52 protein-coding genes and 1 pseudogene (1 of these 53 only partly in view) are annotated in these 57552 nt (G+C 60.9%); 27 read left to right on the forward strand and 26 right to left on the reverse strand.

Annotated features, from left to right (window positions below):
- Positions 1 to 64 precede the first annotated feature (64 nt).
- Positions 65 to 1054 (reverse strand): aliphatic sulfonate ABC transporter substrate-binding protein, encoded by a 990-nt coding sequence (locus NQV17_RS16395; protein WP_257773244.1) that lies wholly within the window; start codon positions 1052 to 1054, stop codon positions 65 to 67.
- Positions 1055 to 1563: 509 nt separating this feature from the next.
- On the opposite strand from NQV17_RS16395, the gene NQV17_RS16400 reads away from it, so the two are divergent.
- The gene (locus NQV17_RS16400; protein ID WP_257773029.1) at positions 1564 to 2112 is read left to right on the forward strand and encodes a porin; all 549 of its coding nucleotides are present in this window, start codon (positions 1564 to 1566) and stop codon (positions 2110 to 2112) included.
- Positions 2113 to 2138: 26 nt separating this feature from the next.
- Here NQV17_RS16400 and NQV17_RS38075 read toward each other — a convergent pair.
- A pseudogene (locus NQV17_RS38075) lies at positions 2139 to 2366 on the reverse strand (hypothetical protein); the annotation flags it as partial.
- Between NQV17_RS38075 and NQV17_RS16410 the strand changes: the two are divergent.
- Complete coding sequence (locus NQV17_RS16410) at positions 2340 to 2666, forward strand: hypothetical protein (RefSeq protein WP_257773031.1); 327 nt, start codon at positions 2340 to 2342, stop codon at positions 2664 to 2666. The pseudogene NQV17_RS38075 and the gene NQV17_RS16410 overlap by 27 nt on opposite strands.
- A gap of 203 nt (positions 2667 to 2869) precedes the next feature.
- Here the strand turns inward: NQV17_RS16410 and NQV17_RS16415 are convergent, their stop codons facing one another.
- The 6 genes from NQV17_RS16415 to NQV17_RS16440 form a co-directional block, all read right to left on the reverse strand.
- A complete protein-coding gene (locus tag NQV17_RS16415; protein ID WP_257773032.1) occupies positions 2870 to 3169 on the reverse strand; it encodes an H-NS histone family protein in 300 nt (99 codons plus the stop codon).
- Positions 3170 to 3492: 323 nt separating this feature from the next.
- Positions 3493 to 4302: a shikimate dehydrogenase gene (locus NQV17_RS16420; RefSeq protein WP_257773033.1), complete on the reverse strand. Its 810-nt coding sequence runs from the start codon at positions 4300 to 4302 to the stop codon at positions 3493 to 3495.
- Between the two features lie 120 nt (positions 4303 to 4422).
- On the reverse strand, positions 4423 to 5268 hold the full coding sequence (locus tag NQV17_RS16425) for a sugar phosphate isomerase/epimerase (RefSeq protein ID WP_257773034.1): 846 nt from the start codon (positions 5266 to 5268) through the stop codon (positions 4423 to 4425).
- A 68-nt stretch (positions 5269 to 5336) separates the two neighbouring features.
- Positions 5337 to 6500: a dihydrodipicolinate synthase family protein gene (locus NQV17_RS16430; protein ID WP_257773035.1), complete on the reverse strand. Its 1164-nt coding sequence runs from the start codon at positions 6498 to 6500 to the stop codon at positions 5337 to 5339.
- Between the two features lie 16 nt (positions 6501 to 6516).
- Positions 6517 to 7287, reverse strand: coding sequence for a 3-ketoacyl-ACP reductase (locus NQV17_RS16435; RefSeq protein ID WP_257773036.1), 771 nt, complete (start codon positions 7285 to 7287; stop codon positions 6517 to 6519).
- A 213-nt stretch (positions 7288 to 7500) separates the two neighbouring features.
- Complete coding sequence (locus NQV17_RS16440; RefSeq protein ID WP_257773037.1) at positions 7501 to 8184, reverse strand: TetR/AcrR family transcriptional regulator; 684 nt, start codon at positions 8182 to 8184, stop codon at positions 7501 to 7503.
- Between the two features lie 210 nt (positions 8185 to 8394).
- Here NQV17_RS16440 and NQV17_RS16445 point away from each other — a divergent pair, with 210 nt between their 5' ends.
- The 6 genes from NQV17_RS16445 to NQV17_RS16470 all read left to right on the forward strand — a co-directional run bounded on the left by NQV17_RS16445 (position 8395) and on the right by NQV17_RS16470 (position 16085).
- Positions 8395 to 9903: an acyl CoA:acetate/3-ketoacid CoA transferase gene (locus tag NQV17_RS16445; RefSeq protein ID WP_257773038.1), complete on the forward strand. Its 1509-nt coding sequence runs from the start codon at positions 8395 to 8397 to the stop codon at positions 9901 to 9903.
- Positions 9904 to 9948: 45 nt separating this feature from the next.
- Entirely contained in the window at positions 9949 to 10719 is a 771-nt protein-coding gene (locus NQV17_RS16450) for an enoyl-CoA hydratase/isomerase family protein (RefSeq protein WP_257773039.1), read from the forward strand.
- A 71-nt stretch (positions 10720 to 10790) separates the two neighbouring features.
- Entirely contained in the window at positions 10791 to 12089 is a 1299-nt protein-coding gene (locus NQV17_RS16455) for an MFS transporter (RefSeq protein ID WP_257773040.1), read from the forward strand.
- A gap of 287 nt (positions 12090 to 12376) precedes the next feature.
- Entirely contained in the window at positions 12377 to 13963 is a 1587-nt protein-coding gene (locus NQV17_RS16460) for an acyl CoA:acetate/3-ketoacid CoA transferase (protein ID WP_257773041.1), read from the forward strand.
- Positions 13964 to 13971: 8 nt separating this feature from the next.
- Positions 13972 to 14757 carry an enoyl-CoA hydratase/isomerase family protein gene (locus tag NQV17_RS16465; RefSeq protein ID WP_257773042.1) on the forward strand — a complete coding sequence of 262 codons (786 nt, stop codon included), beginning with the start codon at positions 13972 to 13974 and terminating at the stop codon, positions 14755 to 14757.
- Positions 14758 to 14930: 173 nt separating this feature from the next.
- Positions 14931 to 16085, forward strand: coding sequence for a glycerate kinase (locus NQV17_RS16470; protein ID WP_257773043.1), 1155 nt, complete (start codon positions 14931 to 14933; stop codon positions 16083 to 16085).
- Positions 16086 to 16288: 203 nt separating this feature from the next.
- Here NQV17_RS16470 and NQV17_RS16475 read toward each other — a convergent pair whose 3' ends face one another.
- The 3 genes from NQV17_RS16475 to NQV17_RS16485 are packed head-to-tail and all read right to left on the reverse strand — an operon-like array spanning position 16289 to position 19014.
- The gene (locus tag NQV17_RS16475; RefSeq protein ID WP_257773044.1) at positions 16289 to 16567 is read right to left on the reverse strand and encodes a hypothetical protein; all 279 of its coding nucleotides are present in this window, start codon (positions 16565 to 16567) and stop codon (positions 16289 to 16291) included.
- A gap of 14 nt (positions 16568 to 16581) precedes the next feature.
- Positions 16582 to 17820, reverse strand: a complete 1239-nt coding sequence (locus tag NQV17_RS16480) for a CaiB/BaiF CoA-transferase family protein (RefSeq protein WP_257773045.1) — start codon at positions 17818 to 17820, stop codon at positions 16582 to 16584.
- 6 nt (positions 17821 to 17826) lie between these two features.
- Entirely contained in the window at positions 17827 to 19014 is a 1188-nt protein-coding gene (locus tag NQV17_RS16485; RefSeq protein ID WP_257773046.1) for an acyl-CoA dehydrogenase, read from the reverse strand.
- A 128-nt stretch (positions 19015 to 19142) separates the two neighbouring features.
- Here NQV17_RS16485 and NQV17_RS16490 point away from each other — a divergent pair, with 128 nt between their 5' ends.
- Positions 19143 to 20087: a LysR family transcriptional regulator gene (locus NQV17_RS16490; protein WP_257773245.1), complete on the forward strand. Its 945-nt coding sequence runs from the start codon at positions 19143 to 19145 to the stop codon at positions 20085 to 20087.
- Positions 20088 to 20171: 84 nt separating this feature from the next.
- Here the strand turns inward: NQV17_RS16490 and NQV17_RS16495 are convergent, their stop codons facing one another.
- The 4 genes from NQV17_RS16495 to NQV17_RS16510 form a co-directional block, all read right to left on the reverse strand.
- The gene (locus tag NQV17_RS16495; protein ID WP_257773047.1) at positions 20172 to 20765 is read right to left on the reverse strand and encodes a malonic semialdehyde reductase; all 594 of its coding nucleotides are present in this window, start codon (positions 20763 to 20765) and stop codon (positions 20172 to 20174) included.
- A gap of 45 nt (positions 20766 to 20810) precedes the next feature.
- Positions 20811 to 21350, reverse strand: coding sequence for a cupin domain-containing protein (locus tag NQV17_RS16500; protein WP_257773048.1), 540 nt, complete (start codon positions 21348 to 21350; stop codon positions 20811 to 20813).
- Between the two features lie 76 nt (positions 21351 to 21426).
- Positions 21427 to 22536, reverse strand: coding sequence for an alcohol dehydrogenase catalytic domain-containing protein (locus NQV17_RS16505; RefSeq protein WP_257773049.1), 1110 nt, complete (start codon positions 22534 to 22536; stop codon positions 21427 to 21429).
- A 171-nt stretch (positions 22537 to 22707) separates the two neighbouring features.
- Positions 22708 to 23289 (reverse strand): amino acid synthesis family protein, encoded by a 582-nt coding sequence (locus tag NQV17_RS16510; RefSeq protein ID WP_257773050.1) that lies wholly within the window; start codon positions 23287 to 23289, stop codon positions 22708 to 22710.
- Between the two features lie 130 nt (positions 23290 to 23419).
- On the opposite strand from NQV17_RS16510, the gene NQV17_RS16515 reads away from it, so the two are divergent.
- The 5 genes from NQV17_RS16515 (at position 23420) to NQV17_RS16535 (ending at position 28951) form a co-directional block, all read left to right on the forward strand.
- The gene (locus tag NQV17_RS16515) at positions 23420 to 24271 is read left to right on the forward strand and encodes a fumarylacetoacetate hydrolase family protein (protein WP_257773051.1); all 852 of its coding nucleotides are present in this window, start codon (positions 23420 to 23422) and stop codon (positions 24269 to 24271) included.
- A 37-nt stretch (positions 24272 to 24308) separates the two neighbouring features.
- A complete protein-coding gene (locus NQV17_RS16520; RefSeq protein WP_257773052.1) occupies positions 24309 to 24872 on the forward strand; it encodes a VOC family protein in 564 nt (187 codons plus the stop codon).
- Between the two features lie 100 nt (positions 24873 to 24972).
- Positions 24973 to 26412, forward strand: coding sequence for an aldehyde dehydrogenase family protein (locus NQV17_RS16525; RefSeq protein WP_257773053.1), 1440 nt, complete (start codon positions 24973 to 24975; stop codon positions 26410 to 26412).
- Between the two features lie 88 nt (positions 26413 to 26500).
- A complete protein-coding gene (locus tag NQV17_RS16530; RefSeq protein ID WP_257773054.1) occupies positions 26501 to 28114 on the forward strand; it encodes a bifunctional 3-(3-hydroxy-phenyl)propionate/3-hydroxycinnamic acid hydroxylase in 1614 nt (537 codons plus the stop codon).
- Between the two features lie 141 nt (positions 28115 to 28255).
- A complete protein-coding gene (locus NQV17_RS16535) occupies positions 28256 to 28951 on the forward strand; it encodes a GntR family transcriptional regulator (RefSeq protein WP_257773055.1) in 696 nt (231 codons plus the stop codon).
- A 73-nt stretch (positions 28952 to 29024) separates the two neighbouring features.
- Here NQV17_RS16535 and NQV17_RS16540 read toward each other — a convergent pair whose 3' ends face one another.
- The 7 genes from NQV17_RS16540 to NQV17_RS16570 form a co-directional block, all read right to left on the reverse strand.
- The gene (locus NQV17_RS16540; protein WP_374692725.1) at positions 29025 to 30125 is read right to left on the reverse strand and encodes a porin; all 1101 of its coding nucleotides are present in this window, start codon (positions 30123 to 30125) and stop codon (positions 29025 to 29027) included.
- A gap of 959 nt (positions 30126 to 31084) precedes the next feature.
- Positions 31085 to 32251 carry a porin gene (locus NQV17_RS16545; RefSeq protein WP_257773057.1) on the reverse strand — a complete coding sequence of 389 codons (1167 nt, stop codon included), beginning with the start codon at positions 32249 to 32251 and terminating at the stop codon, positions 31085 to 31087.
- Positions 32252 to 32399: 148 nt separating this feature from the next.
- Positions 32400 to 33440, reverse strand: coding sequence for a sugar ABC transporter substrate-binding protein (locus tag NQV17_RS16550; protein WP_257773058.1), 1041 nt, complete (start codon positions 33438 to 33440; stop codon positions 32400 to 32402).
- Entirely contained in the window at positions 33440 to 34450 is a 1011-nt protein-coding gene (locus NQV17_RS16555; protein ID WP_257773059.1) for an ABC transporter permease, read from the reverse strand. The genes NQV17_RS16550 and NQV17_RS16555 overlap by 1 nt, the downstream gene beginning before the upstream one ends.
- Positions 34440 to 35942 (reverse strand): sugar ABC transporter ATP-binding protein, encoded by a 1503-nt coding sequence (locus NQV17_RS16560; protein WP_257773060.1) that lies wholly within the window; start codon positions 35940 to 35942, stop codon positions 34440 to 34442. The genes NQV17_RS16555 and NQV17_RS16560 overlap by 11 nt, the downstream gene beginning before the upstream one ends.
- 431 nt (positions 35943 to 36373) lie before the next feature.
- Positions 36374 to 37315, reverse strand: coding sequence for a sugar phosphate isomerase/epimerase (locus tag NQV17_RS16565; protein ID WP_257773061.1), 942 nt, complete (start codon positions 37313 to 37315; stop codon positions 36374 to 36376).
- Between the two features lie 43 nt (positions 37316 to 37358).
- Positions 37359 to 38537: a Gfo/Idh/MocA family protein gene (locus NQV17_RS16570; protein ID WP_257773062.1), complete on the reverse strand. Its 1179-nt coding sequence runs from the start codon at positions 38535 to 38537 to the stop codon at positions 37359 to 37361.
- A gap of 265 nt (positions 38538 to 38802) precedes the next feature.
- Here NQV17_RS16570 and NQV17_RS16575 point away from each other — a divergent pair, with 265 nt between their 5' ends.
- The 8 genes from NQV17_RS16575 (at position 38803) to NQV17_RS16610 (ending at position 49282) form a co-directional block, all read left to right on the forward strand.
- Positions 38803 to 39822 (forward strand): LacI family DNA-binding transcriptional regulator, encoded by a 1020-nt coding sequence (locus NQV17_RS16575; RefSeq protein ID WP_257773063.1) that lies wholly within the window; start codon positions 38803 to 38805, stop codon positions 39820 to 39822.
- A gap of 266 nt (positions 39823 to 40088) precedes the next feature.
- Positions 40089 to 41528: a sugar porter family MFS transporter gene (locus NQV17_RS16580; RefSeq protein WP_257773064.1), complete on the forward strand. Its 1440-nt coding sequence runs from the start codon at positions 40089 to 40091 to the stop codon at positions 41526 to 41528.
- A 50-nt stretch (positions 41529 to 41578) separates the two neighbouring features.
- On the forward strand, positions 41579 to 43516 hold the full coding sequence (gene iolD / locus NQV17_RS16585) for a 3D-(3,5/4)-trihydroxycyclohexane-1,2-dione acylhydrolase (decyclizing) (protein ID WP_374692726.1): 1938 nt from the start codon (positions 41579 to 41581) through the stop codon (positions 43514 to 43516).
- Positions 43517 to 43570: 54 nt separating this feature from the next.
- Positions 43571 to 44434, forward strand: coding sequence for a sugar phosphate isomerase/epimerase family protein (locus NQV17_RS16590; RefSeq protein ID WP_257773066.1), 864 nt, complete (start codon positions 43571 to 43573; stop codon positions 44432 to 44434).
- A 53-nt stretch (positions 44435 to 44487) separates the two neighbouring features.
- Positions 44488 to 46431, forward strand: coding sequence for a 5-dehydro-2-deoxygluconokinase (gene iolC / locus NQV17_RS16595; protein ID WP_257773067.1), 1944 nt, complete (start codon positions 44488 to 44490; stop codon positions 46429 to 46431).
- Positions 46428 to 47225: a 5-deoxy-glucuronate isomerase gene (gene iolB, locus NQV17_RS16600; protein WP_257773068.1), complete on the forward strand. Its 798-nt coding sequence runs from the start codon at positions 46428 to 46430 to the stop codon at positions 47223 to 47225. Before iolC ends, iolB begins: the two co-directional genes overlap by 4 nt.
- A gap of 1 nt (position 47226) precedes the next feature.
- Positions 47227 to 48126 (forward strand): MurR/RpiR family transcriptional regulator, encoded by a 900-nt coding sequence (locus NQV17_RS16605; protein ID WP_257773069.1) that lies wholly within the window; start codon positions 47227 to 47229, stop codon positions 48124 to 48126.
- Positions 48127 to 48373: 247 nt separating this feature from the next.
- The gene (locus tag NQV17_RS16610; protein ID WP_257773246.1) at positions 48374 to 49282 is read left to right on the forward strand and encodes an HTH-type transcriptional regulator ArgP; all 909 of its coding nucleotides are present in this window, start codon (positions 48374 to 48376) and stop codon (positions 49280 to 49282) included.
- 75 nt (positions 49283 to 49357) lie between these two features.
- Here NQV17_RS16610 and NQV17_RS16615 read toward each other — a convergent pair whose 3' ends face one another.
- The 4 genes from NQV17_RS16615 to NQV17_RS16630 all read right to left on the reverse strand — a co-directional run bounded on the left by NQV17_RS16615 (position 49358) and on the right by NQV17_RS16630 (position 52867).
- Positions 49358 to 50596 carry a sodium:solute symporter gene (locus NQV17_RS16615; protein WP_257773070.1) on the reverse strand — a complete coding sequence of 413 codons (1239 nt, stop codon included), beginning with the start codon at positions 50594 to 50596 and terminating at the stop codon, positions 49358 to 49360.
- Complete coding sequence (locus tag NQV17_RS16620; RefSeq protein ID WP_257773071.1) at positions 50583 to 51533, reverse strand: fatty acid desaturase; 951 nt, start codon at positions 51531 to 51533, stop codon at positions 50583 to 50585. The genes NQV17_RS16615 and NQV17_RS16620 overlap by 14 nt, the downstream gene beginning before the upstream one ends.
- 553 nt (positions 51534 to 52086) lie before the next feature.
- The gene (locus NQV17_RS16625; RefSeq protein ID WP_257773072.1) at positions 52087 to 52293 is read right to left on the reverse strand and encodes a hypothetical protein; all 207 of its coding nucleotides are present in this window, start codon (positions 52291 to 52293) and stop codon (positions 52087 to 52089) included.
- A gap of 127 nt (positions 52294 to 52420) precedes the next feature.
- Complete coding sequence (locus tag NQV17_RS16630; RefSeq protein ID WP_257773073.1) at positions 52421 to 52867, reverse strand: helix-turn-helix domain-containing protein; 447 nt, start codon at positions 52865 to 52867, stop codon at positions 52421 to 52423.
- A gap of 461 nt (positions 52868 to 53328) precedes the next feature.
- Here NQV17_RS16630 and NQV17_RS16635 point away from each other — a divergent pair, with 461 nt between their 5' ends.
- The 5 genes in view from NQV17_RS16635 to NQV17_RS16655 are tightly spaced (each overlapping or abutting the next) and all read left to right on the forward strand, a layout consistent with a single transcriptional unit that may run on beyond the window.
- Complete coding sequence (locus NQV17_RS16635) at positions 53329 to 54207, forward strand: ParA family protein (protein ID WP_257773074.1); 879 nt, start codon at positions 53329 to 53331, stop codon at positions 54205 to 54207.
- Positions 54204 to 55958 carry a ParB N-terminal domain-containing protein gene (locus NQV17_RS16640; protein WP_257773075.1) on the forward strand — a complete coding sequence of 585 codons (1755 nt, stop codon included), beginning with the start codon at positions 54204 to 54206 and terminating at the stop codon, positions 55956 to 55958. The genes NQV17_RS16635 and NQV17_RS16640 overlap by 4 nt, the downstream gene beginning before the upstream one ends.
- Entirely contained in the window at positions 55955 to 56620 is a 666-nt protein-coding gene (locus NQV17_RS16645) for a hypothetical protein (RefSeq protein WP_257773076.1), read from the forward strand. The genes NQV17_RS16640 and NQV17_RS16645 overlap by 4 nt, the downstream gene beginning before the upstream one ends.
- On the forward strand, positions 56601 to 57110 hold the full coding sequence (locus tag NQV17_RS16650; RefSeq protein WP_257773077.1) for a hypothetical protein: 510 nt from the start codon (positions 56601 to 56603) through the stop codon (positions 57108 to 57110). Before NQV17_RS16645 ends, NQV17_RS16650 begins: the two co-directional genes overlap by 20 nt.
- Positions 57107 to 57552 carry the 5' end (the start) of a hypothetical protein gene (locus tag NQV17_RS16655; protein WP_257773078.1) on the forward strand. Its footprint extends 1189 nt past the window's final position, so 446 of the gene's 1635 nt are visible here — the first part of the coding sequence; its start codon is at positions 57107 to 57109; its stop codon lies off the right edge, out of view. The genes NQV17_RS16650 and NQV17_RS16655 overlap by 4 nt, the downstream gene beginning before the upstream one ends.

Raw genomic sequence — 57552 nt, forward strand, 5'->3', positions numbered from 1 at the left:
GAGCATCTGTCAACACAATTTTTCGATGGCGATCAAAATTATCGCGCGTTGCAGGTTCCGGGCATCAGGCGCCGATCGGCTCAGCACGCTTTGCCGCGAAATTCCAGCGCAGCGCTTCACCCGTGTCGACGCGGGCGGGCAGCAAACCGGCCGCGAGGAACGTATCGGCGATCTTCTGCTGCTCACCGAAGTTCTGCGTGGCCACGGTGCGCACGAGATAGCTGCGTCGTGCGTTCGCGCGCTCGATCGTCTTCGCGTCGAGTCCCCAGATCGGGGCGAGGGTATTGGCGGCCTCCTGCTGATGTTCGCGCAGCCAGGTGCCGGCTTGCGACAACTGGTCGAACACGATCTGGATGACGTCGGGGCGCGCGGCGGCAAAGCTGCTCGACGCCAGGTAATAGCGTTGGTACGACGCAAGCCCGTCGCCGTCGGCAAGGATCCGCACGTCGGGATTCGCGTCGACCGATGCGACATACGGGTCCCACGTGATCCATGCATCGACGCTGCCGCGCTCGAACGCCGCGCGGCCGTCGGCCGGCGTCAGGTAGTGGATTGCGGCGTCGGCGGGGGTGAGCTTTGCGCGCGCGAGTGCGGCAAGCAGCAGGTAGTGGCTGCCGGCTGCCTTCGTGACGGCGATGCGCTTGCCCTTGAGATCGGCGAGCGTGCGCAGCGCGCTGTCGCGCTTGACGATGATGGCCTGCGCTTTCGGTGACGGCGCTTCCTGCGCGACGTATACGAAGCGCGCATGCGCGGCCTGCGCGAAGACGGGAACGGTGTCGGCCACGTCGGCACTGAAATCGACCGCGCCGACGTTGAGCGCTTCGGTCAGCGGCAAGCCGCTCGCGAATTCATGCCACGACACGCGCAGGCCGAGCGTCGCGAGCGACTGCTCCAGCGTGCCGCGCGTCTTGAGCAGCGTAATGAGCGTCGACGATTTCTGGTATCCGATGCGCAACGTGGAGGGCGCGTTCTCGGCGTGCGTCCGGATGCCGGCGACGCTCAGGCCGGCGGCCAGCATCGCGCGCGCGAACGCGCGGCGGTTCATCGACGTCATGGGGTGGTTCCTCGTCGGGTTCGTTGAAAGCGAGGCGGCTAACGTACCAACGGGGAGGGCAATCGATAACCGATTAATTCTGCTATCGATCGGAGTGGCGGGCATATGGCGCGGCACAGTACGCGCAATGTGCGGCCGGAAATGAAAAAAGGCCGGCTAGAAGCCGACCTTTTCAAAAACAGATGGTGCCCAGGAGAGGACTTGGTCACACGAGCGCGACCCCGGCTGCGCTTGCAAGCGCAGCCTTTCGAGTCCTCGCGCAAAGCGCGCAGGCGCTTTGCTTCCTGGGCCTGAAAAAGAAAAAGGCCGGCAGAAGCCGACCTTTTTTAAATAAGTGGTGCCCAGGAGAGGACTCGAATAAGATGCACAATTGCTTGATTTATAAGGAGAAGAAGTCTCGATGTGATGCTTTGTGTACTCATTAATGCACTCAACTGTAGCTGGTTTGAAAAATCCTCTCAGTTTGTCGCACGAAAGCAACATCACTTTGCACGCCGGCCGCACGGTCCATGGACTTCAACGCATTGATCAAGGCGTTGCACAAGGTGTGCCACGCACGGACTCGTGTCCGAAGTTGCGAGGCCGAGGCGCCTGAGCACACCGAGCAGGCCGACAGTGAGCAGTGCGCTATGCGCACGAAGCGCTTCCGCTTCGATGTGAAGGAGCATGAAGAGCTTGCCGACGGAGTTGATATCACCGCGCTCAACCTCGGCGCCGGGTTCGGTAATGGGATGGCGCGTTTCAACAACGTCGATGTCGCCGCGAAGTATGCAGTGTCGCCTGCACTCTTTGTGATGGCCGCTTATGATTATCTCAAGGGTTCGAACGTCACGCGTGCCAATGGGCAGAATCTGGGCAACCAGCATTACAACCAGGTCAGTCTCATGACCGACTACTTCCTGTCCAAACGCACCGACGTGTATCTGGAAGGCGCATATCAGCGCGCCTCGGGTACGTCCTCGACGGGCGGGGCCGCCGTCGCAGATATTGGCAATCTCGGCGACTCCACAAACAACCACCAGTTTGTTGTTCGTGCGGCGCTGCGCCACAAGTTCTGAGTAGCAACAGGGAGAGATGCATGCCCGCCTTCGCGGGCAATCTTGAGCGGCCGGTTAAGGTGGACCAACCGGTCGAGGCCTGCTGGCAATTCGACGGCCTGCAGGATTTTCAGGAGATCGATGTGTTGCTGCATCTGTTTCGAGCTGGCCTTGCCCGGCGGCAGCCGTAGCCACGCGAGCCACGTCAGGCGGCCGTCGGCGCAGCGCTGCAACAATCGGTCGAGCCGTTGGCCGTGCTCCTCCGAGAGGGGGCTGGGCTTTCCGTTCTTGACCTTCCGGCGAACTGGAAAGTGCTGGTCGGCATCGCTGGACTGGTAACTGAAGAAATTCTGCGCGACGACACGGACGACGTCGATGTAATCGCGGATGCTGTACTTACCAAAATCGCGAATGGAGAGGCGTCTCCCTCGGACCTCGCGGCGATGGGCTTCACGGATGTCGATAATTGTGAACTGAGCTATGTGGTCGTCGAAGAGGCTGCGCGGATTTTGCGCGAAGGATGGCAGGTCGTGCAGCGAGAGGCCGAGCATCTGATTGAGTCTGCTGCAGACTAATTTCCCTTCATCAATCTTCGCCTCAAACCGGCGCCGCTCGTCTCATCGTCGGCTGCGACAAGGCAGGAGCGTGCTCGTGCCCCAAGTCCTGGATGTGGCGTGAGCGTAGATGATCAGTCAACAGAACGGATTGCCCCGAAGTCTAGTCCGCAGCAGCAACAGCGAGCGGGTCGATGAGGCGTCGCTATGTATCGATTTGGGGGTTATTCTCGAATCAAGAATCGGTTGCGATTCTTTGCGTCCTTGATCCATGCCGGCGCGCGACCACGGCCCGACCAGGTTGCGCCGGTCTTCGGATCGCGATACTTCGCTTCTACTGGGGCTTTCGCTTGCTTAGCAGATCGGATGCGACGTGTACCGAAGATGTCCTTCTCGGTGATGCCGTATTCCGCGACCTTCGCTCGGATGTCGTCGACGACAGCTTGGAACTCGGCTATGCGGGCAGCTTCGGTTTTCTCGGCCAAAGCATCCAATTGAGCTTTCAGTTCCTTGTAAGTCGCCATCCGTTCCTCCTCTGGTTGTGTATAGCCACTTTGTCCATAGTTAGGGAGGCGAAATAGTATTTGTTTTGACTACAGCGCCAATGGATGCTGACCGGGCGTGGAACCCGTTGTGCGGTATTCGGTCAAGATCTCCGTTCCTTCTGGCATCTACTACTTTCATGCACCGATCTGTGGGTTGACGCCCGCGCCTGCCTTATCCATCGATTTCCAGCAAGCGCTTCCGTGGCGGTCCACCAGATGTGGCACGAGAACGAGCGCGCATAAAAAAATGTGCTTAGAGCCTCGTTCCTACATGTCGCTCAACGCGTGACCGTTAAAGATGCCTACAATCGAAGAAATGCAGCCATTTTTTCGACCGCGTTCTCCAGAAGATGCCGACCGGGGTGGGTCTGCAGGCCACGCATCTGCGCATCGTAGAGTAGTGCGGTCCGCTCGGGCTTCATAATTAGATCGGCTATTACGGCGTCCGGGTTCGAACAGCTGAGGTCAATCGGCACCCCGTCTTCGGGCCGCATACCTATCGGCGACGCATTGATTACAAATTGGTGCCTTGGCAGCGCCTCGGCCGATGCGTCAAAGACGGCCGTCGCATACTGCGACGATAGCAGGTCGACCGTTTCGAGCAATGCGTCGCGGCGAATGTCATGCAGATCCAGACGAGCAATACCGGCTTGCGCAAGGGCATGCGCGAGCGAGACGCCAGCGCCGCCCGCAGCGCCGACCAGCAGCGCGCAAGAGCCAGCTATGCGGTGCCCTTGTTTCAGCAACCCAGTGACAAATCCTTCGCCGTCGAAGTTGTCGCCTTCCCAATTGGCATCGTTTGCTCGCCGTATGCAGTTGATTGAACCAATCGCGCGGGCGCGCGGTGTCAGGTGCTGCACGAAGCGAGTCGCTGCAATCTTATGTGGCACCGTGATCACAATCCCCGCCAGATTTTGGATGTGCCGTAGGCTTTCAAGCGTTGCGCAGAGATGCTCTGGCTGCACGTGCGCCGGAAGCAACACCGCGTTGATGCCGCGCCGAGCGAAATGCGCGTTGAAGAGTTGTGGCGATTGCACTTGGGAAATGGGATCAGCGACAATCGCAACCCAGCGAGTATCACCGTCGATAGGAGGACAAGTAGCGAGGGTCATGATGAAAACTCCGCGGACATGGGTTGAGGGAGACCTATCGGGGCGGTGCGCCGCGCATGCCGTACACAGTAAGGCACACCCTGCGATGAGGATGGCAATGATGGCTTGCGGGCGTGAGTCTCAGCAGAACGATTCCAACCGTTCTGCGCACCTCTGCAAGACGAGGTCGGGCGGGAGCTTCCACCAATTGTCGCGGGAGAAAATCTCGACTTCGACCATGCCGGCATATCCGGCGTCCTCGACCATTCTCCGGAAGTTCTGCAGGTCAATGACGCCGTCTCCCATCATCCCGCGGTCGAGCAACATGTCGCCGGTCGGAACCAGCCAGTCGGATACGTGATAGGCATAGATGCGCCCGTTGTCACCGGCGGAAGCGACGGACACCTCCAACTGAGGATCCCACCAGCAGTGGTAGACATCGACGGCAATACCGAGGAACCCATCGTTGTGAGGGTCGAGTTCGTGCGCAAGGGTGACAGCTTGTCCTAACGTATTGATGACCGATCGGTCGCCTGCATACATCGGATGCAGCGGTTCGATCGCCAACGGGACGCCAAGCTTGCGTGCTTCTTCAAGCAACGCACCGATGCCATCCTTTACCTGCGAGCGCGCAGCTGCCAGGTTACGGCTACCTTCAGGAAGGCCGCCTACCACCATCACGAAACATTCGGCCCCCAATTCCGCTGCATCGTTCAACGCCCGAACGTTCGACTGAATGTTGGCCAGGCGCTGTTCTTCGGTGGAGGCGGGGAAGTAGGTCGATCGGCAGTATCCGGTGACTTTCAGTTCGAGCGCGCGGATTTGCTTTGCGATCTTGCTCACATCAGCCGCCTCGACTTCGTGACGCCAAGGAGCCAACCCGCCGAACCCCGCCTTGGCGATTCGGTCGATCGTCACCTCGATCGGTTCGCGGTGCCCAAGTGTTGCGGTGTTGATGGAGCAACGGGTTAGGTGAAGAGATTCCATGTAGTCAATTCAGCATGTATTTAGGTATGCTTATCTAGATCGAACCGCCAAGCCGGCGGGTTCTGCGCTTATTCGGCGCATCCGAGGGTTGTCATAACCGCTCGCGCACGATTGACGGCCAGCTCTGGATCTTTAAGAAGGTTCGCCTGATCAGCGAGGCGGAAAAGCTCCGCAAAATAGAAGGGCGGCCTCATGCCATGATGTCCGCCCAACATGAAGAAGTGCGGCTGAAAACCATTCAGGTAGGCCAGAAACACGACTCCAGTCTTGTAGTACTGTGTCGGCGCACGGAAGATAAGGCGCGACAGCGGGACGGTCGGTGCAAGCAGATCGTCATAGCGAGCCAGATCGTTCGCGGCGAGCGCAGACAGAGCCTGCGACGCAGCAGGCGCGATCGCATCGAAGATGCCAAGCAGTGCATGCGAATAGCCGACCTTGTCGCCGGCGATGAGACTCGGATAGTTGAAGTCGTCGCCGGTGTACATCTTCACGGTCTCGGGAAGGCGCCGGCGGAAGGCGATCTCCTTCGCATCATCCAGCAGAGAAATCTTGATGCCGTCGACCTTTGACTCATTCGCGGCGATAACTTCGAGGCATACCCTTGCCGAGCTTTCGAAGTCGGAATGGCCCCAGTAGCCCGCCAGCTCGGGATCGAACGCCTCTCCGAGCCAGTGGAGAATGACCGGCTTGTCGCAAGCGGACAGAACTTCCCGATAGACACGAATGTAGTCGTTCGCATCCTTTGCCACGCGCGCAAGGGCGCGGCTCGCCATCAGAATAATCTGACCACCCGCACGCTGGACGCTCTCGATTTGCGTCAGGTATGCCCTGATCACGTCGTCGCACGTACGTGCATCGTTCACGGGCAGATGGTCCGTGCCGCAGCCGGATGCGATTAACGCGCCGGGAATGTCGCGCGTTTCGTTTAGCGTGCGGACGATTAACTCTTTCGCCGAGTCCCAGGACAGGCCCATGCCGCGTTGTGCGGTGTCCATCGCCTCGGCAATGCCCAGACCTTGCTCGAGGAGATAGCGCCGATATTCGATGGTCCTGTCCCAGTCGATCGCGCAAGGTTGTCCGAGTTCGCCGCTACGCCTCGGATCGGCAACCACATGTGCAGCAGAATAGGCGATGCGGTTAAAAGGAGCCGCAGGCTTCACGACTTGCAGCGGCGTGCCGGTCAGACGGTAGTCAACGAGCGTGCCTTCCAGAGTTGGGAGCTTGATTTGCATGACTTGAATCCCCACGTCAGTATTTAGAAACAAGAAGACCGCCATCGACGCGGATCGCTTGACCAACGCTGAACGGCAGGCCGCCCGTTGCCAGCGTGCGCACGGCAAGTGCGACTTCGTTTGGCTTGCCCCATCGCTTGATGGCGGTCAGCCCGTTCTCCATGAGCGCGTCGTAGCGCGCCTTCGATGGCGCAGTCATTTCCGTTTCGATCAGGCCCGGCTGCACTTCAAAGACGCTGACCCCCAGTTCCGCAAGCCGCAAGCTGAACAGGGTGGTTGCCATCGACAGACCGGCTTTCGAAACGCAGTATTCGCTGCGTTGAGGCGACGCTGCGACTGCGTTCGACGAGGTAATCGTGATAATCGAACGATTGACGCTCGATTGCGGTGCGTTGGCGACACGCCGACCGAATGCTTGCATCAAGAAGAAGGTGCCTCGGGTGTTTACATTGAGGCATCGGTCATAGCTTTCGGGTGTGACGTCCAGAAGATCGCCGCGCGACATGACCGACACCCCGGCGTTATTGACCAGGCAGGTGACGGGGCCAATCGCATCCTCGACCGCCTGAAACAGCGCGTCGTGATGCGCGATATCTGCGAGGTTCGATGTCAGTGCTACGCACTTGACGCCGATGTGCTCAATATCGGCGCACGTGGCGACTAATTCATCCGATGTTTCGACATCTGTAATCGCGATGTCGAAGCCGGCATTAGCGAGCTCGAGCGCGATCGCTCGACCGATGCCGCGACGAGCGCCCGTAACCAGCGCGACTTGGCGGTGCTCCATGTGTCATCTCCTGCATGACTTGTTCTGACATGTCGTCATACGATTTCACGCCTTATCGCGCCAACCGTAAGTAACGATCCAGTTCGTTATTTAATACCTCGCACGATGACCTGTCAAAAAAGGGTTTTCCCCTAGATTGGCGGAAAACCCTTCGAAATTCAGAACGTGGAGGGGGAGATGTAGTGAGGGCGAAGAAAGGAGCAGGCGCTGCGGTTATCGGGGGCGCAGGAGGCTGAACACCGTTTCGATGTTGAATTCGAGGCGCTTCTGAAGGGCTTCCTTCGAGACGAAATCGAAGCCGAAGATGACTTCGCCAGTGAACCGATTCGTCAGATAGTAATAGCCGATGGCGGCCAAGGTCAGATGCAGCTGACTTGCGTCGATCCCTGGCCGAAAGTCGCCTGATGCAACCCCGCGATCCAGAATCTGCTGCAGCATGTCAATGAACCCGCGATGCAAGTCCATGAAGCGCCGTGACTTCTTGACGTGGCGTGCGCGATGCAGGTTCTCACTGTTCACCAACGACATGAACTCCGGGTGCTTCAGGTAATACTCCCAAGTGAACGTCATCAGAGTGCGGATTGCCTCAACCGGCGGCAGATGGTCGAGTGCGAGCTTTCGTTCCTCGGTCCGGATGTCGGTCCACATTTCTTCGAGAACGGTTTGGAATAACTCCTCCTTACCCTTGAAGTACTCGTAAATCATCCGTTTGTTTACACCCGCTTTCTCAGCGATGGAATCGATGCGAGCGCCGCCAAGGCCGACCTTCGCAAATTCCGCTTTCGCTGCAGCCAGGATCTTTGCCTGTGTCTGAACAGGGTCACGCAGACGCTTGGCGCGTGTTGGCTTTGCTGCAGCGTGTACTTCGCCGCTCTCTTCGACAGGTGTCGTTTGCATGTTCGTGGGCCACTTCGAAAGTTAAACGGTAACTGCAAACCGATCGCGCTGGCAATCGCAATGTCAGTAGGGTGCGCCACGGGCTGACTATCGTAAACCCCATATCGGGTTCACCCGCCCTTGAACGTCGCTTTTCACTGTGCCACCATGCGTCGTAAGTAACGATACGGTTCGGTACTAAGGAATTTGCAGATTAGCACAGGAGGCGTTGTGAACAAGTGGACCAATGCAGATGCCATTGCGGCTTCGATCTTTGACGGTGCGACGATCGCAATCACCGGCTCGGGTGGCGGCCTGCTTGAGCCGGACGCTATCCTCACGGCAATCGAGGCGCGGTTCCTCGAAACCGGCCATCCGCGCAATCTGACGGTCGTTCATGCACTGGGCGTGGGCGACGGTCAAGGCAGTGGCCTTGGGCGATTCGCTCACCCTGGCATGGTCAAGCGCGTGATCGGTGGCCACTGGGTTTGGTCCTCTGCAATGCAAAAGCTGGCCGAAAGCGGTCAGATCGAGGGTTACAGCTTCCCGGGCGGTGTGATTGCGACTTTATTCCGCGAAATCGGCGCGGGCCGACCGGGTGTCATCACCCGAGTTGGTCTGAGAACCTTCGTCGATCCGCGTCTGGGTGGCGGCAAACTGAACGACGTTACCACCGAAGATCTCGTGGAGTTGATTGAGATCGATGGCAAGGAATTCCTTCGCTACAAGCCCCTCAAGATCGACTTCTCGATCGTCATGGCGTCGTGTGCTGACGACCACGGTAATCTCTCGACCCGCCACGAACCGGCAGATCTCGATATCTACGCGGTCGCGCTGGCCGCGCACAACAGCGGCGGCAAAGTCATCGCGCAGGTGAAATCGCGACCCCGTTCCCATGTGCCCGCACGACTGGTTCGAGTGCCCGGCGTCATGGTCGACTTTACCGTCGAGACACCGACCCAACGTCAGTGCCAGATCAGTGAATACGACGCGACGTTGAGCGGCGAGCAACTCGGCGAGACGCCCGACATCGAAATGCCCGATGGAATGCGCCTCATCGTGGCCGAGCGCGCAGCGCGGGAGCTTGGCTCCAATCAATCCGTGAACTTCGGCTTCGGCTTCCCCGGCGCGATCCCGGCCGTTTTGGCCTCGCAGGGGCGCGGTGATGAGTATTGGGGTTCCGTTGAACAAGGCATTCATCGTGGCTCCATGCTCGATGGCTCTATGTTCGGGACAGCACGCAACGCCGACGCCATTGTTCCGAGCGTCGACCAGTTCGACTGGTACAGCGGCGGGGGCATCGACGTGACCTTCCTCGGCATGGGCGAATTCGATGAGGAGGGCAATGTGAACGTATCGAAGCTCGGTTCCACAGTCGTCGGCCCGGGCGGTTTCATGGATATAGCGCAGGGCGCGAAAAAGCTTGTGTTCTGCGGTGCGTTCGAGGCCAAGGGATTGCGCGTCGAATGCAATGGCGACACGCTTGAAATTCTCTCGCCGGGGTCGGTGCCGAAAGCCGTGAAGAAGGTGCGGCATGTCACGTTCAGTGGCGTGCAAGCGCGTCTGGACGGCAAAGAAGTCTTTTACATCACTGAACGCGCGGTGTTCAGGCTTGATGCGCTCGGCGTCTGCCTCATTGAAGTGGCGAAAGGCGTCGATATGCACCGTGACGTGCTCTCGCGAATGGAGTTCACGCCGCTGATCGATGAACGGCTTCTCGAAACCGCCGCTGCTCACTAAAACTGATTGGCATCCCAAATCGTTCTAAGGAAGAAGAGGTTCTTCATGTCTGACGCTGACATTGTCTACGAAGCGAAAGGTAGCATCGCGACCATTACGCTCAACCGCGTTTCGCGTCATAACGCGCTGACGCTGCAGATGCTGGATGACATCGAACGCGCGGTTGAGGATGTCGAGCGCAACGATGTAATCCGCGTGCTGAAGATCGAAACTGCCAGTCCGCGCTTCTTTTGCAGCGGCGCGGATATCAACGAGTGGGGCGACATCGATCCGCAGAAGATGGGAACCCGCTTCATTCGTGAAGGCAATCGAGTGTTTCGCAGAATCGCAGAACTTGACAAACCAACCATCGCTGTTCTTTCTGCCAGCGCGCTTGGTGGCGGATTCGAACTTGCGCTGACCTGCGACCTCCGCTACGCAAGCACGCAAGCCAAGGTTGGCTTTCCTGAAGCGTCGGTGGGTGCCATCCCGGGTTGGATGGGTTGCGCCCGACTTTCCGAACTCGTGGGCGCAACGCGCACGCGTGAGCTGATCCTTCTCGGCGAACCGATCTCGGCCACAACTGCCGCGGCGTGGGGCGTAATCAACGAAGCCGTCGAAGTGGATCAGCTGCGCAGCCGCGTCGATGCGGTATGCGAGACGCTCGTCAAGCGATCAAGGACCTCGCTGTCGGTTGGCAAGCGACTCGTTCGCATGATGGAGACGGGCCAGCATGAATACGCTCACGAACTTGCTGCCTCGGTATGCAAGGCGTCGCCCGATGCAATCGAGGGCGTCGCCGCGTTCCGCGAGAAACGGCACGCGTCGTTCCGTTAATTATCAACCCACCACGCAGTTATATAAGCCGCATCAGCGGACCAAGCACATCAAGGAGACAGGAGTCGATCATGGACCGTTCTGCTATTCGGTGGCGCATTTGTGCGCTGCTCTTCTTCGCGACCACAATCAATTACCTGGACCGCCAGGTACTGGGTCTGCTCAAGCCCGAGCTCGCCGTGACCTTCCACTGGACGGAGACACAGTACAGCTATATTGTCATGGTGTTCACGGCCTGCTACGCAATCGGGATGTTGTTGTCGGGCAAGATGGCCGACAAGGTCGGCGTGAAGATCGGATACGGCGTATGCGTGTTGGTGTGGAGCATTGCCGCGTGCGGTCATGCTCTCGTGCGCAGCACGCTGGGCTTTGGGGTGATGCGCGCGCTGCTTGGCATCTCTGAATCGGGCAGCTTCCCCTGCGCTGTGAAAAGCGTGTCGGAGTGGTTTCCCCGTAAGGAGCAAGCACTCGCGGTCGGTATCCTGACGTCGGGTACCAGCATTGGTGCCGTAGCCGCTCCGGCGACAGTTCCCTGGCTGGCCGCAACCTATGGCTGGGAGGCTGCATTCTTTATCACTGGTCTGACGGGCTTTATCTGGCTGGGCTTCTGGTACTTCATGTATCAGGTGCCAGCGAAGCACGCGAAGGTCAACGAGGCAGAACTCACATACATTAGCGAGGATTCGGCTCCCGCCGTCGCGACCCCAAAGGTGAGCTGGTTCACGTTGCTCAAGCTGCGTCCGACGTGGGCATTTTTTGCCGGCAAGCTTTTGACCGACCCGATCTGGTGGTTCATGCTGTTCTGGCTCCCGTCGTATTTCAATTCGCGCTTCAACCTCGACCTCAAGAACCTCGGCCTTCCTCTGGTGGTCGTGTATGTGTCAACGTCGATCGGTAGCGTGGGCGGCGGTTGGGTGTCGTCGAAGCTGATTCAACGCGGCTGGTCGGTGACGAAGGCGCGACAAACAACGATGCTTGTGTTCGCGTTTCTTGTGACGCCGATTGCGTTTTCTCCGTGGATCGACAATATGTGGGCGATGGTCGGTCTTCTGAGCTTGGCTGCCGCCTCACATCAAGCGTGGTCCGCCAATCTCTTTACGACGGCATCGGACATGTTCCCCAAGGCCGCGGTTGGCTCGGTGGTCGGCATCGGTGGTCTGGCCGGAGCGCTTGGCGCGACACTTTTCCCGTTGGCCGTAGGGTCGGTGCTTGACCACTTCAAGATGCTCGGTCACATCAACGTCGGCTACAACATGCTCTTCGTTGTCTGTGGTTTGGCCTACTTGGTCGCATGGGTCGCGATGCGCGTCATCCGTGCCTCGAGTGAGCCCGTCGATATCGCGCAGCTTTCGCCGACCGCTCACGGCTAATGCTGGTTACTTTGAACGTAAGGCGCCTTTCGGAGACGTTAGTCTTGGCTTCGAAAGGCGATAGTGTAGAGCGAGTGATCAATTGGCCATAGCGGTTTCAGCAGAACACTAACCATCAACACAGGTTGAACGTCGAAAGGTTGCGTGACATTCGGGTTAGGTTCCAGCCACATCGAGCTGTGCAATAGTCCAAACTTGATTGAGCTCTTCCGAGTGAGGCAATCGTCATCTTGAGACACCCGGATCTGCTGCGCAAACTGGGGACACGTTCATATTTGACAGTGAAAATGAAAATCATCACGGCTGCGGAAGCTGCAATGCTGGTTCCCGATAATGCCGTCATCGCGATTGGTTCGTCCGCTGGTTTGAACTGCCCGGACCTAACACTCAAGGCAATCGGAGAGCGCTTCTGCGCAGAAGGAAGTCCGCAGAACCTCACGGTTTTCTCGCCTATTGCTGCGGGCGATATGTATGGCATCAAGGGCATTGACCATCTGGCCAAACCCGGACTCATCAACACGATTCTCGCTGGCTCGTACCCGAGCGGCCCTTCGTCCCGTCCGTCCCCTGCAATCTGGGAAATGATCGGTCGCAACGAGCTGGCCGCATACAATCTTCCGTCTGGCGTCATGTACGACATGGCACGCGACGCAGCGGCCAAGCGTGCTGGCGTTTTGACCAAGGTCGGTCTGGATACTTTCGTCGATCCTCGCCAGCTTGGCGGCAAGATGAATGAGGCCGCTGAGCGTCGCGGCGATGTGGTCAATCTTGTTGAGTTCGGTGGAGAACACTGGCTTCACTTCCCGAACCTGTATCCGCAGGTCGCCATCATCCGAGGAACGACGGCTGACGAGCGTGGCAACGTATCAATGGAGCACGAAGGCGCTGTGCTCGGTATGGTGGACCTTGCACTTGCGGCGCGCAATTCCGGTGGAATCGTCATCTGTCAGGTCAAACGGATCACGGCAGCTGGTTCAATCCCGGCTCATCGCGTTCACATCCCCTCCACGTTGGTGGACTTCATCGTTGTCGACCCGCAACAAGCGCAGGCGACGGAGATTTCCTACGATCCGGCTATTAGTGGTGAGGTTCGTCGACCGATTTCCTCGTTTGAACCTGAGCCATTCAATGTTGACAAAGTCATTGCAAGGCGAGCGGCAATGGAACTCGTCGAGGATTATGCCGTGAACCTCGGCTTCGGCATATCGGCCCTCGTCCCGAAGATTCTGATTGAAGAAGGACAGGCTGAGTCGGTTACTTGGGTAATCGAGCAGGGCGCTGTCGGTGGCGTTCCCCTTACCGGATTTCCTTTTGGTTGCGCCGCGAATGCGCAGGCCATCTTTCCCACCCCGCAGCAATTCACTTACTTTCAGGGCGGTGGTTTCGATTGCTCGCTCTTGTCGTTTCTCGAGGTCGATTCGGACGGCAGTGTCAACGTATCGCGTTTGCCCGCACGACCCTACCTGACGGCAGGCTGCGGTGGGTTCATCGACATCACCGCGCGAGCGCGAAAAATCGTCTTTAGTGGTTATTTCACCGCCGGGGGGCTTCAGGTTGTCGCCAAGGACGGCGTCTTGCAGATTCTGCAGGAAGGAAAGATTTCAAAATTCGTGCCGAAGGTCGGCCACGTCACGTTCAATGGGCGTGGGGCAACCGAACGCGGCCAGAACATCACCTACGTGACGGAGCGTTGCGTTTTGAAGCTGATCAATGGCGTGCTTACGATCGTCGAGGTGGCACCCGGCATCGATCTTGAAAAGGATGTTTTGGCGCGATCGGGGATACCGCTCAAAGTGGCGGATGACGTCAAAATGATGGACCCACATCTTTTCATGCCGGAGCCGTTCGGCCTCAATCTCGCACTTCAGAAGTGAGTGCTGATATGGCTACGACTCTCATCAGTAACGCCTCTTTTGAGGCGACCATCGCGGCGCCAGGTGTCGTCCTGATTCGAATCCTGGCAGAACCATTGGGGGTCTTCACAGTCGCGGCTCGTCGCGAGCTTACGTCATTTCTGGAGACTGTCGCGTCGAAGCACGATGCACGGTGCGTTGTCTTGACGGGTCGAGGCAAAGGGTTTTCGGTAGGCTCGAACATCAAGGAGTTCGAGGCGACTGCTGAATGGATTGATTCCGCACGGGTAGTCGAGACCAACCTCGCCGAGATGATCGAGCGAGGACCAGTCCCTGTCATAGCGGCCTGCAATGGTCACACGTTAGGAGGCGGTCTCGTGATGGCGCTGGCATGCGATTTTCGCATTGCAGGGCGGAGCGCGACGTTCGGATTTCCGGAAGTGAAGTTGGGCGCGATGGCAAGTTCGAGTGGAACACAGCGTCTCCCGCTTCAGGTTGGGCGAGGACATGCACTCAAGTTAATGCTGACAGGGCAACCGATCGATGCGCGGGAAGCTTATCGAATAGGGTTAATCGAGGAACTCGTCGCTGACGAGGAACTGGAGCGGAGGGCAATCGACGTCGCTCGCGAGATCGCCGCGGTTTCTCCAAGGGCGGTTTCTGCGTCACGTCGTTGCGTATCGTCCGGGTTGCGGAACGGCTATTACGCGGGTCTGGTGATGGAAGAGGAAATTACGGTGCCGCTCGGCCTTTCCGACGACGCGATCGAGGGCAAGGCGGCGTTTGTCGAGAAGCGGGCGCCGCGCTTCGCTTGAGGAAAACTCAATCGAGTGCTCTGGCTGGATGCAGATCGAACCAGTGTACTTAGTGGTTTGCCGAATCGAATGCCGAATGAGCCGAGCACCAAATCACACCGACGTGACGTTCCGCGTTCAGCAGCGTACTCTGCGAAGCTTGATGATCACCATAACAGCAAAGGAAATCTTGAATGTTGGACATTTCATTGGCGCCTGTAATTGTCGTTGCGCCGGATTCGTTCAAGGGATCCCTTTCTGCCAGTGAGGTCGCACGAGCGATCACCGGCGGGATTCTGGAGGCACTTCCGCATGCCGTTGTGAGGCTATGTTCAATGGCGGATGGTGGAGAAGGGACGCTCGACGCGATGATCAATGGAGGAGGGCGGCGCATCACACATACTGTGAGGGGCGCTTGTGGTCATGAACAAGCGATTGACATCGGTATTACGCTGGATGGTAGTGCAGTCATCGAAACTGCGGCGATTGTCGGACTCACGGACCCGGTGGGAACCGCGATCGGCGTTGAGGAGCGGACGACCTATGGTGTCGGTGAGGCAATTCGCGCCTGCCTTGATCTGGGGATTCGGCGAATATTCATCGCACTTGGCGGAACCAGTACGAACGACGGCGGCGCTGGAATGCTTGCTGCACTCGGAATGACGCTGCTCGACCAGAATGGAGGCGCCGTCGAACCGACCCTGAATACGCTCTCGAAAATCAAATATGCCGACTTGTCCAATCTAGACGAGCGTCTCAAGGAGACCACGATCATTGGAATGTCCGATGTCGACAACCCTCTCGTTGGGGAGCGCGGTGCAACGGCGGTATTTGGTCGGCAAAAGGGGATATTGGTGGACCGGATACAGGACCACGATTTCGCACTTGCGCATTTTGCCGATCTTGTAGAGTCGGCGTTGGGCAGCTCACAGCGGAACGCGCGGGGAGCAGGCGCCGCGGGTGGACTCGGCTTTGCATTGCTGATGATGGGCGGCCGTCTCGAATCGGGGGCCGAAATCGTCGCGCGCGAAATTGGACTACCGGCGGCGCTGGAAAACGCCGAGTGGTTGATCACCGGTGAGGGGCGTTCGGACCGGCAGACTTTGAGCGGGAAGGCTCCGTTTGTCGCGGCTCAGTTCGCACGTGCTGCGAATGTGCCTGCGACGCTGCTGTCCGGTTCGCTCGACCCAGAATCCTTACCGGCACTGACCGAACATTTTGCTGGGTGCTTTTCGCCAGCTTATGGGCCTATAACGCTTGAAAGTGCGATTCAATTCGCGCCCGTACTACTCAGACAGGCAGCCGAGCAGCTAGCCCGGATGCGCTACGGGTGCCGATGGCCGTCATGACGGAGTAGAGACTGATGAATATCGCATGCCCGCGGCGTGCGGGCATTGTGACTCGGCGCTCGCATCGCAAGTCGTTGTCCGCTACGTGTGACGCCAGCTCGCCCAAGAGAACGATTGCGCAGCGAGCGACGTGAAGGCACCGTACTACGGATCGTTATCTGACGTTTTCGGAGGCTGAATTAGTCTGCGAGCGTATTCTGCGCCTACAAGAGACCGAGTCCCAACTCGTCGGCTTCGGTTCTCGCGGCTCGGATTGCTTCGTAGAAGGTCGGCTCCGTCGCAACATGTTTCCTGTCGACATGGACAAGCCAGTTGTTGAAAGCGAAGCGCCAGCGGATGCGCCGTTCTTCCAACAGCGCGGCGAACCAGCGCCAGACTGACGCGTCTTCGGCGTTGACGGCCGTCGCCGCGTCCGTGCGCGCCCGGTGCGTGTCAGCGGGATCCTGAGAGCCTATGTGATTGGCTACCTTCGACGCCTCCATATATTTTCCTCTCATCAGACGATATGTTCGCGGCGTAATGAGGCAATTTCCTGCTTGCCTAGCTTGAGCCACGTGTCGAGTACTTCATGAGTGTGCTCACCCAATATCGGTGGGGCTTGCCGATACTGGACAGGCGTCTCGGAGAGGCGAATGGGATTGGCCACTGACGGGACTGTGCCTGAGAGAGGGTGAGCGAGGTCAACCTGCAATCCACGTGTCTTGACATGTGCATCGGCGAATACCTTGTCAAGGCTGTTGATCGGCCCGCAAGGCACGCCGGCGGTTTCCATCGCGGAGACCCATTCATCGGTCGAGCGCGTGACTGTAACGTCTCGAATCATCGCAATCAACGCGTCGCGGTGTGCGACCCGTTGCGGATTCGTCGCGAAACGCGGGTCGCTCGACCACTGCGCTCGGCCCAACGCGGCACTGAGGCTCGCGAACTGTCTGTCGTTACCGACTGCAATGATCATATATCCGTCAGCAGTCGGGAAGTCCTGGTATGGGACGATGTTGGGATGCGCGTTGCCCATGCGTTGTGGCACGACACCTCCAACGAGGTAGTTGGCGGCTTGATTCGCGAGGCTCGCGATCTGTACGTCGAGCAGTGCGAGGTCGATGTGCTGCCCGCTGCCGGTTCGGTCTCGGTGCGAGAGGGCTGCAAGCACGGCGACTGCTGCGTATAGCCCGGTCATGACGTCCGTAAGTGCGACTCCGACCTTGACTGGACCTTCGCCGGCGGTGCCATCGGGACGACCGGTTAGACTCATCAGCCCGCCCATGCCCTGGATGAGGAAGTCATAGCCAGCACGCGACGCATACGGCCCTGTCTGTCCGAAGCCTGTAATCGAGCAGTACACGATACCGGGATTAACTGCCTTGAGACTGGCGTAGTCGAGCCCATACTGCGCCAGTCCGCCTACCTTGAAGTTTTCAAGTACAACGTCCGCCTTGGCTGCCAACTGCCTGACGAGCGTCTGGCCTTCCGGCCGGCCGAGATCGACGGTCACCGAGCGCTTGTTCCGGTTGGCGCTCAGGTAGTAGGCTGATTCGCTCGTGGCTGCTCCGTCTTCGTCCTGCAGCCATGGCGGTCCCCAGGCACGTGTGTCGTCGCCGGTGCCGGGTCGTTCGACCTTGACGACGTCTGCCCCGAGATCGGCCAGTAGTTGACCAGCCCAGGGACCCGCCAGTACGCGGGAGAGATCGAGTACGCGCAGACCCGCAAGCGCGCCGTGTTCGAATGTCGTTTCCATGGCAGTTCAGAACGCCGCGATACCGGTGATGGCGCGCCCAAGGATAAGCGCGTGAACGTCGTGCGTCCCTTCGTACGTGTTGACGACCTCGAGATTCACGAGATGCCGGGCGATGCCGAACTCGTCACTGATGCCGTTTCCGCCGAGCATGTCCCGCGCGACGCGAGCGATCTCCAGTGCCTTGCCGCAGGAATTGCGCTTCATGAGCGACGTGATTTCGACGGCCGCCGTTCCTTCGTCTTTCATGCGGCCAAGCCGGAGGCATCCCTGCAACCCAAGCGTAATCTCGGTCTGCATGTCGGCCAGCTTCTTCTGAATCAACTGGTTCGCGGCAAGCGGCTTACCGAACTGACTGCGGTCGAGGACATACTGCCGGGCGCGATGCCAGCAGTCCTCGGCGGCGCCGAGCGCACCCCAGGCGATGCCGTAACGCGCGCTGTTCAGGCACGTGAACGGGCCCTTCAACCCGCGGATGTCCGGAAACGCGTATTCTTCCGGGCAGAAGACGTCGTCCATCACGATCTCGCCCGTGATGGACGCACGCAGGCCGACCTTGCCGTGAATCGCGGGGGCTGACAGCCCCGTCCAGCCTTTTTCGAGCACGAACCCGCGAATCGCGCCTTCGTCATCTTTTGCCCATACGACGAACACATCCGCAATCGGGCTGTTGGTGATCCACATCTTGCTGCCAGTCAGACGATAGCCGCCAGCGACCTTCTTCGCGCGCGTCGTCATGCTTCCCGGATCGGAGCCGTGATTCGGCTCGGTCAATCCGAAGCAACCTATCAATTCTCCGGTTGCGAGTTTCGGCAGATAGCGCTGTTTTGTCGCCTCGGTGCCGAACGCATGGATCGGCACCATCACGAGTGACGACTGGACGCTCATCATCGAGCGATAGCCGGAATCGACGCGCTCGACTTCCCGCGCAATCAGGCCGTAGCACACATAGCTGCTCCCGCCGCCGCCGTACGATTCAGGAATTGTCACGCCGAGCAGGCCGAGCGCGCCCATTTCACGAAACACCGCGGGATCGGTGTGCTCGCGTCGAAACGCGTCGAGCACGCGCGGCGCGAGCTGCTCCTGGCAATAGGCTTGCGCAGAATCGCGCACCATGCGCTCGTCTTCGGTCAACTGATGCTCCAGGAGCAAAGGATCGTTCCAGTGGAATGCTGCTGAATTGTGCTGATTGGTCATTTGTTGGTCACCGTAAGAGATGTCTTCAAGCAAATCTATCCGGGAAGTCACGCTTAAACAAACGATTTGTATGCACGCATATGTGCGAAAATCTCAATTCGTCATGTTACGTACGGATGGCCGCCACCATGCGCCGCAAGATTCCGTCCACCACGGGTTTGACTGCGTTCGAATCCGCCGCTCGGCATCAGAGCTTTACGAAGGCGGCAGACGAACTCGCTGTCACGCAAAGTGCGATATGCCGGCAAATCGGCTCGCTCGAAGAGCTTCTCGGCGTGAAGCTGTTCCGTCGCACGCGGCGCGGTGTCGCGCTGACGGACGCGGGTGCAGCTTATAGCCGGCGTGTCGCGTCGCGGCTCGATGACATCGAATGCGATGCACTCGAGGTGATGGCCAACGGCGGACAAGGCGGCACCCTTGAACTGGCGGTTGTGCCCACCTTTGCGACCAAATGGCTTCTGCCGCGCTTGCCGGCGTTCGTCGCGGAATATCCGGATATCACGGTGAACCTTACGGCGAGAACGCGTCCGTTTCTATTCGACGACACACCATTCGCCGCGGCGATTCATGCCGGATCGTCGCAGTGGCCGGGCACGGAGGGGGTGCCGCTCATGCGAGAAAGTCTGGTTGCCGTCGCGAGCCCGAAATTGATTGAATCGCGGGCAGCACTGATTCGGCCGGATTGGCGACGTTATCGGCTGCTGCAGCAAAGCACGCGTCCGTACGCATGGCGCGACTGGTTCGCCGCGCAGGGGCTGGAAGTGGAGGGCGATGTGTCCGGCCCGCGCTTCGAACTGTTTTCGATGTTGGCCGAAGCGGCCGCGCGTGGTCTCGGTATTTCATTGATTCCGCGTCTGCTGATTGAGGATGAACTCGAGCGAGGCATCCTCGTTCAGGTAGGGCGGTATGAACACCTGAGCAACAACACGTATTACCTGATCTATCCGGAAGCGAAGGCTGACCATGCGGTGCTGGCCACCTTCCGCACATGGATTGCCGCTCAGGCGGCGCAGTATCAGGCATCGCCGCCGAGTGTGAAGCAGGCATCCGGAACTTCGACGAGCGCGCGCTGATCTGGTTCACTCCCGTAAGCGCGCGGGCGAAAGGCGTTCCGCTGGCACATGGCCATTTTGACCGATGGGCGCGATCCGCTGCCGTCAAAGCACCGTGCACGCTTCGTCGAAACTCAGGCGAGGGCTACGGGGAAACAGTCCGACCGGATCACCATAGCCGAGACAGCACAGGAAGTTCGCACGTACCGTTGTGCCTTCGAAAAAGAGCGAGTTTACCAGTGCAGCGTTGAAGCCCGACAACGGTCCGCAATCGAGACCGAGTGCACGCGCCGCGAGGATGAAGTAGCCACCTTGCAACGAGCCGTTCCGAAAGCACGTGTCTTCGGCGAGCTCGGGCTGTTGCCGGAAGATGTCGCCTGCATCGGGGCGATGGGGAAACAGCTTCGGAAGCTGCTCATAGAAGCGCGTGTCGTATGCGACGATCGCGACGACCGGGGCCGTGCGGACTTTCTGGAGATTGCCGGGTGATACGGCCGACAGCAACTGCTCGCGCGCCTCGGGCGAACGGACGAAGGCGACGCGCATTGGCGAGCAGTTCATGCTTGTTGGCCCCCACCGGGTCAGTTCGTACAACTCGCGCAATAGCTCGTCGGACACCGGACTCGGCAGCCATGCATTTTGACTGCGCGCCTCCGTGAATAAGCGCTGTTGCGCATGGATATCGAGCGATTCGCTCATCGATGCTTGCTCCTGATTCGTTCGAGTTTGGATGGCCTGACCAGCCTAGGGACGCGTTGCCCCAACCATGAAAAACGCGACCGTCGATGGCGCATCGCCCTTGTTGCGCCACGCGTGACGCGTACCCTGCTGCACGACGACATCCGTCGGACGCAGCAGTGTTTCCTGTCCGTCGTCGACCTCGAGCCAGATCTCGCCTGACAGGACGATCGCGTAGTCGACGGTGTCGGTTGCGTGCATGCCTGGACAATCGGGCTCGAACGTCTGCGCGAGATCCGGCATGCGCGCGACGCACTCGGCGCCCGCCGCGGCCGGATCGAATCCGGGCGCCGACATCGTGCTGTCGGGCGGAAAGACGACGATCAGAAGACTCGTTCCGCCGGTCGGCGGAAGCAGGCCAGTCTGCCTGTTGGTGGGATCGGCGGATGATGCAGACAGAACGGGGAGGGGCGGCGTTGTCCAGACCTGCGCGAACGCATGGCCGGGAATCGACTGAAACGCGACGGTGCGAGGCGTCGCACCATCGGAAAGCACTACGGAACGGCCATCGGGGGCACGGCCGGTTACCACGCGTCGGATATGCATGAAGGTGCTCGCTGCTAGCCAGTGGATGCCACAGGCGCTCGGCCCTGGTTACTTCGGTCGAGCGCCTTCGTCCGGTTCAGGGGCAAATCACGTAATTGCTGAAGCCGCCGTTGCGGTTCTCAATACCGCCGAGCGCGGTGTTGATATCCTCGAGCTTGAACTTGCAATGCTCGAATACCGACAGATCCACCACACCCGATTCGACCATGTCGGCCATTTCCTGCCCTTGTCCGGCGGTAAACCACGCGGAACCGCTCAGCTTCTGGTCATTGTCCATCATGTAGTGCAGGTTGATCGGGACTTCGCCCGCTACGGCGCCGATGTTGACGAGATGGCCGCCACGCCGCAGCGTCTTCAGCGTGTCGCGCAGTGTCTGCTGTGGTGCGCCCGGTCCAAGCGCGTCGATGACCGCGTCCACGCCGGCGCCGTGCGTCACGCGCGTGGCCCACTCAGCGACCGACCCGTCATCCAGCGACATGACTTCGATGCGGTCCGGCGCGATTGCCTTCACGCGCTGCAGCAGTTCCCGATTGCGGGCCGTGCCGAGAATCTTTTTCGCACCCATCGCGAGACCGAACAGCGCGACGCCGAGGCCGAGCGTTCCGCTGATGCCGCTCACGAGGATGACGCTGCTCGGCCCGACCTCCGCCTTCTTCAGCGCGCGATAGGCTGTGCCCAGATAACCGAAGCGCGCCGCGGTCTCGTGGCTCAGGTTGTCGGGAATCTTCACGAGGCTGTATTGCGGCGCGGTCATGTACTCGCACAGGCCGCCGTACGGGTAGTCGTCGAAAATTGCCTGGGAACGCTCGCTGAATCCGAAGTATCCGTTGAACGTGTAGTACGGACATGCCGTCGTGTCGCCGGACCGGCAGGCTCGGCAACCGCCACAGTAGCGGGCCGGATTCACGTAGACGCGATCGCCCGCACTGAATGCATGGACCTGGCTGCCGACCTCTTCGATGACCCCGGTCGCGTCGAGACCGAAGATTGCCGGCAGCTTCGGCAGCGGGAGGTGGGGAAACCATTTCTGCCAGTTGCTCAACACGTTGCCGAGGTTCGGCACGATGCCGCACGCCTTGACCTTGACCAGTACATCGGTCGGTCGCGGCGACGGAACCGGAATCTGCTCAATCACCATCGGCTGGCCGACGTCGTGCATCCGTGCTGCCCGCATCATCTTCGTCATGTTTGTCTCCTGTTTGTCAGTATTGCAGTAACCGAATCTGGCGGCTGCGTCTGCGCGACATGCTCACGTGTCCATGCTTCGGTTACCGAGCCGGACGCCCGCGTTGTCGCAGGTCGTCCGTTAAATGCATGATATCAATTTTTGTGCATAAAAATAATTTTTTGCGTTGACCTATCGCAAACCGTCAAGTCCAGTGATGTCGGATGCCGCCAGTCCGCCAAGCCGCGCATGGACGCGTCCGCCCGTTGCCATCGCCAGTGCAAACGCAATCTCGTTGCGCCGCGGGCCGTCCCAGACGGTCACTTCGCACGTTCCAAAGTGGCTCCGGACGTACGACGCCTGAATGTGCCCCAGCGGAACCATCAATCGCGTGCCGACGCCGCCGATAGTCTTGGTGGACGGGACAATTGCCTTGGGGTCGCCCAGCGTCTCGCGCATCGCCCAGCCGCCTGCCTCGTGCCAGACGGCGCCATGCTCAAGCTCGCCATCTTCGCCCACGATCGCGCCCTTGCCGTACGCCTCCACCTTGGAAATCCCTCCGAGCTGCGCCGCCAGACGTGACGAAAGATCGGCTCCCAACTCGCGCAACGCCTGCATGAAGGGCAGCAAGTTGGGTTCGTACCGCCCTGCATAAGGGTTTGCGACGATCGCGGTTGCCACGCCGACCAGCAGGGGCTCGCCCAGCCGCTCCCCGCCTTCGTGCCAGACCTCTTCCAGATCCAGCTTGACCTTTCTTACGTTGACTAGCGACATCCTGATGCTCCAATGAAGTGGTTCGGATCTGCTACGTGCACGGCGCGGTGCCGTACACCTGCGCTTGCATTATATCCGCCTCCGTGTAATATGCACAAAAACATGTTTTGTGCCCAATAGGAGAAAGTCAATGAAGCTCATCTCATATCGCCGCGCTGGGAAGCGCGGATTTGGCGCCGTGAACGAGAGTGGCGTGGTCGACCTGGCATCGCGTCTCACCGGCGTCGCCGACCTCGCGACGCTGGTTTCGAACCGGGCGGCGCTGGATGATGCGCGACGGCTCGCTGCCGCCGCAGCCGCGGACTTCACGCTGGATCAGGTCGAACTCGACCCCGTCATCCCGCGCCCGAACAAGGTCATTTGCGTTGGCATCAACTACGTCGCGCATGCGGCCGAGGCGGGGCGCACGGTCGGGAAATATCCGGTCATCTTTCATCGGTATGCGGAAACGCTGTTGCCGCACGGCGCGCCGCTGGTCCGCCCGACCGTGTCCGACAACTTCGACTTCGAGGCCGAACTGGCTGTCGTCATCGGCAAGGGCGGGGCGCACATCAAGCCCGAGGATGCGATGGATCATGTCGCGGGCTACACCTGCTTCAACGACGCAAGCGTGCGCGACTGGCAATTCCATACGCACCAGTACGGGATGGGGAAGAACTTCCGAGGCACCGGCTCACTGGGTCCGTGGCTCGTCACTGCCGACGAGATCCCCGACTATCGCACGCTGTCCGTCCAGGGGATGCTCAATGGCGAATGCATGCAGACCGGCGAGCTCTCCGACCTCGCGTTCGACATTCCGGCGCTGATTGCCTACGTGTCGCAGGCACTCGACTGGCAACCCGGCGATATCCTCGCAACCGGCACGCCGAGCGGGATCGGCTTCAAGCGTCAGCCGCCGGTCTTCCTGAAGCCGGGAGATACGTTCGATGTGGTGATTCCCGGTGTGGGCACCTTGTCGAACCCTGTCGCCGATGAGGCTTGAACGAAATTCGATAGACATAACGAACAAGGAGACAGTCATGGCGGCATTGCCGAGAATTCAATTCACGCACTGCGGGATCTTCTGCACCGACCTCGAGCGGATGGTCGACTACTACCGCAGGATGTTGGGGTTCGTCGTCAGCGACAAGGGCGTCGCATCGACCGGCCATAACCTGTATTTCATGACGCAGGACCCCGAGATTCACCATCAACTGGTGCTGTTCGACGGCAAGCCGACGAACCTGCCATTTAACCCGGTCAACCAGCTGTCGCTGCTGATGGATTCGCTGGCCGATCTGCGGTCGTACTACCAGCGCGCGAAGCGTGCTGGTGTCCAGGGCATCGAGCAGGTCGACCACGGCAATGCATGGTCGATCTACTTCAAGGATCCTGAAGGCAACCCGCTCGAGCTCTATGTCGACAGCCCGTTCTTCACGGCGCAGCCGTGCCGCGAGCCGCTCGATCTCGATCTGGCGGCCGACGAAATCCTCAGACGAACGGAGGCGATGTGTCGGCGTCGCCCCGGGTTCCTGTCGCGCGAGACCTGGATTCGCGAAATGCGAGAGCGGATCGCCGCTCAACGCGTGGCGTTCGACGCATGAACAGACGACATTCGGGCATCACGCGATTCCGGTTCCGTGTGTGGGCGATGCGGCAGCAGCGCATACGGACATCACGAGGCGCAGGCAGGAGACCACTGGCATGAAGGGCAATTTCATCGGCGGTGCATGGTGCGCCGGCTCGGCATCCCGCAGCAACATCAACCCGTCCGACCTTGATGACGTGGTCGGAGAATATGCGCAGGCCGATGCCGAGCAGGCACGCGCGGCCATCAATGCTGCACGTGACGCCCAGCATGCATGGCGGAACAGCGGCATCCAGGCGCGCGCGACCGCGCTTGATCAAATCGGTTCCGAATTGCTGGCCAGGCAGGCCGAGCTGGGCACGCTGCTTGCGCGAGAAGAAGGCAAGCCCCTCGCTGAAGGCGTCGCCGAGGTGGCGCGCGCCGGCCAGATATTCAAGTTCTTCGCCGGAGAAGCGGTCCGCACGGGCGGCGAGAGGCTGCCGTCGGTACGCCCGCTCGTCGACGTCGAAGTGACGCGCGAGCCGGTCGGCGTCGTCGGCATCATCACGCCATGGAATTTTCCGATCGCGATCCCGGCCTGGAAGATCGCGCCCGCGCTGGCCTATGGAAACAGCGTGGTGTTTAAGCCGGCCGATCTCGTGCCAGGCTCCGCGTGGGCGCTGGCGGACATCATCGGCCGTAGCGGCATTCCTGCGGGCACGTTTAATCTCGTGATGGGACGCGGCAGCATCGTCGGCAACGCGATCGTTTCGTCGCCGGAGGTCGATGCGGTCTCGTTTACCGGTTCGGTCGACACGGGCGGGCAGCTCCTGCAACAGGGCGCGCGGCAGTTCAAGCGGATGCAGCTCGAGATGGGGGGCAAGAACCCGCTCGTCGTGCTCGACGATGCTGACCTTGACGTCGCGATTGATTGCGCGATTCAGGGTGCGTATTACTCGACGGGGCAACGATGCACGGCTTCATCTCGCTTCATCGTGCAAAAGGGCATCTATCCGCGATTCGTCGAGCGCCTGACCGAGGCGCTTGGCCGGCTTCGCGTTGGCCATGCGCTCGATCCGGACACCCAGATCGGTCCCGTGATCGACGAGGCACAGCTTCAGCAGGATGAGCAGTACATTGCAATCGGCAAGCGCGAAGGCGCGACGCTCGCGTGCGGCGGCACAACGGTCGCCAGAAGCACCCGAGGATACTTCTTGGCGCCGGCACTGTTTACGGACGCGACGCCGAAGATGCGCATCGCGCGCGAGGAGATTTTCGGACCTGTTGCCTGCGCAATACCGGTCGACAGCTACGACGAAGCGCTCGCGGTCGCCAACGACAGCGAATTCGGACTCTCGGCTGGCATCTGCACGACTTCGCTCAAATATGCCACGCATTTCAAACGGCACGTTCGCAGCGGCATGGTGATGGTCAACGTGCCGACCGCCGGCGTCGACTACCACGTGCCGTTCGGCGGGACGAAGGCGTCCAGCTTCGGGCCACGCGAGCAGGGGACGTATGCGGTGGATTTCTTCACCACGGTCAAGACCGCATACACGAAGGCATACTTCGATTGAGCGGGCGCGGATCGAAATGGTCGACACGATCGCCGGGCGCGCGGCCATGCGCGGTGACCAGGCGAGCAGCATTCAATGAGGAGGAGACGTGGATTTCGATTTGATTATTGTCGGCTTTGGGCCGGTCGGCGCGGTCGCCGCCAACCTGGCCGGGCAGGCCGGACTGCGCACGCTGGTCCTGGAAAAATCCCTGACCATCTACGACAAGCCGCGTGCGATGGGCTTCGACCAGGAGGTCATGCGGATTTTCGGCAATCTGGGGATCGGCGAGCAGATCGCGCCCTATGTGATGCCTTACCGGCCATCCGAATACCGCACGACGGATTCGCGCGTGATTCGCCGCATCGGGGCGGCCGAGCCGCCGTTTCAGCTCGGGTGGGCGCCCAACTACGTGTTCATGCAGCCACAGATCGAAGGTACGCTCCGCGAGAACCTCGCGCGCTTCCCGTCGGTGACGGTCGAACTTGGCGCGGAAGTGACGGCAGTCCAGTCAGGCCAAGACGGCGCATCCGTCACGGTCGGCCTCGCATCCGGCGAGCAGCAGACCTACCGATCCGACTACGTGCTCGCGTGCGACGGCGGGACGAGTCCGATCCGCACGGGGCTCGGTCTCGGCATGGAGGATCTCGATTTCGACGAGCCGTGGCTGGTGGTCGATGTCGTGCTCAGGGACGGGTGCGGCGACAATCTGCCAACGACAAACGTCCAGTATTGCGAAATCGCACGCCCGTGCACGTTCGTCGTCGGGCCAGGCCGCGTGCGCCGCTGGGAATTCATGATTAATCCGGGCGAGACCCCAGCCGAGGTGATGGAGCCGGCGTTCGTGCGCAAGCTGATTTCGCGCTGGCTCGGCGACGACGAGTACGACATCTGGCGCGCGTCGTCCTATCGCTTCCATGCGCTGGTGCTGGAACGCTGGCGTGCGGATCGGGTGTTCTTCCTCGGCGACGCCGCGCACATGACGCCGCCTTTCCTGGCCCAAGGTATGTGCCAGGGTATTCGCGACGCGGCGAACCTCGTCTGGAAGCTCACGCTCGTGAAGCGGGGTGCAGCTGCTCCCGCGCTGCTCGACACCTACCAGGCCGAACGACTCCCGCACGTCAAACAAACCACGCTCGTAACCAAGGGACTTGGTAAGCTGATCTGCGAACGCGATCCGGTCGCGGCGCGCGAGCGGGACGAACGCCTGCTCGAAGAGGTCGCAGCCAATCCGCGGGGCACTGTCCGGCAATCGTTGATTCCCGGGCTGAACGCGGGATTCCTGTTGGCATCGCCTTATGGGCCGCGTGGTCAACTGTTTCCGCAGCCACGCGTCCGGCAGACGGACGAGAGTGAGGGCCTCCTCGACGAGGTGACGGGGGCCACGTTCCGAGTCGTCATTGCGGCGGACGCCGACGCCACTGTCGTCGCGCAGGTCGCACGCGAATGCGACGCGCTGCGCGACGCGGGCGTTCGGCTCGTCGTGATCGGTGCTGAGCAGCTCACTGCCGACGCGTCGCCCCATGCGTACCAGGATGTCAGCGGCGTACTGCTCGCGTGGATGAGGCGGCACGACTGCTGCGCCGTGATTGTGCGCCCCGATCACTATGTCTACGGTGCGTGCCGGAGGCCCGAGGACGCAGCCAAGCTGGTACAGGAACTCGCCGCCGCGCTGTCATCTGGCACGCCTCAGGAAAGCCAGACGCTCGCCACTTGCATATAAGCGTCTGAGACACCGGAAAGGCGCGAGGCGGTTGCAAGCCTCGCGCCTTTTTGCGTGGGCGTCAAGGAGCGGAGAATCTTGCACACATTGATATTTTGCGCATAAAATCCTCACATTACCCTTTGCTGTACGCCTCACGCCATGGACTCGACGCCCGCTTCGAACGGTGCTCCGCTCATTGACGTTGTATTCGCCCGGATGAAGACATCCATCATCCGCTGCGAACTCGCGCCCGGCACCCGACTGAAAGTCGAAAGCCTCTCTAAGACATACGGGCTGAGCAGCTCGCCGATTCGTGAAGCGCTGAACCGGTTGGCGCAGGACGGCATCGTGCAGGCGACGGAGAACCGCGGCTTCTGGGTTGCCCCGTTGAGCGTCGATGATTTCAAGGACATTACGCGCATTCGCGTGTTGCTTGAGAGCGAGGCACTGACAGACTCGATCGAGCATGGCGACGATGACTGGGAGGTCGCGGTGCTGACGGCGTTTCACCGGCTGAGTCTTGCCGAGAAGCGTCTAGGCCCGGGGCCAGTGGCGCTGGATGACGACTGGTCAGAGCGACATCGCGCGTTTCATATGGCACTGCTGTCGGCGACGCCGAGCCCGCTGCTGTCGAGCATGGTCGCATCGCTCTTCGATCGCGCGGAGCGCTACCGTCGCTATTCCGCGCTGCACCGAACCGAAGAGCGGCACAAAAGCAACGAGCACGAAGCGCTGATGAAAGCGGCGCTTGACCGGGATAAGGAGAAGGCGGCGCGGTTGCTTCGTAAGCACATCGAGGGCACGTTGACTCGCGTCGCGGGGGCGCTCGAGCGACAGTTGGCCACCGTTCAATAACGTAAACCGGCCGAAGTGTCGGCGTTTCTCAATCATGAGACCGGCAGTGCATTGCGCTGCCGGTCTCGTTTCGTCAGAACTTCGTTTGCAGCCCGATCCGGCCGATGAACTGTGAGCGGCCGCTCGACGGGCCGAACGTGCCGTTGATTGCCGCATTTGCTCCCGCGTTGGTCAGCTGATACACCGCTTGCGCGTAAACTGCCGTCCGCTTGGATAAATGATACTTGGCGACCGTATCGAGCTGATGGGCATGGTTATGATCGACCGTGGCGTTGCCCCACATGTACGTGTACGCGAGACTCGTCGAGAATGCCGGCGTCACTTGGTAAAGCGCCCCTGCTTCGGCCGCGTTCACTGCGGCGCCATTCTGCGTGTTTCGTGTATTGGTGAATAGGGCGGTGAGCAGGAGCTTGTCGTCTTGATATTTCGCACCGACGCCATAGTTGCGGATGCTGTCGCCGCCGAGCGACGCGTAGCGAACATCCGTGTAGGCTGCGCCGAACGCGAAAGGCCCGGCGCTGTAGCTCGCGCCGAAGCTCTCAGCGCTGTTCTGGCGGAAGTTCCCGGCCGTTCCCCCGAACGCATACATGCCCCCAAAACGGACGCCGCCCAGGAGTGGGCTGGTGTATTTGACTGCATTGTTCAACGGCGTGTCCCCATTCATGCGATCGAAATCGAATGCCTCGTTGGGTGGGGAATCAGGGATGCCCAGCTTGGCGAACGGACCGTCGCGAAACTGGTAGAAGCCGCCTGCATACATCGCGATGTCCGCACCGACGCCGAAGAAGAGCGTGTCGACCATGAAATCGTATTGTCGGCCGAGCGTGAGCTTCCCGTATCGGGTGTTGTCGAGGCCCACCCATGCATTGCGGGCGAATAGCCCGGTTCCTGATCCGCTGCCGTTGCTTTTCTGCGCGACGAGATTGCCTTGCAGCGTGAATTGCGTGGTCAACTGAAAGATCGCGCGCGTGCCGTTGCCCAGGTCTTCGGTGCCTTGGAAACCCAGCAGATTGGGCAGCGCGATCCCATCATCGAGCCGCCAGGCCGAATGGCCGCCTGTATTGCTGATGTACGAGACGCCTGCATCAAGTAGACCCCAGAGCGTCACGCTGCTTTGCGCGTAGGCGCCCGGTACAGCGCCTGCGCCGGCCGCGGCGGCGATCGCCGCGGTCATGATGCCTTTCTTCACCATCTCCTCCTCCAGAAGCGATTGTCTTCGTTGGCCCGTTAGCGGGCACAACGTCGTTGTAACGCACGTTATTATATTTTGTGCATATTCTAACAAATGTGCGTAAAATGCAATGGCCTGAAGAGGAGACGGAGGTTGGTGTTTACGCTTGCTGGCGTCGCAACATCGGCGTAGGTCGATCTGGTATGGCAAGGGAGCGGTACTCGCCGGACCGCGTTGGAGCCGGATGGATTTGCATTGGGGGGCGGCTCGGTGCGGAACAAACGTTGCACGGTAGGGCGCGCGACGACGAAGGCAGGAGCGTTCTTGCGCGGCCGGAAGCAGAGGCTTTTCCTTTCGAGCAACTGACTTTGCTCTGCCAAGTGCACCGTTCGGAGAGGTAGTGGATCCCACTGCGGCGCATGGTATGGGTTTACTCGAGCAAAGAGACGACAGCATGTCGCTTCTTTTGCGATGAAGCGCTTCCCACGGGGAAATCTAAAGTGACAGGTACAGGACATCGATCCGGCACTTTCGGCGACGTGTCACACGTGCTTATGCATAAGATCAATAGAATCGATTTTTCCTATTTAATGGGCGCTTCTATACTGGGCTGCGAATCGTTGCGTGCCGTGTTAGCACATGAACTGGGCGTGTCAAATTACACCAACGTCGCAACATGCGAGTGCGTGGTCAAGGCGAGGTACACGTCGCTTTGCCTTCAGGATGCGTGGACATCCCGACCACCACCGTCTCAATTTTCGTAGCCGGTCTTAGGAGATTTTGGGCTCGTACATCGCCGGTAAGTCTCGCTTATGGCTGTTCGTAGATGTCTTCTACGCTTGAGTAGTACTACAACAATCGCGTTCCATACTCATACTCTTCTGCACGACGGGCTGGTGGGTCGATTTTCACGAAATCGGACCTCCGCGGGTTGATGTTGGTGGCCGCGGAGGTCGGGGTCATTAGAACCGCACCGCAACTCCCGCGAATGCGCCAAACTGACTATGCCCATAGCGTGGGTTGCTGCTCGATGCGTTGCCGGACTGCGGATCGTCGGCGAGGTTTGCACCATACGCACCGCTGTTCAGCCCGAGGTTGGATGTTGCGCTGTTGCGCACGTAGCCGAGTTCCGAGTAGAGCAATGTGCGCTTGGACAGGCTATAGGTGCCAGCCAACGTGAACAGCGTCGCGTTGCCATTGCCTCGGTTTGCGTTCGCGTGGTAGACGGCGCCTGTCAGCGTTGTCGCGGGGTTTATCTGCCACGTAGAGCCGAGCCAAACGTGATCGACGGCGGTCGGCAGTGACGTACCGGCCGGCAACGCGGTGGGTGCCGCACTGCCGAAATAGCCGGTGTTCGACGCGTCCGGCGCGCTCAGATGCTGGTACCCGGCGTAGAAGCGCAGCGCGCCGGCGCGCAGCATGCCACCTGCCGAAATCGATCGCGACGCCGTATACACGTTGCTGAAGCGTCCCGTTGCGTCACGGATCTCGTCGTAGATCAACTGAAGCATTAACCGGTCGGTGTCGTATTGCAGCTTGATGCCGTCCGATCGGCCCTGTCCGCCGCCGAGCTGCGTTGGCGACGTGCCCGGCGTGCCGGCATTCCACGTCGTAGCGTTCGTGATCGCGTATTGCCCCTTTACGGTCAGGCCCGCGAGAGACGGCGACGTGTATTCGATTCCGTTCGCCGTCTGTGGCCAGACGCGGCCGCGCACCAACGTACCGACCGCGTATTTCTGTGCGTATTGCGGGTCGATGTCCGAAATGTCCTGCAGAACCTCGCTTTGTCCCATGTTGCCGAGCCGAAACGCGCCGTAGGCGGCGTTGCGCATGCCGACCGTCGCCTGGCCCGAGAAAAACGTGCCGTTCGTATAGCTGCCGTTCTGGGTATTCAGCCGGGTTTCTAGGCGGAACGTCGCTTGCGTGCCACCGCCCAATTCCTCGGTACCCGTGAAGCCGAGCCGCGAAGCGGCCCAGTTGCCGCTCGAGGCGGACACGCGATTGCCGCCAGGCAGGCCGGTCTCGTACTGCAACGCATTGTCGATGATGCCGTACAGCGTGACGCTGCTCTGTGCCGCCGCATTAGCGGATGCGACGATCGTCAATGCAAAAAGCGCTGAACGCTTCATTGTCTGTCTCCAAACCTATGTTATGGATTGCTTATTAATTTGATGGATTCGCCACCCGGTCATGACAATTCTTGATGATCCAGGCGATCCCGGATATTACGTGCCGATTGCAGCGAGGTTGCTAACGCCGCGATCGGCGCGCAAAGCATTACTTCAGGTACTGCCCCACGTTGTCACGGGTGATGGAAACGAACGGTACGAGCACGTCGCCCGATGGTCCTTTTCCGGCCCGGAGCGATTCGACGACCTGGTAGGCGGCCGACGCCTGGCCTTTCGCATCCTGGAACACCGTTTGCGCCATTTCACCCGCACGGATCTCGCGAAGTGCGTCTGCGGTGCCGTCGATACCGGAGACCAGCACGCCTTTCAGGCGCCCAGCCGTCTTGAGCGCCTGCAGTGCGCCCAGCGCCATCTGATCGTTCGCGGCGATGATCGCGTCGAACTGCGGGAAACGCTGGATCCAGTCTTCGGTGACCTGCATGCCCTGGCCGCGATCGTAGTTGCCGGGCAGGCTGGCGAGCAGCTTCACGTCCGGCCGCTTGTCGAGGCACGCCTGCTTGAACCCGTCGAAGCGCTCTTTGGAGTGGTACAGCCCCGGTGTGCCCTGCAGATACAGCACGCGAGCGTTCTTCGGCAGCTTCTGCGCCATCAGCTCGCCCTGCAGGCGCCCGGCGTCGAAGTTACGCGAACCGACAAACGTAAACTTTCCGCCGGCGGACTGCACGTTCAGCGCGACGACCGGAATGCCGGCGCGGTTCGCCTTCTGCACACCGGGCACGATACCCTGGTAGTCGACCGGCACGACGACGATCGCGTCGACCTTCTGCGCGATGAACGTATCGATTTGGTCGAGTTGTTTGTTGATGTCGCCGTTCGCGTCGGTGAACCGAACGTCGAGCTGAGGATCGGCCTTCGCGGCCTGTCCGAATGAGGTTTTGACCGTGTTAGGGAACACGTCGGAATCGAGCATGTTCGTGTAGCCGACCACGTAGCGTTTGTCGGCGGCCTGCGCGTGTGCTGCGGCGAGCATCCCGCCGATCAGCAGGGTTGCGACCATCAAGGTGATGCGTTTCATCTGCTCCTCCAGCCGGACGGTTCGATATGATCCCGGGTCGGTGGATCGTCCCGGGTCGGAAGCCTGGCGGCGCGGCCGTCCGTTTTCCGGTGCCGCCAGGCGAAAGCGGCGCATCAGGCCTTGCGTCGTTCGCCGGCCTTCTTGGTCCGGACGTCGAGGATGACTGCGAGCGCGATGATTAGCCCCTTCGCGATCTGTTGCCAGTAGGAGCTGACATTCAGCAGGTTCAGGATGTTGTTGATGACGCCGATAATCATCGAACCGACCATCGTGCCCACGATGGTGCCGGTGCCGCCCATCAGGCTGGTGCCACCGACGACGACAGCGGTAATCGCGTCGAATTCGTAGCCGACTCCGCCAGCAGGTTGGCCGGAGTTGATCCGAGACATCAGCACGATTCCGCCGATGGCCGTGAGTATTCCGCTGAAGATGAACGCCTGGCAGGTGACCCGGCGCGCGTTGATGCCCGACGCGACGGCCGCGCGGCTGTTGCCGCCAACCGCGTACACGTAGCGGCCGAACCGGGTGCGATGCAAGAGCGTCCACGACAATGCGAGCACGGCCAAGAGAATCAGCACGGAGACCGGTATCGGGCCGACCGATCCTTGCCCGATGACCGCGAAATCGCCGAGCCCGCTGACCGGGATGCCGTCGGTGTACAGCAGGATGGCGCCGCGCGCGACGGTCGTCATTGCGAGCGTCGTGATGAACGACGGAATACCGAAGCGCGTGACGACGAATCCGTTGATCACGCCGACAGCGACGCCCGTGGCGATGCCGGCCGCGACTGCGAGTGCGATGCTGCCCGTTGCGGCCATCACGCTCGCGGCGAGCGTGCCCGTGAGCGCGAGCACGGCGCCGAGCGACACGTCGATCTGACCGAGGATGATCACGAACGTTACGCCGCACGCGAGCAGGCTCACGACGACGACCTGCCGCAGCACGTTCGTCAAGTTCGCGGCGGTCAGGAACGTGTCGCTGACGAGTGACGCGAGCACGCAGATGCCGATGAAGATCAGCACGGTGCCGTATTTGCGGTAGAACGCGGCAAAGCCCATGCTGCGGACCTTCGTGAGGAACGACGCCGACGGCGTCAGCGGGTGGTCAGGCAGGCTATTGAACATTGTTTGCTCCGGTGGCCAGGGTCATGATGGATTCCTGCGACGCATGCTCTCGCGCGAGTTCGCCGGCAATGCGACCGGCGCGCATCACGACGATCCGGTCGCTCATGCCGAGAATTTCCGGCAGCTCGGACGAAATCATGATGATGGCGAGTCCTTCGCGCGCAAGTTGCGTCATCAGCTTGTGGATTTCCGATTTGGAGCCGACATCGATGCCGCGTGTTGGCTCATCGAGGATGAGTACCTTGAGATCGCCGAGCAACCATTTGGCGATGACGATCTTTTGCTGGTTGCCGCCGCTGAGCTGGCCGGCCGGTGTGTTCAGGTCGGCGGTCTTGATCTTCAGCAACTCCTTCATCCGCGTGGCGGCGCGTAGTTCCGACGCCTTGTCGATCAATGCACCGGACCGGAATTGCCGCAAATTCGCGAGCGAGATGTTTTCGAGGACGGAACGGCACAGTACGAGGCCTTCTGCTTTGCGATCCTCGGAGACCATCGCGATGCCACGCGCGATCGCGCTCGCGCAGCCGTCGCCGCGCAGTGTCTCGCCGTCGATGACGATCTCGCCGGCATCGAGTGCATCGAGACCGAAGATCGTGCGCACGACCTCGGTTCGGCCGGCCCCGATCAGCCCGGCAAAGCCGAGAATCTCTCCGCGCCGCACCGAAAAGCTGATGTCTTCGAACTCGCCGCGGCGTGTTGCACCGCGCACCTCGAGCACGGGTTCGCCGATCTGGACCGCTTCCTTCGGGAAGATGCTGTCGATGGTCCGGCCGACCATCAGCGAGATCAACCGATTTTCGTCATAGGCCGATGCGGGACCGGAGTCGACGTACTGGCCGTCGCGAATGATCGTGATGTCGTCGGCAATTCGGAAGATCTCGTCCATCTTGTGCGTGATGTAGATCATCGCGACGCCTTTCGCCTTCAATGCATTAATCTGGCGGAACAGCATTTCGACCTCGGTATCGCTGATCGCGGACGTCGGTTCGTCCATGATGATGAGCGACGCACCACGCGAGATCGCCTTCGTGATCTCGACCAGCTGCATACCCGCGATGCTGAGACTGCGCATCGGGCGGCGCGTGTCGTAATCGAGACCGACCTGGTCGAGGAGGGCGCGAGCTTCATCGTGCATCGCGCGGTCATCGACGAAAGCGCGGACGCGCGACAGCGGCCCCGGCATCCTGACGGATGGCTCGCGGCCGAGGAACAAGTTGTCTGCGATGCTCATGTCAAGCACCGGGCTCAATTCCTGATGGATCATTGCGATGCCGGCGTCCAGCGACGCCTTCGTATCGTGCTGCGCGAGTGCCTGCCCGCGAAAGCGGATTTCTCCGCCGTCGATCGCGTGCTCGCCGCTGAGGATCTTCATCAGCGTCGATTTGCCGGCGCCATTCTCGCCGACGAGCACATGGGTCGTGCCGGCGCGCACCTTTAGCGATACGCGGTCGAGTGCGAGCACGCCGGGAAACGCTTTCGTGACGTCGCGCATTTCCAACACGTAGTCGTCCTGCTCCGAAACCATTGGACTGCTCCTTTGCGTCTGCGACCAGGTCGGTACGCGGACGCGAGTCATTAGTGATCTCGACGGGTGGTGCGCATTCCGGAAGCGCCGTGAATGCTGACGCCACCGCCCGGCGGCACGTGATCAGCTCGGGAGGTGCGCGTCCGGCAGGCGGCGCGTCAGCGTCGAGAGTCGAGGGGCAGAGGGCGCGAACGGCGCACGCTGGGTGCGACTCGCGTCCCAGGCGGGATCGAATTTCATCGGATGTCTCCAGTTGTATCGTTCTATGTGCGCCGTTCGGCCTGTGACAAGGCCGATGCCGTGCGGCCCGACGCCCGCGGATCGACAGGACGAAGCGCGGGCGATACGGGCGAAGGCGGACACGGCGACGGACGCGGCCGCGCGTGTCCTTTCGGGTCTTACTGACTGATGCTTTGCTTCAGTGCGTCGATCGACGTGCGGATGCCGGCTTCGACCGACATCGTCAGGTCTTCCATCTCCAGCGACACCCAGTCGTTGTAGCCGGTCATCCGGACGACGGAGAAGAACTCCTTCCACCACTGCAGATCGCGGCCGCAGCCGACGGCGACGTAGTTCCATGCGCGGCGCGCAACGTCTTCGACGGGCTTGGTTTCGAGCAGACCGTTGACGTCAACGAGCCCACGCTCGAGACGGACGTCCTTGCCGTGAACGTGGTGGATCGCGGGGCCGAGCGCCCGCGCGGCGGCGATCGGGTCGGCACCCATCCAGATCAGGTGGCTCGGATCGAGATTGAGACCGACCTTTGGGCCCACTGCGTCACGCAGACGGAACAGCGTTTCAGGATTCCACACGAGCATCGAACTGAAATTCTCCAGCGCGAAGCGTTCGACACCGCATTCGTCCGCTTTCGCAACGAGCTTGCGCCAGTACGGGATCGCGACCTCGTCCCACTGATAATCGAGACATTGCTTCAGCGTCGGGGGCCAGCTCACCGTGTACGTGATCCAGTTCGGGATCGTGTCTTGCGGGCTCGCTGGCGGCAGGCCGCTCATCAGCACGATCTTCTTGACACCGAGCAGGCCGGCGAGCTGGATCGCCTTGTCAGTGTCGGCGCGGTGCTTCGCGCCGAGCGCACCGGGGTCGAGCGGGTTGCCGGACACGTTCAGTGCGGCAATCGACATCCCGCGGCTTTCGAGCGCTGCGACAAACTCGCGCCGGTTCGCAGAGTCAGCGAGCAGCTCGTCGGCGCGCACGTGCGGCGCGGATGACCAGCCGCCGACGGTCATTTCGACGCCGGACACGCCCAGTTCGCACAGCTTGTCGAGCATCTTTTCGTACGGGAGATTGCCGAGGCTGTCGGTGCAGATGGAGAGTTTCATGATGAGAAGATTCCTGGTATCGATCGTAGAGGGCGTCAGTGCGTCATTCGAAGTGGACCCACGCGCCATTCGCGTCGGCGGAGCGCACGCAGTTCTCGAGCCAACGCACGCCCTCGAGGCCAGCGTCGATGCCGGGATAGACGAGCTTCCCGAGCGTCTGCGCATCGCCGCGGCGCTTCGCATCGATTGCAATCGCGAACTTCAGGTAGATGTTGGCCCACGATTCGGCGAGCCCTTCGGTATGCAGCGCGCCGAGGCGTTCGTCCGCGTTGCAGCTGTCGTCGAGATACGACATGCCGCGATGCATCGTCTGAATCGGCATGCCCTGCACCTCGTAGCGCAGTTCGCTCGGATTTGCGTCGGACCATACGAGGCTCGCCTTGCTGCCGACGATTCGGATCCGCTGGCTGTCCATGCAGCCCGCGTTCACCGACGATGCCCACATCCGGCCGACCGCGCCGTTTTCGTAGCGCATCAGCACGAACGCGTTGTCCTCGAGCGGCGCGCGCGACGGAATGAAGCTCTGGCGATCGCACATCAGCTCCTTGATCCGCAGCTTCGGCGCGATGAGCTGCGACATGTAGTACGTGTGCGTCGACAGGTCGCCGAGCACGAACGTCGGGCCCGCGACCTTCGGATCGACACGCCATTTCTGTGCGTCGCTGACCTTGTCCACTGCGTCCGTGGCGTTGAAGCCGTGCGTGTACTGCAGGTCGACGACGCGCACATCGCCGATCTCGCCGTTCTCGACCATCGCACGCATCTGCAGCAGCAGCGGGTGACCGGAAAAGCCGTAGGTCACGCCGACGATCAGGCCTTTTTCGTCCGCGAGTGCCTTGATTTCCCGCACCTCCTGCGTCGTGAAGAACAGCGGCTTCTCGCAGATCACGTGCAGGCCAGCCAGCAGCGCGGCCTTCGTGATCTCGTAATGGGTGCCATTCGGCGTCGCAATCGATACGACCTCGATCCCGTCGTCGCGCTTCGCCTCTTCGCGAAACAGCGTCTCGTAGTCCGAGTAGCAGCGCTGCGGATCAACGCCCAGATTGGTGCCGAAATCGCGGCCGCGCGCGACGTCGATATCGAATGCGCCCGCGACCAGCTGGTACGCGGTGTTGTCGCGCAGCGCGCCGCTGCGATGCTTGTAGCCGACCTGCCCGGTCCGGCCACCGCCGACCATTGCCCAGCGCAATGGGCGTGCGATTTTGCGTTCACCGTTCAACACGATTGCAATTTCCTCTGTTCTATTAGTGATCCTGATTGTGGCGTCGCCCGACATCGGGTCGCGCCGCCGTCGCCTCCATTGCCGGCCCGTGGAACGCGTTACGCCACGAACTTGCAACCGGGTGCAAAGCTGAGTCAAAAAAACGACCGATCTGCCGGCCGTATTTGCAACCGGGTGCAACAAGTGGGGTAAAAAATGGCGCGTGTGCACCCGGTTGCAAATACAGTAGACTGCGAAACTGACAATGTCAATCAGGAACGAACGAATGGCCAACAAAAATTCCGACGGGGCGTCGCGCAAGGTGACGGCGAGCGACGTCGCCGCGCGGGCGGGCGTGTCCAAGTGGACCGTGTCGCGCGCGTTCACCGAAGGTGCTTCAATTTCCGAAGACGCGCGCGAGCGCGTGCTGCAGATCGCGGCGGAACTCGGCTACCGGCCGAACCTGCTCGCGCGTAGCCTGACGACGCGCCGCAGCGGAATAGTCGGCCTCGTTGTTGACGAGTTGGCGAATCCAAACCTCGCGCCGGTGCTCGACGAGGTGACCGACCAACTGCAGCGACGCGGTTATTTGGCGATGCTGCTGAACATCAGCTCAGATCACAGCCGCGATACGCTTTCGCTGGCCGACCAGTTCCAGGTCGACGGGCTGATCTTTCTCGGCACGGTACTGACGGGCGAACTGGTCGAGTTCGCGCAGAACATCCGCCATATTCCGCTGATCGTGCTGTACCGCAACAGCGACATTCCTCATATCCAGGTGGTATCGACCGACGGCTATGCGGCCGGGCGGCAGATCGCGGCGTTGCTGGCCGAGCAGGGCGCCGCGCGGATCGGCTACATGGCCGGCCCGCCGTCGCAATCGACTCAGCTGAAGCGGTTCGACGGCTTTCGTGACGGTTTGGCCGAGCGCGGGCTTGCGGTTGAAGTCGTTCTGGAGGCCGGGCACTATCGCCGCGACTGCGGACATCGTGCGATGTCCGAATATCTGGCCGCGACTGCCGATGTGGATCGCGTCGACGCGGTGTTCTGCGAAAACGACATCCTTGCGATCGGTGCACTGGAGGCACTCAAGCAGCGCAAGCGCGCCGGAACGATCGGCATAGTGGGCTTCGACGACATAGAACTCGCTTCGTCGCCGAGTTACGAGCTGACGACCTACCGACAGCCGATGAAGCAACTCGTTAACGAAGCGATGCGGCGGTTGACCGACGGCGACGGCCTGCCGCGCACGTTTCTCGCGCCTGGCGAACTGGTGATACGGCGTTCGCATCTGCGACGCCGCTGATGGGCGGGAGCCGGCGCATACCGGCTCGCCCCGCAATCACCCTCATCGACCGGTAATGACCCGAACACAACAAACGCGATGTGGTTGAATTCCCGGGTTGACATCACCTGAGCGCTGATCTACTGTCTTGCAACCGGTTGCAATTAAGCGCCGGTTTTTTCGGGACGTCTTTGCACCCGGTTGCAAAGTCTGCAGAAAAGCCCGGACGCATCGCGGCGCGAGGCCGAACACGCACACGCTTTCGTCAAATGAACAAGGAGACACAGATGGTCAATGCATTCGATGCCGCGGCGACGCACGCGCCGGCGGGTGGAACGGCAGCCGCGGACGTCAGCGGGGACCGCTTCGTGAAACGGATCGCACGAGTTGCGACACTTGGCGGACTGCTGTTCGGCTATGACACCGGCGTGATCAACGGTGCAATCACATACATGCAGCGCGATCTCGCGCTCACGCCGCTGCTGGAGGGGATGGTAGCGAGCTTCCTGCTGCTTGGCGCGGCGACCGGCGCGGTGTTCGGTGGCCGGTTCGCGGACAGCGGCGGTCGTCGTCGCAACATTCTGATGCTGGCTGTGCTGTTCCTGGTCGGCGCGCTCGCCTGTGCGGCCGCACCGAACGTCCCGGTGCTGATCGCGTCACGGTTCGTGCTTGGGCTTGCCGTCGGCGGGGCATCGGTGTCGGTGCCCACGTACCTTGCCGAGATCGCACCGGCCGAGCGCCGCGGTCAGATCGTCACGCGCAACGAACTGATGATCGTGACCGGCCAGATGCTCGCATTCGTGTGCAACGCTGCGCTTGGCAGCACATGGGGCGCGGATCATGGCATCTGGCGCTGGATGCTGGTCGTGGCAACGCTGCCTGCCGTACTGCTCTGGTTCGGCATGCTCTCGATGCCGGAAAGCCCGCGTTGGCTCGCATCGAAAGGGCGCATTGCCGAGGCATTTCGTGTGCTCGAGCAAGTCCGCGACAAGCAGCGCGCGAAGTCCGAAATGGAGGAAATCCGCCGCGTCGACGCACGGCCCGATGCCGCGACGCGCGGCGGCTGGGGCGAACTCGCGACGCCGTGGATGCGGCGCGCGTTTCTGGTTGGCGTCGGTATCGCGATCGCGCAGCAGGCGACCGGAGTGAACGCGATTATGTACTACGGTACGCAGATCCTGACGTCGTCCGGGTTTGGCACGCAGACCGCGCTGATTGCCAATGTCGCCAACGGTGCAATTTCGGTCGCCGCCGTGCTCATCGGGATTGTCCTGCTCGGCAGGCTGGGGCGTCGGACCATGTTCCTTACCGGATTGTCGGGCACGACGCTGTCGCTGTTGGCGATCGGGCTGTGCTCGGTGCTGATGCCGTATTCCGCGATGCGCGCGTACCTGATTCTTTCGGCGATGGTCGTGTTTCTCGCGTTCATGCAGATGTTCATCGGGCCGGTGAGTTGGGTGATGCTCGCGGAAATCTTTCCGCTGAAGCTGCGCGGCTTCGGTTTCGGCTTTGCCGGCTGTGTGCTGTGGATCGTCAATTTCGCGATCAGCCTCGTGTTCCCCGTGTTCGTCGCGTATGCAGGTGTCGCGTCGACGTTCTTCACATTCTTCGTGTTCGGCATCGGTTCGCTCGTGTTCGTGGCGAGGTGCGTGCCCGAAACCCGGGGCCGTAGTCTCGAGGAAATCGAAGTCGCGCTGCGAGCGAAGTACGCCGGCACACATCAATGAAGGCGGGATATCACCACGGAAACCCGGACCGAAAACTACGAGGTAGACGCATGAGTTTCATCAGATTGACCATGGCACAGGCGCTAGTGCGCTTTCTCGACAACCAGTACGTCGAGTTCGACGGCATCCAGACGAAATTCGTCAAGGGCGTGTTCACGATCTTCGGGCATGGCAACGTACTCGGTATCGGCCAGGCACTCGAGCAGAATCCCGGCGAACTGGTCGTGCACCAGGGGCGTAACGAGCAAGGGATGGCGCATGCGGCCATCGGTTTCGCGAAGCAATGCCGCCGCCGGCAGATCTATGCGTGCACATCGTCCGTCGGGCCCGGTGCGGCGAATATGGTAACGGCCGCTGCGACGGCGACCGCGAACCGGATCCCGCTACTGCTGCTGCCCGGCGACGTGCACGCGGGGCGTCAGCCGGATCCAGTGCTGCAGCAAATCGAACTGCCGCACGACCTGTCGATCAGCACGAACGACGCGTTCCGTCCGGTCAGCCGCTATTGGGATCGCATCGCGCGCCCTGAGCAATTGATGAGCGCGTGCCTGAATGCGTTTCGTGTGTTGACGGATCCCGCCGAGACAGGCGCGGTGACGCTTGCGCTCCCGCAGGATGTCCAGGCGCAGGCCTACGATTATCCCGAATCGTTCTTCGCGAAACGTGTGCACGCGATTGACCGCCGTCCGCCTGCGCCCGACGCGATCGGACGCGCGGCTGCTGCTGCCAGCGGACGCAAGCGTCCGTTGCTCGTTTGCGGCGGCGGGGTCCGTTATTCGGACGCTGCCGATGCGGTTCGTCGCTTCGCAGAGCGCTTCGGGATTCCGGTCGCGCAGACGCAGGCAGGCAAGGGCGCGCTGCCGTGGGACCACCCGCTGAACCTCGGCGGGATTGGCGAGACGGGTTCGCTCGCCGCGAACACGATTGCGCGCGACGCCGATCTCGTGATTGGCGTCGGCACGCGCTATACCGATTTCACGACGTCGTCGAAATGGCTGTTCCAGCATCCCGACGTGTGCTTCGTCAACGTGAACGTAAGCGCGTTCGATGCGGGCAAGCTCGATGGCGTGCCGGTGATCGCTGACGCGAAACTCGCGCTCGATTCGCTTGCCAACGCGCTCGAACGGGAAGGCTTCCACGCCGCTTACCGGAGCGAGGTGCGCGATGCATGCGCGGCGCAGCGCGACGAAGAGGAGCGTGTTCATCGTGTCCGCTACACAACCGAGCGGTTTGTACCAGAGATTGACGATCACCTCGATCGCGGAGTGCTCGACGAATTCGTGCGTGTCACGGGCTCATCGTTGACGCAGACGCAGGTGCTCGGCGCGCTGAATGCAAAGCTCTCCGACGGCGATGTGGTTGTCGCGGCGGCGGGCAGCCTGCCCGGTGACCTGCAGCGGATCTGGCACGTGCATGGCGACGACAGCTACCACGTCGAATACGGCTATTCGTGCATGGGGTACGAGGTCAACGCGGCGCTCGGCGTGAAGCTCGCGCAGCCGCACAAGGAAGTGTTCGCGTTCGTCGGCGACGGCTCGTACATGATGCTGCACTCGGAACTCGTCACGTCGATCCAGGAGCGTCGCAAGATCAACGTCGTGCTGTTCGACAACATGACGTTCGGCTGCATCAATAACCTGCAGATGGAGCACGGGATGGGCAGCTTTGGCACCGAGTTCCGCTATCGCGACGGCGACACGGGTGGGCTGACCGGCGGCTTCGTGCCAGTCAATTTCGCGGCGAACGCCGCTGCATACGGCTGCAAGACCTACACAGTCACGTCGCTCGACGCGCTCGAGGCGGCGCTCGACGATGCACGACGCCAGACGGTTTCGACGCTGATCGACATCAAGGTGCTGCCGAAGACGATGGTCCACAAGTACGCGTCGTGGTGGCACGTCGGCGTGCCGGAGGTGTCGACGAACCAGCGTGTGGCCGACGCCGAGCAAAAGATGAAGCAGGCGCTCGCCCAAGCGCGCCGCTATTGACCGACGAAAGCGATGGCGGACGGCCGTCGCCTTTCATTTTCCCCAGGAGCAAGCATGCGTATCGCCCTCGATCCCTACATGTACCGCCATCTGCCGTTGCCGAAGATGGTCGAGAAGGTCGCCGAACTTGGCTACGACTACATCGAACTGTCGCCGCGCGACGATTTCTTGCCGTTCTACAAGTACCCGCGTGTCGACAAGGCGCGCGTGCGCGAATTCCGGCACGCGCTACGCGACAACGGTGTGCGGCTGTCGTCGTTGCTGCCGCTGTATCACTGGTCGCATCCGGACGAAGCGATGCGCACGGCCGCGGTGCGCAACTGGAAGCGTGCGATCCAGGTAGCCGTCGAAATGGAGTGCGACCTGATGAACACCGAGTTCAGCGGCCAGTCGGACCATGCGCTGGTCTGCGAGAACCAGTTCATGCGTTCGATGGAGGAACTGCTGCCGGTGTTCGAGCGCGAAGGCATCAAGCTCGATATTCAAGCGCATCCGTACGATTTCTGCGAGCGCAACAACGAATCGGTCGACATCATCCGCGGGCTCGACAAGGATTGGGTCAACTATCTGTACGCGGTGCCCCATACGTTCTTTTATGACGACGGTAAGGGCGACATCGCCGCGATGATCGAGTATGCAAAACCGAAGCTGACGCACCTGATCATCGCCGACACGTACAACCATCGCGCGTCGTCCAATCTTCGCTACATCGTGAACCCGCCTGGCGTGACCGCGACCGTGCACCAGCATCTGGACATCGGTCAGGGCGAGATTGACTGGGACGCCTTCTTCCGCGCGGTGCGCGGTATCGGATTCGACGGGATTGCGACGGTTGCGGTGTTCGCGTGGGAAGAGCGCGCGGATGAATCGAGCCGGATGATGCTCGACGCGGTGAAGAAGGGGCTCGGCGTCGAGTAAGGTCGTCGCCGGAACGTGCCTAAATTCATTCAACATATATAGGAGTACAGATCGTGAAAACCCGTGCAATCGACGCGGAAAAACGATTCGACCTGATCTGCGTCGGCCGGCTTGCGGTAGACCTGTATGCGCAGCAGGTTGGCGCGCGGCTTGAGGACGTGACGAGCTTTTCGCGGTATCTTGGCGGTTCGTCCGCGAATATCGCATTCGGCTGTGCTCGCCTTGGCCTGAAATCGGCAATGCTGTCACGCGTCGGCAACGACCATATGGGGCGGTTCCTCGTGGAGACGCTGGAACGCGAAGGTTGCGACACGAGCCATGTGGCGGTCGATCCGCAGCGGCTCACTGGCCTTGTTCTGCTCGGGCTGAAGGACCGCGATACCTTCCCGCTAATCTTCTATCGCGAGAATTGCGCGGACATGGCGCTCGATGTGACCGACTTCGACGAGGCCTTCATTGCGTCGAGCCGCGCGCTGCTGATCACCGGCACGCATTTTTCGACTGCGCATGTGCATCGCGCGAGCATGCAAGCGCTCGACTTCGCGCGCCGTAACGGCGTGCGCACGGTCCTCGACATCGACTATCGCCCCGTGCTGTGGGGGCTGACCGGCAAGGCGGATGGCGAGACGCGCTTCATTGCCGACGGCAGTGTCAGCGCGCATCTTCGCGGAATCCTGCCGTCGTTCGACCTGATCGTCGGTACCGAGGAAGAGTTCCGGATCGCCGGAGGTCGGGATGACCTGCTCGAGTCGCTACGTGCGGTGCGCGAGGTCACGTCTGCGACGCTGGTCGTTAAGCTCGGGCCGCTCGGCTGCACGGTGATCGACGGCCCGATTCCCGACTCGCTCGACCGCTCGGCGCTACACCGCGGCGTGCAGGTCGAGGTGCTGAACGTTCTCGGCGCGGGGGATGCATTCCTGTCCGGATTTCTCAGCGGCTGGCTGCGCGATGCTGACGTCGAAACTTGTTGCCGTTACGCGAATGCATGCGGTGCGCTCGTCGTGTCGCGTCACGCGTGTGCGCCGGCGATACCGACGCCGGCGGAACTCGGCTATTTCCTCGAGAATGCATCTCGAATGCAGCGTCCGGATCGCGACGCCACGCTTGTACGGTTGCATCGGAAGAGTCCTCATCGGCACGAATGGGACGAGGTGCTCGGCTTCGCATTCGACCACCGCGACCAGTTTCTCGCGATGGCGCAACAGTCCGGCGCCGCACCCGAGCGCATTTCCGAGCTCAAGCAACTGTTCGTGCAGGCCGTCAAGGAAACCGAAAAGCAGCATCCTGGTTGCGCCGGGCGGATGGCGGTGCTGATCGACGACCGCTACGGCCAAGATGCGCTGAATGGCGCAACCGGGCGTGGGTGGTGGATCGGGCGGCCGGTCGAGCTTCCCGGCTCGAATCCGTTGCAATTCGAGCATGGCCGCTCGATCGGCACGACACTGATGTCGTGGCCGCGCGAACATGTCGTCAAATGCCTGGTCCAGTACCACCCTGACGACGAACCGGCGCATCGGTTCGAACAGGAAGCGCAGTTGCGAGCACTGTATGACGCCGTACAGGCGAGCGGACACGAGCTGCTGCTCGAAGTGATTCCGCCGAAGGATCGGTCGCAGGGACCGGACGTCGTCGTCCGCGCGCTCGAAAGGCTCTACGACATCGGCATCTATCCGGAATGGTGGAAGCTCGAGGCGATGAGCGCGGACGCGTGGCACGCGGTCGATGCGCTGATTGATGCGCGTGATCGGTACTGTCGGGGCGTCGTGTTGCTCGGGCTCAGTGCGCCGGTCGACCGGCTCGCTGAAGGTTTCGCAGCGGCCGGCGCGAGCCGCACGTGCCGCGGGTTCACGGTCGGGCGGACGATTTTCGACGAACCGAGCCGCGCATGGTTTGCCGGCGAGATCGACGATCGCACGCTGGTCGACCGTGTGCGCGCGAATTTCGACACGTTGATTCGGCTTTGGCGTCAGGCGCGCCCGAAACGGGAGGCAGCATGACGAACCTGCTCGTGAAAGGTCGGCAGGAGGGCCGCGACATTGCGATTGTCACGCCAGCGCTGGCCGGATGGTGTCACGTCGGTTTCACCGCGAAACGCATTGCACGTGGCGAACATGATGCATTCGGTACCGGCGGAACGGAGCTGTGCATCGTCGTGCTGACCGGCACGGTGACGGTTTGCGCCGGCGAACAAGTGTGGCGCGAGATCGGCGGCCGGCGCAGCGTGTTTGACGACGGCGCACCGTATTCCGTTTATTTGCCGCCGCGCACGATGGTGACGATCGACGCGCACGACGATGCGGAGGTCGCGTTGTGTTCCGCGCCCGCGAGCGGCAGTCATGAAGCACGGTTGATTGCGCCGTCGTCTGTTGCATGTTCGATGCGTGGCAGTGGTACGAACAAACGTTACGTGCGTGACATTCTTCCACAGACGGAGCCGGCGGAAGCGCTGCTGGTGGTCGAGGTCGTGACGCCGGCAGGCCATTCGTCGAGCTACCCACCACACAAACATGATGCCGACGACATTCCTGCGGAGAGTGTGCTGGAGGAAACCTACTATCACCGCATTGATCCGCCGCAGGGATTCGCGTTTCAGCGGGTGTATACCGATTCACGCGATATCGACGTTGCATACGCGGTCGAAAACCATGACGTCGTGATGGTACCGCGCGGCTATCACCCGGTGGTGGCGCCGCACGGCTATCGCAGCTATTACTTGAATGTGATGGCAGGCCCCAAACGCGTGTGGTATTTCAAAAATGACCCCGTCCACGAATGGATGTTGGAGAAGTAGGGTGATTGGTACGGGCGACGATGGAGAAAGCCTCGGAGTCACTCATGTTGCAGCCGAGAGTGCTCGCGGCGGTGCGGGGTTCATTCCGCTTCAAGCCACCGTGAATCGGGGCGAACATTCGGGTGATCTACTGGCGCGAATCGCCTTGGCTTATCCGACAATGTCGCCACTGATGCAGAGAATTGCACGTGACATCGAACGGAACGCGTCAACACTTGCGATCGATCGTATTCAATCGGTGGCCGCGCGATGTGCCGCTCACCCGTCCGCAATTGTACGATTTGCGCGGCTGTTCGGGTACGATGGATTCCGGTCATTTCGTGATGTATTCCGGTTCGACGGAGGGAGTTTGCCGGACACGGAGCGGATCCCGGACGACGCGTGGCGTTCGTGGCTGTCCGATCGGGTCGAGCAGACTTGTGCGGGCCTCCTCACATGGCTGCATGAGCTAGACGATCAAACGGTCGTGCATGCGGGCGGCAGGCTTGAACGTGCTGGACGGATTCGAATAGCTGGTACGCCGAGCGCGTTGCCGGTTTGCCACTTCATGCTCTGTGCGTTAGTCGAACTTGGCCGACCTGCTGAACTGGTTTGGTCTTCCCGCAACGTAGGCCCCGTGAACCATCAAGATGACGTGTGGATGCTGATCGGTTTGCGCGACCGCTGCCCGATTTTCAATGAGATAGTGGATCGGATACGACAGACTAATGTGCCCGTAGTCGCCTTAGTAGACCGTAATGTGTCGTGGCATGCCGATCCAACGTGGGACCTGCTGATATCTCCGCAGTTAGGTGAGTCCGATTATGACGGGATCGCGGGCGCCATCACGTTATGCGGAGCGCTTGTCGCGGTTACCTCGCAGCACAAGCCGTCGACCGAGATAGATATAGACACGTTTTGACTGGGTGGCCGATTTAGATTTGCTGTTTCCGCCAATCCATGCCGGAACGGCACATTCTATTTCACTTATGGATCCAAGAGTCCTACATTCGCTGCCAACACAAGGCACAGTACGCGGTGCGTGACATCTACACGACACTATGGAGAAGAGCTACACGTGCCTAGTGGGCGGCGCGGGCTTGCCAATGCTGAGCCGTTCGCTCGAGAAAATTGCCGGACACGTAGACGTGGTTATGGAAGGGGGGAAAATGTTGAGTATGCTGCAGTTGGAAACATTTGCCGCCGTGGTTGAGCACCGACACTTCACGCGCGCCGCCGCCGCATTGAACATTTCACGCGGCGCGGCTTCGCGGAGGGTGAAGATCCTTGAGGAAAGCTTGGGAGCGCTACTGCTGAGCCGCGAGCCGCCTCTCACCCCAACAAAGGCGGGGGAAGACGTTCTGCGATATTTTATGTCAGTCCGTCTTCTGGAGGACGCGCTGCTTCGGCGCATCATGCCAGGCAGTATGGCGACGACAGCCATTGCCCTCGCTGTTAACGCCGATTCGCTAGCAACATGGTTCGAGCCTGTCGCGCGACAACTTGCGCTCCAGCACCTGGCGCTTGAGATCGTCGTTGACGATCAGGATCATACGCTCCAGGCTCTGGCTCGCGGCGACGTTAAGGGATGCCTGTCGACACAACGCAAGCCTGTTGAAGGTTTTCTTGCTGAACTGGTCGGGCAGATGCGATACCAATGCGTGGCCACCCCCCAGTTTGCTTTTCAGTACTTTCCTGATGGCATTACTTTACCCAGTGCGCTCAAGGCCACGGCAGTCTTATTCGACAGAAAGGACATGTTGCACGATGCGTTTCTCGACTCGTGCTTCGGCGTGTCTGTGGGGAGGTATCTGAAGCATTATTTTCCGTCTCCGGCGGCGCTGCTCAATGCTATCCGTAGCGACCTGGGATACGGACTCGTGCCATCGATGCAGGCTGAGCCACTGATTAATTCTGGAGAACTGGTTGCACTTGCACCCAAACATGACTTGATGATCGATCTCTATTGGCATCACTGGGAATCCGAGCCTGAGCCGCTCGCGAGAATCAGTGCATTGGTTATCGATGCCGCGCGAAAGAGCTTGGTGCAGGCTCACGGGAAGGAAGGCTACGCGTGAAGCGCCGGGATGACTGACAGCGATCCGCCCAGTTTCCGTCAGGCGTCGTCTACAGAGGCCCGCATGGCGCGATACCTAGGGGCGTACGCGCCTGACACCGAGCGTTATCTGCCAGGTAAGCAACATGCAGGTGGATGCAAGAAGGCCGGCCGGCAGCGGGAGCCAACCCGCGACATCGAAGATGCCAGTCCAATGGATGGCGGCAACAAGCAGTGATACGCCAGCACCGGCGAGCAACATCATGGCTGCGCAGCGAGGAGGGACCTTCAGCCCGGTCTCATGAAGGATGAATAGCAACCCGACGGCGGCGACGTAAACGACGTTCAGTGCAACGATGGTCGAGACGATCGCCTGCCCGTCGGCCGCAATCGCAGATCCAATGGCGATAATTAAAATGCGTCGGTAGTGGGCGCGGTGGCCGCCGCCCTTCACCACTCTTTCCAGTGCGCATGCCATCGCTCGTGTGAGGGCGCTGCCCGAACCGAGCGCAGCGAGCAGGATGACGCCGATGCACAGCGGACCCAGCGGCCCGCCAGTTTGTAGGATTAGCGAAGGGATCGCGCTCGCACTGTCGTGCAGGCCGGACAGCCTTCCAGCATGTAGCGCTGCGACAACGGCTGCGGCCGGAAGAAATCCCGTGGCCGTGAGAAAGAGGCCCGCGAGCACGCAGCCGAGCCACGCGTCTCGCGGTCGGCGCGCTGCAATGACAAATTGTTGATAGTCCGAGCCAGTAATCACCAGAAACCCGATTGCAGCAATGGTCACCAGGGTCTCCGCTCGTGGAGTTCCGCGCACTTCGCTAGCAAAGGACGGCCATGCGTGCAGATACACGGGGAGGCCGTTCGACGCGACGAGGGCATGTACAAGGGCGGTATTCGTCACGAACAGGCAGATTACAAAGACCGTTGCTGCCATGCCGAGTTCAAGAGAAGACATTATGAGCAAGCCGGCCGCAATGACTGCCAGCGCAGGCATTGCTGGGAGTCCCATAGCCACAAGGACCGCGATACCTCCGTGAATCTGGGCGGCAAGGACGCCAGACATCCAAACGAGCGACAGAAGCGCCACGAGCTTGCGGACCACTGTTCCATAGCGGTCGCCGAACACGTCCCAGATGAGTTCCCGTGTCCGCCACAGTGCCGACGCCGCAAGCGCAAGCGCCAGCATGCCCAGTGCGGTGACGATCGCATAGAGACTACCTGCCATCCCGGCATGAACAGCCATCTCTCCCGAACCCAGCAGGAACGCGACGCCATAGCTCGCGGAGACAAGTAGTGAACCGACACCAACGGCACCAAGCTTACGCTGCGTCATTGTTTGCTCCCAAGGGCGTGACCCATTCGCGGACCACCGCGTCAGGGCCGCGAAAATACGTGTGGCAGACTCTGGCCGTGCCGGCGAAGGCGGGCAATGCCAGCAACGTCCGATGAGCGCGAGCGAGGCGATGATAGGGAATCGACGGGATCAGATGATGCGTGAGGTGGTAGCCGTTGTTGCGCGGATGAATGATCCAGCGCCACAGGCTGTGGGAAGAAATGTCGCGCGTGTACCGGAATATCCCGCCCGGATGCCGGCCGAAGTGATCGCACAGTTCGCGAAACGTGGTAATTGGGTGAAAGACGGTGATTTTCGCCAGCATCCAGATGCCGAAGAAGAGTGCCGCTGTATTGATGCCCCATGCAAGCGTCACACCGCCCAGTATGGCCGCCCACCAAACTAAAATGCCGAGGCCCTGAAACCAGCCTACTCGCTGCAGATGCCCGAACGTTGAGCCGAGCCACGCAGCCGGTGTAAGCAGCGCACGGAGAAATGGGTGCCACCAGTCGTCGCCCGGATTGTGCTGAACGGTGATGTAGTCGGGGTCGCGTATCGGATCGCCCAGCCACGCGTGGTGGCGCGCGTGGAGTTCGCGATAGAGGGTGAGACTGTTGAAAAGCGCCGGCGCAATGAAAAGGCGCGCCAGCGTATCGTTGACTACGTTTGAGCGTGCAAGGTTGCGATGCGCGGCGTCATGTAGCAGGTTCCCGAGCGCGCGCTGCCGGTTGCCGATCCATGCAACGGCCGCTGGTGCCCACCACATTGCGAGGCGATGCATGATCAGCATGGCGGCGGCGATGATCAGCCAGTCAAACGTGATGTCGATCACGACCTTGAAGATGTCGGGCGACGTCATGGCCCGGTGCACGTCGCTCCATTCGGGAAATGACGGGCGGATGAGATCTTGGTCGTTCGTTATGGCGCGATGACTCATGGGTGACCTCCCGATCTATGAATCACGGTTTGCCCTCGCTGTAGGCAAAAAGTGCAAGCCAGGGTGAAGCGCAAAAGGAGTTTTGATCTTACGAAACGATCAGTCGCGCGATGCCGTGTTCTACAAATTTGCACAACGTTGCATTCTCGGAAGCAGCCGCCGCCATCACGGATTTCTGACGCATTGAAATGGGATGCGGTTTAGGCATGAGAGAGTTCACATCTGGGTGTTCGAAGAGCAGTGACGACAGAACGTCGGGCATGTGAACGGTGCTGAAATGCCGGCGCCGCGCGGCGCGCGGCGCGTCCAATACGTCGGGCGACCTCCTCGCCATTCAAACGCGAGAGCAAGCTAAGTCCAAAACGGAGCCGGTGAGGACTAACAATTCAGCAACATCTTTTCACCATGCCTTGCTGCGATCGGCGACCATATCTGCCGCGCGTTCGGCTGTCGGACTCACGCCGGAGATTGCGCTTAGGAAGACCGGAGCCAAGAACGATGACGCTGTCGGCACGCATATCCGACAGACGAGGGAGCGGACCGCGAAGCATCATCACTGCACGTCGTCGACGGACTGCTCCATCGAGATGCTGATCTGCAGCCGATGTACGTCTCGCGGAATGGTGAGTCGGATATTAACGGGCGTTTCATCCGAGGGCGCCGAAGTGCGCGAACGGTTACCACGCGTGCGCGGGATCTCTTCTTCGATCTCCCTACCCAGCCGTTCGAGTTCTTCCTGCAGGTCTTCCAGTCGTGCCATGACCGATCTCCACGACGAATGCACGATGTTGCCGATATAGACACCTGCGGCAAACCGGTAAGTCCGAAGATTAATCCCTCGTGGGTAGCCGTTGCGCGCTGTTCAACATTTTTATGCGTTGTCGACGTCAGCGAGACAGCCGCGTCAGGCGACCAATGCGCGAATCCTTGAGGATTTCGTCGGCGCTCTCGCCCAGTAGCTGACACTGCTCGTAGAGCAGCCCAATGAGCCGCGCTTTCTTCCTTGCATCAAGGGGCACTGGAAGGCGTTGCTCGACCCGCTCGACGGCTTCCATCACACTGTCCAGTGTTTTCTGATCAAGCCGGTACCGCACATCACGATCGAGAATCATGTGACCGTCGCCCGTCAGCAGCCATATGGGGTCCACCGAAAACCGCTCGTATAGCGCGCGCAGCAGTTCGACGGGGATCGTGCGCTCGCCACGCTCGTAATTCGCATAGGCACGTAGAGACAGCCCGAGCTGACGGGCCATCTTGTCCTGCGAAAGTTTGAGATGCTCGCGCACCTGCGCAACGCGCTGATGATACGCCCCGGGATCCGCGGTGCTTGACATGTTTCTCTCACCTTCCTAGAGTGATTTCGTACCTTGATTATAGGTACGTTCGAGTAACGGATAAGCTTCGACGTGCCTGGACGAAAAGAGCTGTTGGTGGACAGGCGATGCTTCGACGTGTGATGGAGGAAAAGTGGCTAGCAGGCGCTTCTACACGCTGGAAGAAATCGCGCACGAGCTGCATATCGCACCGGCGACCGCACGTAACCGCCTGACGCTCGGGCTGCCGATGCCACCATCAATTCGTGTGGGGCGCCGTCGTCTTTTCCCGGTCGACGAGTATGAAAGATGGATCTCCTTGCAACTAACCCACTCTGGCGGTGGCGAGGCCGCATTGGACACCACTGAGGACGCGGCCCACGATCAACACGGACCGTCTCACGACCCGACTTAGCTGCGCAACCTCTGTTTCATTCACTGAATTTCCACTCAAGCGATGACGCTGTACTGGATATCCCATCGTGCCGGTTGTTATCTCCTTCGTCTCCACCAAAGGCGGCGTCGGTAAGACGACCGTCGCCGCTAATCTTGGCGGCCTGCTCGCAGCCTTCGGCCTGAAGGTTCTCGCGATCGATGCAGATGTCCAGCCGAGTCTAAGCAAGTTCTTTCCCGTCCATTACCGTTCATCGCAAGGTCTGACTGCCGTCGTGACTTCAGGTGGCAATCCGTCGGCCGACTGTATCAGTCGCACGATTTTCTCGAATCTCGATCTGATCTATTCCGATACGCCGGATGCTGCGCTACAGGCGTGGCTCAATCGCCGTGAGGATCGCCTGATGATCCTGCGCCGGGCGATGCGCAGCCCGCTCATGGAGCCTTATGACGTTGTGCTGATCGACACGCAAGGCGCGGTCGGCGAACTGCAAAAGTCCGCGGCGATGGCGGCCGACGTGATGGTGTCCCCCGTGAAACCCGATGCGCTGAGCGCTGGCGAGTTCGCCACGGGCACGATTGCCATGCTCGACGAACTGAACCGGCTTGCCGACTTCGGAGAGTCATTCCGTTCCGGCGACTTGCTTACACTGATCAATGCGCATGAACGCACCACTAATGCACGGACACTTGCAGCTGTATTGCGAGCGCGGTTCACTGGCCATCCGAAGGTAAGGGCCCTCAGAACGGTCATTCCGTCTGCCGCCGCGTACGCGGCGGCTGCGACGGCGCGCGTTCCCGTGCACGACTTCGATCGCCGCCGGCAGTTCGACAATTCGGCCTGGAACGTCATGCATCGCCTTGCGTGGGAACTGTTCCCGTCGCTTGCGAACGTCTATGCGGGGTCTCCGCGGCCCCCGATCGACTGCGCGGCGCCTGCTGACAGTGGACAGGGAGCAGTTGCATGAGCGCGCCGGGAGAGCCGGTCAGTGCAGCACGTGAGCGTCTCGCCGCGCAGCGCCTGGACGTGCTGCCGCCGGGCGCACGCACGCCAGATCCGCAGCTCACGTCGGTTATCCGACTCAAGATCACCGATGTGATGGCCTATGAACGCAATCCACGTCGCGCGTCGCATGAGCGCATCGTGGAGCTCAAGGAGTCGATCCGCACCAACGGCATCGAGCAGATCGTGACGGTGACCCGCCGTCCGGGCGCGACGCGCTACTTGGTAGCGAAGGGCGGCAATTCGCGCGTGACCGCGGCGACGGCCCTTTACGACGAAACGCGCGACGAACGCCTTCTCTACTATGACTTCTTCTACGTGCCGTATCCCGGCGAGGCGAAGCTGCTGGCCGCTCACCTCCGCGAGAACGACCAGCGCGCCGATCTGTGCTTCTGGGACAAGGCGAATGGTTATCTCGCACTCAAGGCGGATCTTGAAGCCGAGCGGGGCGAAACGCTGTCGCTGCGCGAGTTCTCGCGGCTGCTCGAACAGGAGGGGGCACCCGTGAGTCACGTGCTGCTCGCGCTGTTCCAGTTCGCGGTCGACCGGCTGTCGGCACTCGGACCGGCCACGGTGTATCTGAGTCGCCGTGCGCTTGTCGATGTGATTCAGCCCGGCATTGGCATATTGCTGCGCCTGGCGCGACGCCTTGGTTTTGACGACCATTGGATGCAGGAGCGGGTGATCGATCCGCAACTGGCCGGCATTGCTGCCCGCTGCAGTCTCGACGATATCGGCATTGTGGCGCAGCACACGCCGGAAAGGACTGTCCCATTCGACGCTGCACAGTTGGTGGACGGACTGCGACTACGCCTAGCGAGCGAGCTTGGCGTGCCGCGCGGCGCGCTCGACCGGATGTGCCATCTGCTCGAGCGGATGCCGGATGCCGCAGCCGATGAGCTGCTTGAAGTAGGTGGCATACCAGTCGCGCGACGTGAAACCTCATCCGTCGCATCTGCTCCAGAAACGAATAACGCATCGGCAACACGGAGTTCATCGGCCTCGTCGGATCAGGGCGCTGGTGACGAGGCGCGCGCCGCGCAGGCCGCGAGCGGGTCTGTGTCAAACCCGACTGCTATCGAGAGACGGCCCTCCGAAACGGGCGCAGCGCCGGATGGCCTGCAACGGGCACCGGATGACGGGTCCATGCTGATGGCTGGTGACATTGACGGGATGCGCGTTCCGCAAACTGCGCCGCCGACACGGGAGGGTGAGATCTTCCGGGAGACTGTGTTCGCTTTCGCACGGAGCTGCGGTCTCGATGGGTGCGTGCGTGATGCGCCTGGATTGCCGTACGGGTTCATGATCGAGCCGCCACCACTGGGCAGGCCGCGCTCTTCGCCCGACACTGACGTGCATCGTGATGAAGCTGCACTCACACGGTATCTCGGCTGGTGGTGGCTGGTCTGCCTGTCGCGGCAAAACACCGCAACGGGCCTCACCCGCGTGCCCACCGATAGTCTCTTTGCGCACATGGCTCGCGATGATGAGGCGTGGAACCATACTTGTGACGCGAGCGTCGGCGAGCCGTTACTCGCTGACCGCATGGACGTGATGTTCGACGTCATGCTCAATCCAGATCACCCAATCGGTCAGTGGTGGGTTGAGCTCATTCGCGTGGCGCGCGCCTTCCGCGCGGTCTATCCCGAACGGTTTGCGCTGACACGCTGGCCCGAACCCGGTGCTTACGAGCGGCTTCAGCGAGGGGGGCCATGATGGACAGGGCCTTCCTGCGTCTAGAAAGCGAGGCGCTCGAACGTTTCGTGCTGCTCGAGCTCATTGCCTTCGCTTGCACGACAAATCGGCGCGCCGTTGCAGGTATGGAGGATCGCGAAGTTTCATGTGAAACAGGTTTGATCGATACGACGTCACGGATAGACCGATTGCCAGACGGAGTTCGGCGTGTGCTCGGCGATGCCCGCTCGCCAGCGCTCGCGCGCGATCTGCTCAGCGCCGGTGCATTGCGCGTCTTCGTGGATGCCGGCGCGTTGCAGCGTCGCTGCGAACTGATCGAACGGCAGTGGCGCGATCACGATCTGTTGCGCGCGTTTGTAGAAAGGCAGGCGAGCATCCCGATGATCCGCGCGTTTTTCCGTACGGTCACGCGCGTAACGATCGCGCAGTTGCGGGCTGAACTGAACGTCGCCGCGCCGACGAAACCACGCGCACTCTCGCCGTCCGAATTAGACACGCTGTTCGATGCGTGGGGCACGCTCAACGACATCGTCGATTTGCGCGAGCGCTATCTGGTGCTGCATAAGCGATGTGAGGGCCAATGGTCGCTCGCCACGCTTTTCGCGGCACTGAACGCGGACACGGGAGCGTGCCGCGCATCTTCTTCCCATCAGGAGCCTCACTATGTACGACATGCGACTTGATCCGGACGGCAATCTGCTACCCGGAAAGACCTGGGACGATTCGCCCGGACTGCCGCCTGCCGAGGCCGAAATGGTTCTCTCGATGCTCGATGTTCCGATCACGATCGACCGCTGTTTCGTCGAGATCTGCGGCGACCTCGCTGCGGCCGCAATGCTCACCGAACTGTCGACGCTTGAAAGCGATGCAGGGCACCAGCACGCCTGGCTTCAGGTCGAGCCCGATGAGTTCGAACGAAGACTGGCGCTTACTGAGCCGCAGCAGCGCGCCGCGCGGCGGCTACTCCGATCGAAAGGCCTGATTGTGCATAGACGGCGAAAGACGCTCCAGGCGGACGAGTTCCGCGTCCTGTGGCCGGCCGTCCTCGCGTTACTTCAGCGCAAGGCGGAGGAACGAACGGCCCATATCGTCTGGCCGCCCATACATCCGAGCCATCCGAGCCATCCGAGCCATCCGGACCAGCCCGAACAGCTGGAGGAGGTTGAATCATGATGCCCGGATGCCATCCCTATATTGCTGAATTCGAAGCGATGTGGGCGATGCTGAGGCCCTACCGTCCCATTGCTTTCGGAACACGGCTCGCCCGCATCACCGGACATCCGAAGCAGGCGCTCCTGCTCTCGCAGCTCGTGTACTGGACACGCCGTGGGCGTGATGTGGACGCCAACGGCGGGTGGGTCCACAAGACGCGCGAACACTGGCTGCTGGAGACGGGGCTGTCGCGTGAAGAGCAGGAAAATGTGCGGCGACGCCTGCGGAGCATGAAACTGCTGACGGAATGGCGCGGTGGCCAACCCGCGCGTATGCACTACCGGCTGGAGGTGGACGCAATTTCGAACGCAGTTCAATTCACTTGCCCAATGGTCGCGCAGCTTCCATCGTCGATCGAAGCGATGCGGATGGATCAGTTCGCGGGCGACGCCTTGCTTGGGCC

The organism is Burkholderia sp. SCN-KJ (genome assembly GCF_024656005.1).
Lineage (GTDB): Bacteria > Pseudomonadota > Gammaproteobacteria > Burkholderiales > Burkholderiaceae > Burkholderia.

Excerpts from the sequence above, each read along its gene's own strand:
- NQV17_RS16395 (WP_257773244.1), bottom strand. The coding sequence starts at position 1,054 with ATGACGTCGATGAACCGCCGCGCGTTCGCGCGCGCGATGCTGGCCGCC.
- NQV17_RS16400 (WP_257773029.1), top strand. The coding sequence starts at position 1,564 with ATGGACTTCAACGCATTGATCAAGGCGTTGCACAAGGTGTGCCACGCA.
- NQV17_RS16415 (WP_257773032.1), bottom strand. The coding sequence starts at position 3,169 with ATGGCGACTTACAAGGAACTGAAAGCTCAATTGGATGCTTTGGCCGAG.
- NQV17_RS16420 (WP_257773033.1), bottom strand. The coding sequence starts at position 4,302 with ATGACCCTCGCTACTTGTCCTCCTATCGACGGTGATACTCGCTGGGTT.
- NQV17_RS16425 (WP_257773034.1), bottom strand. The coding sequence starts at position 5,268 with ATGGAATCTCTTCACCTAACCCGTTGCTCCATCAACACCGCAACACTT.
- NQV17_RS16430 (WP_257773035.1), bottom strand. The coding sequence starts at position 6,500 with ATGCAAATCAAGCTCCCAACTCTGGAAGGCACGCTCGTTGACTACCGT.
- NQV17_RS16435 (WP_257773036.1), bottom strand. The coding sequence starts at position 7,287 with ATGGAGCACCGCCAAGTCGCGCTGGTTACGGGCGCTCGTCGCGGCATC.
- NQV17_RS16440 (WP_257773037.1), bottom strand. The coding sequence starts at position 8,184 with ATGCAAACGACACCTGTCGAAGAGAGCGGCGAAGTACACGCTGCAGCA.
- NQV17_RS16450 (WP_257773039.1), top strand. The coding sequence starts at position 9,949 with ATGTCTGACGCTGACATTGTCTACGAAGCGAAAGGTAGCATCGCGACC.
- NQV17_RS16455 (WP_257773040.1), top strand. The coding sequence starts at position 10,791 with ATGGACCGTTCTGCTATTCGGTGGCGCATTTGTGCGCTGCTCTTCTTC.
- NQV17_RS16460 (WP_257773041.1), top strand. The coding sequence starts at position 12,377 with ATGAAAATCATCACGGCTGCGGAAGCTGCAATGCTGGTTCCCGATAAT.
- NQV17_RS16465 (WP_257773042.1), top strand. The coding sequence starts at position 13,972 with ATGGCTACGACTCTCATCAGTAACGCCTCTTTTGAGGCGACCATCGCG.
- NQV17_RS16470 (WP_257773043.1), top strand. The coding sequence starts at position 14,931 with ATGTTGGACATTTCATTGGCGCCTGTAATTGTCGTTGCGCCGGATTCG.
- NQV17_RS16475 (WP_257773044.1), bottom strand. The coding sequence starts at position 16,567 with ATGGAGGCGTCGAAGGTAGCCAATCACATAGGCTCTCAGGATCCCGCT.
- NQV17_RS16480 (WP_257773045.1), bottom strand. The coding sequence starts at position 17,820 with ATGGAAACGACATTCGAACACGGCGCGCTTGCGGGTCTGCGCGTACTC.
- NQV17_RS16485 (WP_257773046.1), bottom strand. The coding sequence starts at position 19,014 with ATGACCAATCAGCACAATTCAGCAGCATTCCACTGGAACGATCCTTTG.
- NQV17_RS16490 (WP_257773245.1), top strand. The coding sequence starts at position 19,143 with ATGCGCCGCAAGATTCCGTCCACCACGGGTTTGACTGCGTTCGAATCC.
- NQV17_RS16495 (WP_257773047.1), bottom strand. The coding sequence starts at position 20,765 with ATGAGCGAATCGCTCGATATCCATGCGCAACAGCGCTTATTCACGGAG.
- NQV17_RS16500 (WP_257773048.1), bottom strand. The coding sequence starts at position 21,350 with ATGCATATCCGACGCGTGGTAACCGGCCGTGCCCCCGATGGCCGTTCC.
- NQV17_RS16505 (WP_257773049.1), bottom strand. The coding sequence starts at position 22,536 with ATGACGAAGATGATGCGGGCAGCACGGATGCACGACGTCGGCCAGCCG.
- NQV17_RS16510 (WP_257773050.1), bottom strand. The coding sequence starts at position 23,289 with ATGTCGCTAGTCAACGTAAGAAAGGTCAAGCTGGATCTGGAAGAGGTC.
- NQV17_RS16515 (WP_257773051.1), top strand. The coding sequence starts at position 23,420 with ATGAAGCTCATCTCATATCGCCGCGCTGGGAAGCGCGGATTTGGCGCC.
- NQV17_RS16520 (WP_257773052.1), top strand. The coding sequence starts at position 24,309 with ATGGCGGCATTGCCGAGAATTCAATTCACGCACTGCGGGATCTTCTGC.
- NQV17_RS16525 (WP_257773053.1), top strand. The coding sequence starts at position 24,973 with ATGAAGGGCAATTTCATCGGCGGTGCATGGTGCGCCGGCTCGGCATCC.
- NQV17_RS16535 (WP_257773055.1), top strand. The coding sequence starts at position 28,256 with ATGGACTCGACGCCCGCTTCGAACGGTGCTCCGCTCATTGACGTTGTA.
- NQV17_RS16540 (WP_374692725.1), bottom strand. The coding sequence starts at position 30,125 with ATGACCGCGGCGATCGCCGCCGCGGCCGGCGCAGGCGCTGTACCGGGC.
- NQV17_RS16545 (WP_257773057.1), bottom strand. The coding sequence starts at position 32,251 with ATGAAGCGTTCAGCGCTTTTTGCATTGACGATCGTCGCATCCGCTAAT.
- NQV17_RS16550 (WP_257773058.1), bottom strand. The coding sequence starts at position 33,440 with ATGCGCCGCTTTCGCCTGGCGGCACCGGAAAACGGACGGCCGCGCCGC.
- NQV17_RS16555 (WP_257773059.1), bottom strand. The coding sequence starts at position 34,450 with ATGTTCAATAGCCTGCCTGACCACCCGCTGACGCCGTCGGCGTCGTTC.
- NQV17_RS16560 (WP_257773060.1), bottom strand. The coding sequence starts at position 35,942 with ATGCGCGACGTCACGAAAGCGTTTCCCGGCGTGCTCGCACTCGACCGC.
- NQV17_RS16565 (WP_257773061.1), bottom strand. The coding sequence starts at position 37,315 with ATGAAACTCTCCATCTGCACCGACAGCCTCGGCAATCTCCCGTACGAA.
- NQV17_RS16575 (WP_257773063.1), top strand. The coding sequence starts at position 38,803 with ATGGCCAACAAAAATTCCGACGGGGCGTCGCGCAAGGTGACGGCGAGC.
- NQV17_RS16580 (WP_257773064.1), top strand. The coding sequence starts at position 40,089 with ATGGTCAATGCATTCGATGCCGCGGCGACGCACGCGCCGGCGGGTGGA.
- iolD (WP_374692726.1), top strand. The coding sequence starts at position 41,579 with ATGAGTTTCATCAGATTGACCATGGCACAGGCGCTAGTGCGCTTTCTC.
- NQV17_RS16590 (WP_257773066.1), top strand. The coding sequence starts at position 43,571 with ATGCGTATCGCCCTCGATCCCTACATGTACCGCCATCTGCCGTTGCCG.
- iolB (WP_257773068.1), top strand. The coding sequence starts at position 46,428 with ATGACGAACCTGCTCGTGAAAGGTCGGCAGGAGGGCCGCGACATTGCG.
- NQV17_RS16610 (WP_257773246.1), top strand. The coding sequence starts at position 48,374 with ATGTTGAGTATGCTGCAGTTGGAAACATTTGCCGCCGTGGTTGAGCAC.
- NQV17_RS16615 (WP_257773070.1), bottom strand. The coding sequence starts at position 50,596 with ATGACGCAGCGTAAGCTTGGTGCCGTTGGTGTCGGTTCACTACTTGTC.
- NQV17_RS16620 (WP_257773071.1), bottom strand. The coding sequence starts at position 51,533 with ATGAGTCATCGCGCCATAACGAACGACCAAGATCTCATCCGCCCGTCA.
- NQV17_RS16625 (WP_257773072.1), bottom strand. The coding sequence starts at position 52,293 with ATGGCACGACTGGAAGACCTGCAGGAAGAACTCGAACGGCTGGGTAGG.
- NQV17_RS16630 (WP_257773073.1), bottom strand. The coding sequence starts at position 52,867 with ATGTCAAGCACCGCGGATCCCGGGGCGTATCATCAGCGCGTTGCGCAG.
- NQV17_RS16640 (WP_257773075.1), top strand. The coding sequence starts at position 54,204 with ATGAGCGCGCCGGGAGAGCCGGTCAGTGCAGCACGTGAGCGTCTCGCC.
- NQV17_RS16645 (WP_257773076.1), top strand. The coding sequence starts at position 55,955 with ATGATGGACAGGGCCTTCCTGCGTCTAGAAAGCGAGGCGCTCGAACGT.
- NQV17_RS16650 (WP_257773077.1), top strand. The coding sequence starts at position 56,601 with ATGTACGACATGCGACTTGATCCGGACGGCAATCTGCTACCCGGAAAG.